This window comes from Bradyrhizobium sp. in8p8 (assembly GCF_000426845.1).
Taxonomy (GTDB): domain Bacteria; phylum Pseudomonadota; class Alphaproteobacteria; order Rhizobiales; family Xanthobacteraceae; genus Bradyrhizobium; species Bradyrhizobium japonicum_C.
On record NZ_AUGD01000009.1, the window covers coordinates 278,255 to 331,348 of the forward strand.

The window sequence follows — 53,094 nt, forward strand, 5'->3', positions numbered from 1 at the left end:
CGTGGGACGTTAAGAGATCGCAGTTTGGGGCATCGTTGGCCGGTGGTTGGGTATCTGACCATGGGCACGAAAAAAGCGCCATTTGTCGGGGACAAGTATGCAAGGCAGCCCTATCACCTTCATCGTCGCGTTCATCGTCGTTCTGGCGTTGATCGGCGTCGCTGCTTGGCTGGTTCGCCGATTCGCCGGCAGCCGGATCGGCGCCAATACCCAGCGTGGCCGGATGCCCCGCCTCGCCGTGATCGACGCTGCCGCGGTCGACGGCCGGCGCCGACTGGTGCTGGTCCGGCGCGACAATGTCGAGCATTTGCTCATGATCGGCGGCCCGACGGACATCGTGGTCGAGCCCAACATCGTTCGTGCCGCGCCCAGCCGCGACCAGCTTCCGCAACGTCCAAACGCCGCCGAGCCGCCGCGCCTTGCTCCCATGCCCGATGCCGGTGGTTGGGCCGACGAGGCGCCGCGCCCCGAGCTGCTCGATCATCCCGAGCCGCAAATGCCCGAGCCGCCGCCGCGACCGGCGCGCCCATCCTTTGCCGACGAGGTCCGCCGGCCTGCGCCTACGCTGGCTGAACGCCGCAGCGAGCCGTCGCTGGGAAGCTTTGCGCCCGAGCCGATTGCGCCGCGTCCCGAGCGCGAACCGCGACCGGAGCCGCTGCCGCCGCGCGTCAGCCGCAGCGAACCGCCGGTGATGCCGCGTCCGCCGCGCGGGAGTGAGCCGATGAAGATGCCGCCCGTGCGCGCCGAGCGCGCGGCTGCGCCGCCACCGCCCGTGCCCCAAGCGCCGCCCGTGCCGCCGCCTGGCACTCCATCCAGCGCCGAGCAGAACCTGGCCGAAATGGCCCAGCGGCTGGAGGCTGCCCTGCGCCGCCCGGCCGGCGAAACGGTCGCGCCTCCGGTTGCGCCGGAGCCTCCGGCTGCTCCTCCGCGGACGGCACGCAGCGAGCCGGCGGCACCACCCGCCCCGCCTCCGAAGCCGGCCGCGGAAAAGACCAGCTTTGAAAATCTCGAAGACGAGATGGCCTCGCTGCTCGGCCGTCCGAAGCCGTCTTCGTGAGGCTGCCGACCCTCCCGCGTAGAGTTCTTTTTCTTTCTGTCCTGTTCGGTGCGGCATCGCTCGCAGGCTTTGCGCACGCGCAGGACATCAGCATCAATCTCGGCGGCGGTGCTGGCGGCGGCGTCACCGAGCGCGCGATCCAGCTCATCGCGCTGCTCACGGTCCTATCGATCGCGCCGTCAATCCTGATCATGATGACGTCGTTCACGCGCATCGTGGTCGTGCTATCGCTGCTGCGCACCGCGATGGGCACCGCAACCGCTCCGCCGAACTCGGTGATCATTGCGCTCGCGATGTTCCTCACCTTCTTCGTGATGGGTCCGGTGCTGCAGAAGTCCTATGACGAGGGCATCCGTCCGCTCGTCGCCAACCAGATCGGCGTCGAGGACGCGCTCCAGCGCGCTTCCGTGCCCTTGCGCGGCTTCATGCAGAAGAACGTGCGCGAGAAAGACCTCAAGCTGTTCCTGGACCTTTCGGGTGAACCTGCGCCAGCCACCCCCGACGACCTCGCGCTGCGCATCCTCGTCCCCGCCTTCATGATCTCCGAGCTGAAGCGCGCCTTCGAGATCGGTTTCCTGCTCTTTCTGCCCTTCCTGATCATCGACCTCGTCGTCGCATCGGTGCTGATGTCGATGGGCATGATGATGCTGCCCCCGGCCACGATCTCGCTGCCGTTCAAGCTGATCTTCTTCGTCCTGGTCGACGGCTGGTCGCTGGTGGCCGGAAGCCTGGTGCAGAGTTACGGGGGAGGATGAGCTCGGGCGACGTCAGCGAAGCATCCTCTCCGCTCTCAACGATAGCTCTCGACCTCTCCCCGTCATTGCGAGGAGCTCTTGCGACGAAGCGAATCCGGGCTGCCCGTGGAACGATCCTGGCTTCGCTCCGCTCGCAATGACGAGATTGCAGAGCCATCGCTTGCCGCACCTTGCGCGGCACCCCAGCCCTAACGCGTCATCTTGATCTGACGCACGACCGGAATTGTGGGCAGCGAGCCGGTGTGGTCGGACTCGTCCTTGACCTGCGGCGAGCCAGGCGCTCGCGCCGTGGCGTCGGGGAAGCGCTGCTTCATCTCGCGCAGGAATCCGTCAAGCGTATCCACGCTGGCGGCCAGCTTCGCGATCTCGGCGAATTCGGCGCTGGAAGCCGCGGCCGGCTTGCTGGCGATGTCGAAGGCGAGACGGTCGGCGCTCTCGCTCATCAGCGGCGCGTATTTCTCTCGGAAGCGGGACAGGCCGATCGAGTCGTCGGCGAGCGCGTAACCGACGGCGGCGCGGATGATGTCGCTCTTCTCGACCGCGTTGAGCGGCTTGAAGTCGCGGAAGCGCTCGCCGTAATAGAGCTCGATCTGCTCGGCGGCCTCACGCCAGCGCCGCGCCGCCCAGAAGATGTCGGAGCGGAGGCGCAGCACTTCGCGCCCGGAGACGTTGGAGACGATGTCGAGCGCGAGATCGTGACGGCCGACGTCGCTCTGCGCGCGCGCCTCCAGGAGCAGGCGCTGCTGCCTGAGCTCGCCGGAGAGATCGCTGATGCGGCTCGCGCGCAGCGCGGTGATCGCCATGTCGGGCTTGCGGTTGGCGAGATAGATCATGGCGAGCCGCGCGGCGACTTGGGCGCGCGCCGCCCCCTCCAGGCGGTGATCGACCTGGTATTGCAGCAGCTCGGCCGCCTGATCGAGCAGATCGATCGAGGCGAGACGGTCGGCGAGACGACGGATCAGCTCGTCGCCGCGGCGGCCGATCGGCGTCAGCTCCCGGAATTCGTAGAACATCCCGAGCGCCTCGACGGGCGGCAATTCGTCGCCCTTCGGCCCTAGGAATAGCTGCGTGAACAGATTCGATGCGAGGTCCTGCGCCTGGCGCGAGGCTTCCGCGTTGGGCTGGAGCCTCGTCGCGGTGCGCGCGGCGGTGAGCGCATCCCGATAACGCCCGCTCTCGGCATACATCTGCGACAGCATCTGCAGCGTCCTGACCTCGATCGCGTCGCCGCGCCACGTCATCGACAGCGTCTCGAGCTCGCGCAGCGCCTCGTCCTTGCCGATCTCGTCGCGCTTCTGACGCAGCGCGATCTCGAGCTGCTTGGCCTCGGCCGCAGCAGGACGGTCGCTCGAGGCGACCGCGAGTTGGTAATCGTCAAGCGCATCCTTGTCGTGTCCGAGCGCCTCGGCGAGCCGCCCGCGCAGCACCGCGAAGCCGGGCCCTGCCTCGGGCGGGACACCCACCACCTCGAGCTCGCTGCGGCGCTTGGAAGCGCCGGCATAATCTTTCACCTCGAGCGATGCGCGCATCGCGTCCATCGTCACGATGCGCTGGATGTCGAGCGGCAGCGAGGCGATGGCGAATTCGACGTTCTTGAACTTCTCGCGCGCATCCGCCCATTTGCCCTGGCGCGCATAGGCGAGCGCCTTCCAGAGCTGCGAATCGTGGCTGTTGCCGATCACGGGATTGGCGAGATCCTTCAGGCCCTGCGCCGGCCGGCCGATCAGGATGCTGGCAATCGCATGCATGATCAGCGCACCGCTCTCCTCCTTGTTGAGGGGATCGGCCAGCATCAATTCGGTAACGGCCTTCGCCTCGTGATACATCGCGCGCGACATGTAGAATTGCGCAAGATCGAGCCGCGGCAGGGAACGCAGTGCCGGTTCGACGGCCGAGATCGCCATCATCAATTCGTTCTGACGGTCCCAGAAATTCTCCGACTGGCCCTTGCGCCAGCCTTCGGGGCTGAAGACCGGCCGCACCGCCGTCGGGGCCCGCTCGGCGGAGATGTCGACCGGCGACAGCGTCAGCCCGCCCTTCTTGCCGAGGATCACCTTGTCGGCGCCGACCTCGACGCCGATCTCGTCGGAGTTCGGCCGGATTGCGATACCGTGCGCGGATTCCAGCAGCGAGAGGTCGACGAGATCCTGCCGCTTGATGAAGCCGCGCACCGGCCGCTGCGCGGTGACGACGTAGAGCATATCGCCTGCATCGGGATCCGTGAGCTTGTGCAGCATGCCAGGATTGGCGAAGGGAATCGCGATATTGGCGAGCGCCGGGTCGGTGATGTTGCGCGACATCATCAGCGGCAGCGGCGTCGCCTGGATCTTGTCGGCGAGCGTCAACAGCCAGTTGGTCTCCTTGCCGACCTCCTCGCTCCTCAGCGAATAGACCAGCGGGCGGGTGAGGCGGATGCGGACCGCCTGCCCCTTTTCGAGCGGGATGCGGCCGGCCTCGCCGATCATCGCGCCGCCCTTGGTGCGGATCGCTTCGACGTCGATCGGCTTTGGCGAGTCGAACACGAGCCAGACGGTGTCGCCGCGGCGGAACGCCGCCGCGGCCGTCGCCACCTGAATCGGGAACGTCACGCGCAGGCCGTCGCTGTCGCGGCGCGCATCGACGGCGGCAATCGCGGGCTGCGGTGCGGGAGCGATTTCGGCGGCTGCTTTAGCAGTCTCCCTGACTGGCTCCCTGGCGGCGTCCTTCACTGCCTCTCTGGGCGCTTCGGTCATGACGGGCCTGGCCGGTGCGGCCTCCGGAACGGGCTGCGCAGGCTTTGGTGCTTCCTTCGGGCCCTCTACAGCTTGCGCAGCCTGCGTCGCGGGAGCCGGCTTCGGCGCTTCAGCCGGCGGCATCGCGGCAGGCAATTCCGGCTTCACGCCAGGCTTCACATCGATCTTGGCCTCGCGCGCGATCGTCTCGGATGTCGGCGGCGCAATCTCACGCTCTGTCTCCTTCTTCTCGGGCGGGGCCGCAGGAACGGCCGTGCGACCGCCCGGCTTCATCTGCGCGATCGCCGCCTCGGGAGTCGCCGCCATCTTGCCCTTGTCGGGCTGGAAGGAGACATCGACGACGTAATTCTTCTCGTCACGGAAGGAATGCACGTCTGAATCACCGATCAGCGCGATCTCGACATTGGTCTGGTCGATGTCGGCCTTCTGCTTGATCGAGGCGACGTTCGGCGGCGCCGCGACGACCGCGTCCGCCAGGTCAAAATTCAGGTTGGCATTGAAGACCAGCGTGAGCTTCTGCTCGTTGAGCACGGAGGAGACGCCGACGCCGTCGGGCATTTCGAACACGAATCGCACGAAAGTCGGCTGCACGGAGGCGCGCACACGGATCTGCGGACGCTTCTTGGCCTCGGCGGCGGCGCGCTGGGCCCGCAGCGCGCGCTCGGCAACGCGTGCGCGCTCGGCGAGCTCCTTGACCACGTCCAAGGGCAGGCTCGGCGGCGGGCCCTTCCAGCCCTCAGGCAGCAGGTCGACGAAGGTGCGCTCGCCGGCATTCATGGTATTGACGGTGACGCGCCGCACCAGCGACAGGCGGATGGCGCCCCCGTCCGGATCGCGGCGAGCGGAGTTGACGTAATCGGGAGCGCCTTCCGGAACACGATCGACGGGAACATCGACGGGTCGGTCGAAACGAATGACGAGAATTGAGCCGGCCGTCGTCACCTCGGAAGGAACGTCCTCCCCGAGCTTGATGACCAGACGGGCAAAGCCGCCGCTGGCCGAAAACGTCGCCTCGCCCCTGATCGGATCGGCCGCCCGGGCCGGCTGCGCAAGACCGATCAGGACACAGGTCGTCAGCACCGTCGCCCGGCGGAAATGACGCGACAAGCCCCGCGCGACAGCGCGGGCTCGCGATACAAATCCAGCGGCAGCCTCTCGCGCCATTGGCGGCATTTCTTCCGGTTCGGCGGTCATGCCGGCACTGGCGCCGGCCCGTGCCGTCGACTCTAAGGTTTTGCCAATTAAGGACTTCTTAACGCTATCCCCTTGGGATGATTGAGCCGGTGTGCGCCGAAGCGGGGCTCTTGTGCGCGTGCCTGTTCTCGACCTGTTCATAGGTCGTATATCCGGAGGAACCCGGTTGCGGGATTAACCCGATATCTTAATGATTGCAGGACGTTGATTCGTCTCGAAAAGAGAAACGGCCCGAAGTTCGCACCTTCGGACCGTTTTGATCGAGGCGGAGTGTGCCAAATCCGTTGCCGTTGCACACCCTGGAAGACAAACCTCGAAGAGAGGCGCACCACGCCTTATTCGAGGTCCTCTGTCAAGACGGCTGCAGTCTAACCAGTCACAAGGACAAATCATGACTGGAATTGCGCCTGACGGCTTCGGCCGTAACCCCTCGTACACGATCAAGCCCAAGGACGTTCCCATCATCAAGAAGCGCATCCGCGAGGGTGACTTCCTGAACAGGATAGCCGCGGACTACGACGTGAACCCCGGAAGGATCAGCGAGATCAAGACTGGCCGCCGATACGGGGATATTCCGGCCGCGCCGTGAGGCGTTAACGGGGAGGCGCAACGCGAGTTGCGCCTCTTTCCGCAAGAAAACACCAATTCAGCTCAGCACCGTTGGTTTGAGGGCAAATGGGCGAACTCGTTCGCGGCGATGACGGCCTCGATGTCGAAGAAGTAGGGCCCTGGGCGAGGGACAAGATAGCATCCCTCTGTCGCTACATTAGCATTTCCAGGGCCGTCCGGCGAAAATGGCTCGGCCCGGGCAAAGCCGGCGCAACTTATGTCGAGCTATTTTGTGGACCCGGGCGCTCGAAAGTCCGCCGCAAGGACCAGTTCATTGAGGGGAGCTGCGTAGCGGCGTGGAAGGAAAGCGTGCGGGCGGGCGCACCATTCAGTTCCGTATTCGTCGCCGATGCTGATGACAATCGCCGAAAGCTAGCGGTCGCCAGGTTGCAGCACGCCGGTGCGCCTGTCATCGAGGTAGAGGGTGATGCGGTCACGGCGGCTCGAACAATCCGGGCCCTGATGAGCCCTAGTAGCCTGCACTTCGTGTTTGTCGACCCGTACAACTTGGGCGCCTTCAAGTTCGAGGTGATGGAGACGTTCGCCGGTTTAAGCTACATCGACATGTTGGTGCACATCAGCAAGATGGATATTCAGCGAAACACCGGTATGAACATCCGAGCTCAGCGGGCGGCTTTCGACGATTTTGCACCCGGTTGGCGATCAGCGGTCGACATGGCACAACGTCACCCGACTGTTCGACGGCAGATGTTCGAGTTCTGGCGCCGCAAAGTGTCCACGCTCGGTATATCGCCCTCAGCCGATATGGAATTGATCACAAATGAAGGCGGTCAGCACCTCTATTGGCTGACGCTGCTTGCCAAGCACGAGCTGGCCCTCCGGTTCTGGAAGGCTGCGGCAAATAAAACTGGCCAGCAAGAGATGAAGCTATAGAGACGCTGTCGGCATCTCGTCGTAGGTGCGGCCGTTGAGCATCCTGCCAGCAGCCTTTTTGTTCTTACCGCCCCACTGCTTAAAGAAGAATGCAGTCCCGTAGCGCCGGCACGCTGCCTCGATCTCGCTAACCCAGTTCGCCGCCATGGGCCGGGCTCCAGGACCGCTCTCGCCGCCGACAATAGCCCAATGGATGTTCTTCAGGTCGGCGCTGGCGACGGACCCCAACAGCGGTTCGAAAGAAATGAAGCGGATCGCAGAGCGCACGCGGCGAAGATCGTCGATGCGGGCAAGATAGTCGGAGCTCTCTACGCTCGTGCCAAGCCAGACGTTCGGCAGGACGGGCAGGTTGGCCGTGATCTCGGCCATGTTGTCAGGCCGCTTTGTGAGGATCTGATAGGTGTGCTGCGGCGTCGCAGCCATCGTCGACCAGACCTCGGCAACAAACGCGGCCGGCACATCCGCATGGAAAAGATCCGACATCGAGTTTACAAAAATCTGGCGGGGCTTGATCCAGCTCCTCGGCACACCAAGGGCCTTGCGATCAAGGAAAAGCTTGCCGGTCCACTTGGCGCGGCCGCCGGATTTGCGGGTAAGGCCGCGATATTTCGCTTGCCCCATCGCATCGAGGCGCGCCGCCATCCGCATAGCATAACAGTTGGTGCAGCCAGGCGAGAGGATGGTGCAGCCGGCAACCGGGTTCCACGTCGCATCGGTCCACTCGATCGAGGTTTCTGCCATTACATTTCTCCACGCCCTCAGAAGGATCTAAAGCAAGGCATGATTAAATAGCCGTTTCTCCTGGGTCTTTCGATAGCATCCGCAGGCGCAGCCTACCGACCATAGGTTGCTGTTCGGGTGTACCTCCGACTCGACATTCGCACAACGGCGCATAAATCTCGCATCATGCGTTCGATTTTCGAGTTCTGCCTGCCGACGGCCGCCAAGGCTGTGCCGGTCGGACCTGATTGGCTCCATGAAGTGAAATATGACGGCTACCGGCTGCGCGTGGAGCGCGCCGGAGACCGGGTCCGGCTGTTCACCCGGAACGGCCACGACTGGACCGGACGCTTCCCATGGATCGTCGAGGCCTCCCGGAAGAACCGCCAGTCGCACTTCATTCTCGATGGTGAGGCGGTTGTCCTGGGCGTCGACGGGGTCTCCGACTTCAACGCCCTGCACTCCCGCAAATGCGATGCCGAGGTTCAGCTCTATGCTTTCGATCTGCTGGCGGCGGACGGCGAGGATCTCCGCCAGCTTCCGCTGTCGATGCGAAAGGCGAGCCTTGCGCGCCTGTTGGGCGGCCGGCCGGACGGCATCTTCATTGCACCCTTCGAGCTCGGCGAGATCGGTCCCGACCTGTTCCGGGCCGCCTGCGGCATGGGTCTGGAAGGCATCGTCTCGAAGCGCCGCGATCGGCGCTACATCAGCGGCCGCACGAAAGAGTGGATCAAAATCAAGAACCGGACACATCCGGCGATGTCCCGGGTGATGGACAGTTTCAAGTGACCGGCCGTCGGCAGCAGGACAGTTCGCAGAAGATCACGCTCGGTGAAATGCGCGCAGGCCGGGGCGGCACGCGCGCCCTGCTCGTCTACTGCGCCGATTATCGCTGCGGCCACATGATTAGGCTGTCACCTGCCGATGTCGACCGGTGGTCCGACGACGTCCAATTGTCGGATCTCGAGCCGAAATTCACCTGCAGCAAATGCGGCCGGCGTGGCGCCGACGTGCGGCCAGATTTCGACCGGCCGAACATGGGCACGGCCGATTGAGGCACATATGAACAGGGCATAAAAAAAGCCCCGGGCGCGAAGCCCGGGGCAGGTTGTCACTTGGAGGTCCCCCAAGGAAGGGGTACCGGCGGCCTATGGCATAACCGTCCGGTCTCAGAGGGCGCTAATCGCGCCCAATCTCGCAGGTCTCTGTCGGGTCCTTGGCGTTAGCGACATGCGACGCTGCTGCGCTCGCGATGACGGCCTGCCAGATACGATCAGCACTCGCCTTGCGCAGATGATCCTCGCGAAGGTTTGCCGCGATGATCTGCTGATCGGCATAGGTCAGCGGCGCGACCGTCGCGCGCGGCGGGTCGATCCAGCGCTCGCTGATCGGATCAAACCACCGCATCGGAGTTCCCCCGGCGCGTCGATCGATAGCGATGCTCGCCGCGGCCGCGCCGGCGAAGATCACCCTCGTCATCCAGAATGCTGGCGACCATCTGGTCGGTGGCGACGGTTTTCATCAGACGCCGAAAAAGCGAGCGTGGGCTGATGTTGCGGATACGAGCGCACGCGTCGAAATAGCGAAAATCATCGTCGTCGACCTCGATCTGAATGCGGGTTGGCATCAGATGCCGGTCCCCTGCACGAAACAGAACACGTGGCGCTCACGGCTCAGGAAGATGACATTGTGGCCGGTGGGATTGCCGCGATCCCATTTCAGCTTGTGCGCAGGCACCTCGATCTCGGTCCCGACCGGAACATGCGGCCGCCCGCGTGGCGCGTCGGGACGGTCGTCGGTGATGGTGGCATAGGTCTTGCCTTCCCTGACATGCACCTCGTCGGCAAAATACGCATCGGCTTCGCCGCAGCAGGATGCGGACGGAACGTCGGGCTGCATCAGCCCTTGATACCACTCCCGCAGCGCCTGATCGGATGCTTCCCATTGGCCGAGATCGCGCGCGTTGCTGCGCGCGCAGCTCGCAACGCCTACGCACATCAGCAGCGCCAGCGCGATCAGCCAGAAAAAGACGGTGCCATGCTCGTCGAGCTCTCTCACACCCACCTCCCGAAATGAACGATCAACAGCCCGGCGAGCGCGATCAGCGCGATGGTGAAGCCCGCCAGAAAGGCCGCTTCGGCCTTGTCCATGTTGCGCCGCTCGAGCCATGCCTCGACCGCGCACGCGGCCGCGCCGAACACGGCCACGGCGACGATGACGGCCAGATGCTTGAGCATCAGAGCCATCTGTAGGCGATCACGCCGCGCGTGGACCGCGGCCGGACCCGCACCCGGCCGCTGTCGTTGCCGGAGCGAAGGATGATTATTCCCGGAGCTGGAACGCCGACGATCTCGCCGACATGGTGCCGCCACACGGCGATCACCCCGACGGCCGGACCGCCGGCATTACGCCCCACGGTGGCCCAGGCGCGCGCCAGATTGAGCCGGGTGTCGCTGATGCCCTTCTGCAGCCTCAGCCAGCATCCGCACCAGGCGATGCCCCTGCAGGCCGCCGGACGCGCGTCCAGCGCCTGCGCAGCCGTCTGCGCGCGGTGGTGGTGGCGGGAGGGACGCGCGTCCGCTGGCCACGCCAGCGCGAGCGCCATCGCCGCCAGAATGACGGTGCGAACCATGTCGGATGTCCCCGTTGGATGAGGGCGTCAGCGCGCCTTGAGCTGAAGCTCGAGGCGATCGATCGTGCGTTGCAATTCGTCGATGTGTCGGCGCTGCGTCTCGCGCTGCTCCGCCTCGATCTGAGTGAGCCGCTTGTCGTTGACGCTGTAACGGAACTCAACCTCCTGCCGCGGAACGAGCTCGCGCTTGATCGCGTTGACATCGTCCCGGACGGGAGACAACGTTTGCCAGCCCACGCCCCCCAGCACAGTCACCATGAATGCCGCCGCCGAGATCAGCACCGGCCACGGCGTCTTGTTGCGCTCTGTCAATTGGGTCGCCAGGGACGCCAGCGCCGAGCGGAATTCCGTCGCCAGGCTCGTTATGGCCTTATCGATCTTGACGTCGAGCCCAAGGAGGCGATCGTTGATCTCGCGTACATCGCCGTCCAGATTGCTGACCTTGACGTCTAGCGCAGCGAGTTCGGATTGCGAAGCGGCCCCGTCCAGCAATGCTGCCGCGGGAGGCACCGATGCTGGCGCCGTCATGGGCGATCTTCCCCGGCGGCGCGGCTGCGAACCTGGTCGTACCATCGCTTGCCCTCGATCAGTCGCCGGTTTGCTTCCTTGAGGGCGTCGCGGGTCTGCGCCAGCTTGGCCCGACCATCGTCATTGAGGTCAGCGCGCGGTACTCCGACCGGCTCCATGAGCCTTTCCGGCGCCGGCGGCAGCTCGCGGGCCAGCGGGGCAGGATTTTGATGCGATGCGCATCCCGCGCAAATCGTCGCAAGTAAGAGCGCAGCTGGGCGCCGGACGGTTCTTGAGCTCTTCGACATAGTCCGCTGTCCTCTCCTGCTCTTCCTTGGCCTGCGCCTCGATCGTGGCCAGCTTCAATGCGGCGTCCGCGGCCGCGCGGCGCGCATTATCGCGGTCCTTTTCCATCGCTTTGATCTTCGATTGCAGCGCCGCGGCCTGGCACTTGCCCTCGGCCGAGCTGCGGCCGGCCTCATAGACCTTGATCGTGTACAGGCCTGCGCCGCCCAGCGCGGCTCCAAACAGGATGGCGCCTGCGATCACGGGCGAGATCGAGATGCCGAACATGGCGGCGATGCGAACGATCAGCGCGGTCATGGCTGCTTCACCGGTTCATGTTCGTGGCATTGCGGTGCTCGAGCAGCCGGCGCGCAATCACCCGGTTGCCGAGCCGGTAGGCGACGAAGCCCCCGGCGGCCGCGAAGATCCACCAATGCGCTGTAGCCCAGCCGGCGATGTCCCCGATGCTCTCGGTGAGCGACCGCAGCGCCTGTACCTGGCCCAGAGCCTCCTGAGCATGGTCGAGCGCGCCAGTCGAATGGCCGGCCTCACCGCCGAGCCCAAGGGCCAAGCCGATCTTGCCGAGCAGGCTGACGCTCTGACCGCTCTTGACGGTCTCGGAGCCTGCGGCTGCAAGATCCTTTACGGTCGCGTTCTCGCGCGTCTCGGAGATCGGCTTGTCAGGCATGTCCTGGAATTCGGCCCATGTGGCAGCGTCGACCTCGCCGGTGGTCGGAAGGCCGTTGTCCGCCTGGGCGGCCAATACCGCCGCGCGCGTTCCGCCGGAAAAAACGCCGTCGACGGCGCCGACGGCGTAGCCCTTTGAGGCCAGAAGGTCCTGCAGCGCCTTGACCTTGAAGTCGGGCTTGTCGTGGCCGCAGCCGTAGCGCAAAACGCCTTCATCGATCTGGCTCTCGGCCTCGTCCGCGTAGGCCGGCTCCGGTGTATCGGCCGGGAAAGCTCCAGCGGGCTGATCCTCAGAAATGGCCGCCAGAGCCGCTGCGGGGCGCGCTGGCGAGGGCGCCGCGTCGAGGCTCTTGAGTACGGGCCACCAGCGGGCGAACCACTGCTTGCGCCCGGCGAGCCCGTTCTTTCCCCCGTTCAGCCTGAACGTTACGCCTTCGATATCGCCGAGCGGCAGGCTCGGCTTCGGCGCGCAGAACGGCAGGCAGCCGCACATGATGAAGTCGGCCACCGCGAAGTCAAAGAACAGGTCAGGATCGTTGAGGAGATCGGGATTGCCGAGGAGGTCGTACCCTGCCGCGGCGCCCAGCCTCGCGTACCCCTCGCGCCCGGTGGTTTGCGAACCGCCCCGGCCGCGGAAATCGTAGCCGTCATCCGTCCCAGGACGGTTGCCCATGCGACCGTTGTAGACCTGGTTGGCGAGCTTGCGCGGTTTGCGGAGGAAGGGAACGGTCGACGCGGTGGTGGGGAACCGGCGCGGCCAGGCCCTCATCATCGCGGCCGGCGTCGTGTAGTTGAGGTTCTCGACCACCTCCTGCCCGGCGTTACATTCCCAGCTCAGTTGCGCCATGATGTGCGCGAGCTGCAACGGGGTGGTGATCTTCCGCTTCTTCAGCACCGCCTCTGATGAGCGGGCGATTCCGGCGATCAGACCGCTGATGCGGCTATCGCCATGGGGCCACATCTTGCGCAGAAGATGCTCGTCGATCCTGAGGGCCATTGGCGTCCTCCAAATGAAAGGCCGCCCGGAGGCGGCCGCGGCCAATCTGCAAATTGCCTTCGATTTTGCCGTTTCAGACGGCGCCGATCCCCGACGCGTCGAAGCCGGCGAACACCCGGCCCATCCAGGTCTTGACCAGCCCGCGCAGCGTCTCGGATTCATCATCGTTGGTGACGAAGTCGGAGAAGCCGGAGCTGATCTCATCCACGCGCGAGGCCGCGCGGGTTGCAAGCCTTGGAACGTCGATGCCATTCTCGGCTGTCCACTTCAGATCGTCGGCGCGGTTGTTGCGCACGAGGTAGTGCGTGGCACCCTGCAGCGCGTCGGTGATGGGCCGGATCTCGGCCAACGAGGTGACGCTGCCGTCCAGCACATGAAGCACGCCGATCCGCAACGATCCTGCGCGGACCTTGTCGAGAAAACCAATCTCGGCGAGCGTGCGCAGGGTCGGCGTCAGTAGCCCAGCCTTGATATCGATGACGGTGACCGGTGAGCCCTTCAAGGCATCGAACACCTGCATCTGGCCGTCGGTGTGCTCGAGATCGACCAACTCGGTCTGCGCCGGAAAGAAGCGCTTCAGGACTCCTCCGGCGATCTTGTCCTCGGTATCGATCGCGCGGCAATTCTTCTTGAAATAGTCGACCAGCAGCCGCGCCACGGTGGTCTTGCCGACCCCGCCCTTGTCCGAACCTACGATATAGACCTGCGGGATCATGACCCGTTTCTCCTGTAATCGATCTGGCGATGGTGTAGCTGCGCGCTGGTAGATCGCGGCGTTGTCCAGGAAGTCAGTCACCGGACTTCAGGCCGGCTGCGCGCCAGCCCTGATGATGCCGGTCCACATCGGAATTTTCGGACCGGTCTGAAGCGTCACGATGAGGTAGTCTCGATAGGTGCCAGGCGAGAGCGCTGCCGTTTCCGCGGCCGGCACGTCGATCGAGACGCTCGATGCCGCCAAGTCGACCGATATGCCGTTTCCGTCCGTCAGCGTTACGAAGTTCGTTCCGCCGTCGACGCTATCGAGCTTCCACTGAATGGTGGCGCCGCTGAGTCCAAGCGGCGTGCCATCGGCGTTGAGCTGAGGTCCGCCGAGCTGCCAGTCCATGCCGCAGATGAAATCGAGCGGCTCGTGAACGTTCATTGCCGTGCTCCCGAGAATGGATGCCGCCGACTGGCCTCTGACCAGCACGTCCGATTTGCCGGAGATGATATATTTCGTCATCCGGCCGACCACGCGCAGATACCGGTTGACGACATCCTTTATGGTCGAAGCCAGAGATACAGAAATGCGCGCGAGCGACGGCACGGTCAGCGTGCGGTCCATGAACCGCTGCACGGTGATCACGGCGCCTGCCGGAACGATGACAGTTCGCGCAATTGCTCTCCTGATCAAGACCATCACCGCATTAGTCGAGATGGTCCGGACGAGATTGCTGCGCCGAAACGCTGTAATCGAGGATGATGTGGAGAACGCCACCGTCAGCTTCGTGACCGCGGCATCGATTATTGACAGGACGCTGCTGGCGGTCACCGCCATTATTCGATCCATCGCACGCCGCAGCGCGAGCGCTGCTGGCGCGGCGATCGCAAGCATCAGGACATGCGCGGCCGTCGAGGTGGTCGTCGCGGCGCTCGCAGCTACTGCGCCAAGGATGCGGCCTACCTGTCTTCCCGAGGACATCTGCGAGGGCGCAAGCACCGACAGCCTGGACGATATCGACCGGCCGATCGTTACGAGACTGCCGGACGTCACGGCGGACAGACGCTCAATCGTGCGGGCAATCCGCACCGTAGAGGTCGATGAGGTCGCCAAGAGCTTCATCGATTGCCGGATCGCGACGACCATCCCGACCGATGTCGCGAACAACTCGATGACCTTGACCTTGACCGCGTGGATGGATGCGACCGAGCTCGCGGCGATCGCGGCGATCTTACCGACTGCAGTGCCGGCCGCGACAAGGCTGCTGTTGAGCGTCGCCACTTGCTTGTCCGCGCGACTAGTCAGGGAGGGATCCGCGTGTCCTGACAATGTGCGTCCGATGGTGATCGCGCCGAGGCGTCCGACCGTCGATTCCGTAGTAATGAGAGGCTTCTTGGCGATCTGCCGCTGGCCAAACGCAACCGTCGCCGGAGTCGCGATTGCAAGCAGCTTCTGCCATTGTTGCAGGACCTGCGCTACCGCACCAGAACCAGATGCGGTCAACCCTTTGGAAGCGCGCCGCCCAATCGAGAGGGCAGCGGAACCAGCGGCGGAGAGCCGACGCGATGCCGATCGCCCTGCCGACACAAGTGACGATCCTGTCGCCGACAGCCGCTTCGTGGGGCCGCATCTGACGGTGACTGCACCAGGGGCCGTCATGCCTAGGTCAAGATTCTGCACCGTGATGACGTTCGACACGATCTCGACCAGTGCCGTACGCCAACCAGCGAGCGTGCCAGACAGCGACATGCTGTGAGGCGCCCACGTCGTAAGCCCAGCGGCATCGAACGCGCAGAGTTCGGCGACGACATCCAATTGGTCGACGCGAGATGCAAAGTCGCTCGGCGGATGGATCGATAACGATTGATCCGTCGACATGTGGCCTACGGCGGCTACGATGATCGATGTACCGTCGGTTCTCTCGATCGTGAAACCGGCATTGCCTACGGAAACGGTGTTGGACGTTCCTCCGCTTGTCGATCCAAAAACAGACGATCCGCTGCCGATACCCAGGGTACAGTTTGCGTCCGGCCTGTAGACCAGGCAAACCAGCTGGGTCGCGTTGGTCCAAGCTCCGGACGTTTCCCCTGAAGATGTCGCAATCCGATATCCGCGCGACATCGCGCAGTTGTTCCCCGCCCCGCTGAGCAACTCTGTGAACGGTGCCGGACAGGTGGGGCGGGTAAGCGAACCATCCCTGAATGCGAAGATCAGGATCATATCCCCGGCTTGATGCGCGGGGATCGTAACCGTCGTGCCGGAAGACGATGACGTCCCGACGAGGGTCGTCATCTCAGGTGTATTGGACCTTCAGCGTGAACGCGATGCTGTCGTTGGCGGCCAGGTTGATGGTCGAGAAGTCGCAGTAGTAGTCCATGTTGCCGCCGGTCGGCGGGCTGCCGGAGCCTGCCGCATCGAATGCACCGACTTCGGTGATGGCGCGCGTACCGGCCGCCGTGATCGTGCCGGTGAGTTGCAGCGTGTCATTCGTGACCGACGTCGTGACCTGCGAGGTCGTGCAGGCCGCGCGGGACTCGGTTGTTGACGTCGTGGTCACGACGTTGGCGCTCGCTGCGGCAGCAGAGCCTGTGCCCAATTGGAAATACCAACTCAGCGCCGCCAGTGCCGCGGTCACCCTCGCCAATCCGGCGTTTTGCGTACGTGCGGTCATGCCTTAAATCTCCTCTTCAGGCTGAGCAGGACGTTCATGAAGATGCGCTTGACTGGGTTCGAGCTGGTGTAACCCAGCATGCCGAGTTCTTCCTTCGTGCCGTCGGCGCGCGTGATGACGGCGGTGAGCTCGGCCCGCTTCACCTTCTGGCTGACGATCAGCATGTCAGATCAATCCATCGAGAACCGGCTGGAACTGGTCAAGACTGTGGATCGTCTCGTTGAGCGGCTTGGTGCGCGTGTCGGGATCGTAGACGAACTCGATATCGCCGACCGTATCGAACCACTGCACGGCATGGATGCCGGCGAACTGTGAGCAGTCGACGGCGTGTTTGACGCCGTCGACGATGACAACGTTGTCGGGCACGACGATGGTGATCCTCATCGCAACAGCTTCCCCGCCTGCATCTGGATATCCATCCGTTCGACGATCTCGTTGCGCATGCTCTCCACGGCCGCGCCGGCTTGGCGCGATTGCTGCGCGCCTTCGATGAGCAGCATCGGCAGCCACGCGATCGCGCACCGCCAGTCGTCGACGGCTTCACCGGTGTTTGGATTTGTGCCTCGGATCTGCACCCAGAGCGGGCACTTGTGGCAAACCTCGGACATGTCCGCCTTGTGCAGCGGACAGACGAGACCGGGATCGGCGTGAGGGGTCTGGGCCAAGGCGATCAATTCCTCTGGGCGATGATCAGGTCAACATATTGCACGCGCATGTCGAGCGTGTGCGCATGCGACCCGCCGCCGCCCGCCGTTCCGGTTGTCTTGTTGACGGTCTTGTCGCCGCGGTCGGCCCCGCTCTGCGCATTCCAGCTGGCCGTCCCAACCCCATCGATGAATTCGTCGGTGTAGGCGTGATCGTGGACCGGCATCTGAGCGATGGAGAGTGTCGTCACGTCCGATGTCCGGCTGGCGAACATCGCGGAAAACGAACTCGTACCGCCAGATGATGCCGTTCCGCTGACGACGCGCAGAGCCTTGTCGTTGTGAGTGGTCTGCTTCGTCCAACCAGTCGGAGCATTGCTTTGTTGGAACAGCATCTTCGTCCCGGACGGGATGGTCGAGTTCGCAACCGATTTCTGCGGCGACGGAAACATGTCGACGATCGGCGCGACCAGGAAGTCGACGGGCGACGTAGTGCCGTCCGAATTGAGGATAATCGTCGTTCGTGCCAGCGTGTGCGACGACGTGCTGTAGGTGCCGTGCCCCCATTCGGTCTGGCTGCCGTCCGCAGTGCGCGCGTAGTAACGATAGACCGCGCCATCGACGACGTCGCAATTCTCGGGGACGTCGTGTGTGCTGATATCGTCGGCCTCCGCCGCGGCACCAATGCCGAAGCTTCCGGTCCCGATGGTCGAGGCCTGCCATTTGCAAAAGTTGTAGAACGGCATCGGCTAAGGCGTACCGGCCGCCCACCGCGTAGGCCCGATGTTGTGGCTCAGCGTGCCGCGAAAGACCTCCAGCCGCTGGGCCCCGTCAAAGGCCGACATGATGATCGAATAGACGTAAGACCCGCTCGGCAGGTTCACCAGGCTGGACCGCGGAATGCTGACGGTCACCGTGGCGCCTGCGTCGGTCACGATCAGGAGCCCGTTTTCGGTCGTGGCTTCGATCCACGCCACCTCGTCCTCCGGCCGCGTCCGCACCTGCATGTGCAGCGGATTGCTTCCGACCGTCGAAAGACCGTTCGCAAACGGCTGTGTCTTCGACAGGCTGAAGTCTGCGTCACTGTATGTGACGAGATCGACCGAAAGGCTGCTCATGATCCGGATTGTCCCACTTGCGTCGCACCGCCGATAAACGCGCACGGCATCGTGTCGACGATCTCGATGTCGCCGTACTCTCCCTTCATGGCGCGGAACCAGAGCTCGCGGCCATGCGGCTCGCAATCGAAGAGCGATGCAATGAACGGCACCGGTGACGGAAGTTCCTCGAACCACGCCGTCAGGTGAATATCGGTGTAGTCGCCTCTGACGATCTTGGGATGCACCGCGGAGACGATCGTTCGCTGGAACATCAGGCAATCCGCTGCATCAGCGAGATATATGGGTCGAGCCCGTTGACATTCTTCAGCGCTCCGGCCTGCCCCTGGATGACGAAGCCAAAGGTTGAGTGCACGCGGTACGTCCCAGAGTATCCGTTCGACCCATCGTAATTCAGCTTTGTAATGCCAGGATAGGATGTGACGTTCGCTATAGAGCCATTGCTGGAGCCAAAGCACCAGGAACCAATGGCGTCGTTCCCCACGATCAGCGACGTCGCCTGTCCTGGAGGACCGGCTGGCCCGGCAGGGCCGGCGGGGCCGGCGGGACCAGTTGCACCCGCAGGCCCGGCTGGGCCCGCTGGGCCTGTCGCCCCTGTTGCACCGGTCGGGCCGGCGGGACCACCAGTTGCCGCCGTTCCGAGCATGAGCTGCCATTGTGTCCCGTCGTACACGATGATCGCGATACCGTTTGCGACGATGACGCCGGGGGCCAGGTTCACCAGTCCCTGGGTGAGAAGCGGCTTAACGATACCGTTGCAGGTAACGTCCGTCGTTCCGGTGTTCGTCTCCTTGACAAGGATCCATGCCTTTAGGCCTTCCACCAGGGTGGCGGGCGCCGGATCCAGGTCGATCACGATGTGATCGGCGGTGCCAATGTCGACTGCCCAGTTCACGCGGTCGATCTGCTGCGCCCTTGAAAGCTGGTTGAGGTCGCCGTTTGTCGGCGTGAGCTGATTGGCGAGGATGTTGTTGACGATCTCCCGTTGCGTGTACTCGATCGCCGCGGCTGGAATGATGCTCGGCTGAATGCCGATCGTGGGGTTGCCATCGACATAGGTCTGGTTTGGACCGGCGCCGGCGTAAGGAGGATTATATTCCATCTCTGGCTTACCTCGATGTGCTCTAGAAGTTCACCGGCGGAACTTCGTCCCACTCGATCGCGGCCGACCATGCCCACACACCGGTAGCCGGAACCGTTGCCTGGAGCACGAAGCCCTCGTTCTGCGTCAACAGCAGCGGATGATCGCTCCCGAGCTTTTCGAAGATCTTGACCGGAAGTCCCGCGAACTGGGTGTTCGTCGAAGTCGGCGCGGCACCGTTGTGCGCGTCCAGCGGGACGCTGTCGAGCGTGCGCGTTCCCGCGGTCAGCGCCCCTGTGCTCGCTCGCTGGATCAGGCATGCGGACCCCGACATCGATGCTGCCAGCTTCCCTTGCGGGGTCGTCATTGTCTCCGCCGTGCCGGCCGTGTCCTGCACGCTGAAGCCTCTCGCGACATACATCTCGAACGTCGCAAGACCGGTGGTGAAGCCGGTACTGAGGCTCCATGCGTTGAGACGAACGCGCCGGATGAGAGCGTTGAGGTTGGATGACGGGTTGCGGAATGCGAGGATCGGAGAGTTCGAGGTCAGACCGGCTCCCATGGAGCCGCTGCGAACAAGGCGGTGGAAGCAGCCGCCGATGCCGTAGTCGACCGGATACAGCGTGGAAAGATGCCGGACGATCTGCAGCGAGCCGTCCTGCAGGCTCGAAACATCCTTCGCCCTCAGCTCGAACGGATTGTCGTTGCCGTCCTTCAGGAGAAAGTTGTCGTTTGGAGATGGCATTGGAGGTCTCTTCCCATTTCCTTAGAGTACGGCGACGTAGCCGGAATTCCATGGTCGCGAGAACTGCATTTCCTGAAGTGCGGAATAGTCGAACACGACCTGGGTATGAGCCGGCTTCCATCGGTTCATGATGCAGTAGATGTCAGCGCCATTCCAACTTGCCGTCAGTGCGGTCGGCGTGATGGTCCAAACGAAGCGCATCTCGGGACGCATCAGCCCCCAGCGATAGCTGCCAAGGCCGTCTGGCTCGATCGCAGTCGTGTCCCCGACACCGGAGATGCCACATTGATATGGCGAATATTCCCGGATGCTGACGGTCTGACCATAGAGCGCGGCCTGCGCGATGAAGAACTGGCGCGATTGTGCGCCAAGGAAAGTCATTCTAGCCACGAGTGTCTGCTGCCGTGCGGCAACATCGCTTGGGATCGGCAGGCATTGGTCTGGAAGTCCGAACGCAGCCTCCCAGTCCGGTAGCAGCACGTTCGTGGTGCGGGGATATGACTCGGTGACAAGCAGCAGCGCGGCGCTTTGTTCGACTTCCTCGCCCCAGATTTGTGCCAAGCCAGTGACGACGGATTGCAGCACCGTATCTGGGTCGCGCGGCCACGCCGGGCCCGTCGGCAGCAACTCGTTCCAGCCATGGACGTAGTCGACGGTCGTCCGTTGCGCCCACTTGTCGTTAGCCATAAACGACGGTCCCCAGAACGGCCAGCGATCCCGGGTAGGGCATGGGATGGTCGTCCATGATGAGAGTAAAGCTCTCTATTGTCGGGATTGACGAAATCGCCTCGCTGACCCATGCCCGGTAGATCGTTTGTGCCGGTTGCTCGATGCCGTTGATGGCGTGCGCCGGTGCGGCGCGCTCGAACAGCATCTTCTTGACTGCTACGATCACGGCGTTGCGATTGGCGACGCTATCCGGCGACAGATTTGTGATCGCAAAGTCGATCGGTTCCGGAACCGGAGACACGACGAAACGGTCCTTGATTGCGACCGGCCGAACCGTATCCAAATAGTCCCTGACGAGGTTCACATCGGCATGGCTTGGAAAGCCGACGATGTTGTTCGCGAGATCGTCGGTCATGAAGCGGATCGTCACGGTGCCAAGCCCCATCTCGAGCGGCGAGCACCAAGCTCGCGTCACGCTGACGCTCGGGGTGGCGAAGGTCCACTGGACGTAGTCCTCAGCGCTGCCGCCGACCGGAGGCTGCCGGATGCGGTCGAGCACACGCGCACGCAGCCCGTCGTCGGTCTCCTCCTCAATGCCATCCGTGATCGAAGTGATCGTTCCGACCCCGTTGATGCCCGCAATTCCCACCTTGAGCGCGAGGGTCGAGCCACCTACCAGGCCGGTCGAGCCTGGTGTCGTCGCAACGATCGAAACACTGGTCGGCGTGGTTCCGATCACGACATCCGATTGCGTCGAGAAATCGATAATGGCGTTGGTGAGAGAGTCCACCGCACCCGACACGATCGTACCGGATGGCATGGTCACGCTGCCGATGCTGGTGAACGTGATCGTGCCGTGCGCGTAGGTGGCAGCCTTACGGCCTTGCGAAAGCCAAATGCTGGCATGACGGTCGAGCCATTCCGTCTCGGCGGTGTCAGGCAGCAGCTGCTTTGAAAGCCAATCGATGTAGAGGAGAGTGAGAAACCCAAGCCCGGCGTTGGCGTCCGCCATGACCCGCAAGACGCTGTTCGGGATCATAGGGCCAGAGCGCAGCTGCGACTGTACGTTGTCGCGGTTGGTGTTGCGCAGATCTTCGAGGCTCGGGGTGGTCCAAGGCATTCAGGTCAACTCCCCGGGAAGATCTCTTGCCATAGCGGCTCGTACTGCAACTGCACGACCGGCTTTGGCCCGCGGTAGATCACGACAGTCGCCGTGATCCTCTTGTCCGACGTCTGAGATGCAGAAACGGCAACCTTGGAGCAGACGCCGGCGTCAATCAGCGGCTTGAGCGCATCACGCACATAGCGCTCGACGCGCGTCACCGTCGCACCCTCTCGCGCGCCGCGGTCGACGATCTTGGCCCGGGTTAACAGCCAAAGCTTCGATCCGATCGGCCAGCCTCCCCAGATGCGCTCCGCATCCATGTCGCCCCACCAACCGCGGCGGTCGCTATCGCGCGGGTCGGGAAGTACCTCGGTCTCGTCGGCGAGGGCATCGGTGTTGAGCGCCACCAGCACTGCGCTGGCGAGCTGCTCAGTCTCGTCAAGAAGTCCGACCGGCGTTTGCAGCCAGTCGAACGTCAGCGATCCAGAGACGTCGGACGGAATCAGGCGGATATCCGGCATCGCGTGCCCTCAGAAGTCCGGAGGCTCTTCGGCGCCGTCGGCCCACGGCGGGTCGGCCTTGTTGATTAAGGACTTAGCGCTCACAGAATTCCCGGCCTTGAGATAGACCTTGTCCGAGGCGCGCAGGATGGCTCCAGACCCGCCCTTCACCATGGCGTTGCTTCCGGCGACCATCTTGGCACTGCCGCTGGCATTGACGCTGAACGAAGCGCAGTTGATCGCAACCGCTCCGTTCGGATGGTTCAGGGTGAACTGGGTCTTGTCGAACAGCAGGCTAATCGTTGCCGGCCTCGTCGCTTGCTGGAGTTGACCGAGCTGCTTGCCATCTTCGCGCGGCAGCTTGTCGTCATCCATGATCTGGAACTTGATCTTCTTGCTGTTCGGTACCGATCCGTAGATGCCGTCACGCTTGAAGTGGACCTGCTGGCCCTGATCGTCGTGCATCGCGATTTCACCGTCCGCGAGCTTGTAGAGCCGGTAACGGCGGTCCCCGGCGATGAACACAGCGCCGTGACTGCGGCCCCCACCCATGAACCCCATAAAGCCTTCCGCGCCCATCCGCTGCTGGCCGGTACCAGTCGGCTTCTGAACTACCGAGACGAATCCGTAGGGATGAACGTGCTCGATCTGATCCTGCTGCTCGCCGGCATAGCCCGATAGTGCGTGTTGCTGCATGAACTTGGTGTCGTCGACGCGTTCGACGATGGTCCGACTGATGGAGTTTCCGACGCGCTCGGCAGCATATCGCGTGCTCAGGTGTTTCATGAGAATTGCAGGCTCTCACCAATGCCGGAGCCGAAACCGTCAGCGCGGCACAACATCACACTCGTCGTGGTACCACTATGATTGGACTGACGGTGCACCACCCCCTTGATCATGAACTGGAACGTGTCTTCCGGTAGCAGCGATGGCGACACGATCGTCACCTGCGCGGTGACGTGGTTCCACCAGAGATCGCCCTGCGGGCACAGCCATCCAGGCGTGACGATCTCACCATCGACCTGCATGTATTTGGTCCAGTCACCTTGATGATTGGCCCGTAGCTGCATCGCGGCCGAGTTTCCCATCTCCTCGGCGATGATCTTGAATGGGCGGTTGACCGGAGGCGAGACTTTCGTGCTGCCTGTCGGCGACCGGTTCGCATCGGCGCTATCGTTGTTGGCGTCGTGCCCCTTGACTGTTATTTCGTCGACGTGATCGTTGTTCTTGAGCAGGATACGCCCACGCTCGATATTCTGGCCCTCGCGCAACACCAAGCCGCCTTTGGCGGCGCCTCGGAATGCGACGATGCCACCGGTGCCATCGTCGATCATGTGCATGTTACGCATCCGGCACAGCCGCTCGATGAAGGAAAAGCGGCTTTCGCCGATGTGCTCGGACACGCGCGGAAATGGCATGTCGCCGCTGGCCGACACCGAAAACTTGACCCCGACCTTGCCGAATACGGCCGATCCGATCTGCTGAAGGGTCTGGTTGATGTATTGCCCGGGCTCTCCGTCGACCGTGGACGCCATCACCGCCTGCCCCATCGAGGAGATGCCGATCTGAACCTGATGCGCATTGGCATCGACGGCACCTTGCCGCATGTAAACCAAGCCGCTGATAATCTTTTGCCCCGCAAGGGTCACAGTCGCTTGGTCACCCGGCTGCAATTTGAGGCCCGATATCACTCCGCGTTGGCGCGGGCTGATCTCGGCCACCGTCAGCAACGCGTGATCGATGATGTCCTCGGCGCTACGCGTGCACTCGATCTCCGTCCAGATGTCGTAGCGCTGGCCGTTCGCAGTGACGACAGCAATCTGATCGGGACGCGCCATTATTTCGACAAGGCCCGGCCGGTTAGCGGGAAGAACAGCGGATGGATCGGCGAGTTCTCGGAGATAAGCTCTGCGCTGCGCGAGGGATCCTGATAGAGAGACTGCGCGATCGCGAGTGAGGGACGGGTCTTCGGGAACGAATATGTCACCATCTTCGGCAACGGCCGCGCGCGGTTCGCGAGATCGTTCGACACCGCTGCATGGAGCTTGATCAGCGCGACGTAGGCGACGTTGTCCCGGCCGCTTGCAGCGACCAATTCGGCCGCTTCGAATGCATCGTTGATCACGCTGAAATACCTGTCAATCTCGCGGCGACTGGTGAATATCGTGGCGGCCAGGATCTTCGCCTGCTCCGCGAGAGCCATGCGCACAGCAAAATTGCGTACCGCAATGGCGGGAAGCCCCTGCGCCGGTACCGCGACCATGTCCTTCCGGAATTGCTCCATCAGCTCGAACGTCACGCTGTCGATCGCCTGTGCAGTATCGAAGCACTTCGCCAGCGAAGTCCAGAACGTGTAGACCCGATCGACAGTCTGGCTGAGCCAGACACTACCATTGGCGCTGAGAACCCCAGTCTGGTAGCGCAGTTGTGCGCCAGCGGCACCGGACTGTCCCTCCACCATCTTGAGCAGTCCGGCCAGGACCCTCGTATCGGTGATCCCGATCGCCTCGTTGAGCTCGACGGCGTTCATGTGTCAGGTCAGCCTCGTGATGTCGGTTGATCCGATGAAGGTCGAGCCGAGTGTCGAGTCCAGATAGGACGATGCCGACCCGGTCACGGACCCGACGGTATTGTTGACGCTCGATTGTGTGTCGCTGCCAATCAGCGTCGACGGGTCCTGCCCGGCTTCGATGAACACCATCTCGAGTTCGCAATAACCGCCCCGTTCGCGCCGCTCGACCACGCTGTAGCGATCGCAGACCACGATCTTCTCATCCGAGGACGTGGGCAGGACGAGCGCGCCGTTGGTCTCGCGCTCGAGCTCGGCGATGAGCGCGTCGCGCTGAAACCCGAAATCAGCACCGATGATGTAGGCCCCGACTACGAACGTCCGCGCCCGGCGCCCCATGTCCTCGGTATATGGCTTGTCCTTCTTGGGAAACTCGTGCGGGGCGTTTCGGCGTCCGCTCGACCGCGCGCCTACCTCGACGTGGAATTCCACGCCGTTGAAGCTCGCCGGCTGCAGTTGCAGCTTCCATGGCGGGATCGCCATCAGGACGTCTCGCTGGCCTGCAGCATAGGACGGCCGCGGTTGAGTTGCACCTGCTTGAAGATACCGTCGGCATGGTGGGCGGTGCGGGTGCCCTTCGGGAAGCCATTTAGCGTGATGTCGAGTTTGGCGTTGCCGTTCAGAGAACCGGCATCGCTGGCGCGCATGCCCCGCTTGAGTAGTTCGGCATCGCTTGGACCGCGTCTACCCCGACGGATCATGTCGCTCAGCCGTGCGCCATGACTTTGCTGATCCGCCGCAATGACACCCTGCTTCCACGCCTGCCAGCGTGCGATGTGCGATCTGATCCGATTGTCGGGGCCAAAGAACGTTTCACCATGCACGTCCGGTCCAGTCGGCGTAAAATTCCCGGTACGCTTGTGCTTCGCGGCGAGCCAGGACGACGCATTGTCAGTCGCAAAATTGCTGCTGTTGCTGCCTGCAAGGGCATTCTTCAGCCCCTGCTCAAGGATCGCGCGGTGGGACGGATTTTCCAGGGCACCTCGACCCATGTTGCCCATCGCATAGTAGCCACCCTCACCAGTCCAGCGCGCCTCCTTCTCGAGGGACGTGCCGCGCACGATGGCGCGGTTCATGGTCTCCTCGATCACGTTCTGAGTTCCAACGGGATGCTTGCCTTGCTCATTGGCCGCGATCCGAAGGAGCTTGTCTCGCAGCCACGGCTTCTGCTCCAGCTCCTGAGCAAACCTCTTTCGCTGCTCGGCGAGCGTCCCACTTGTCGGCACCGGAAGGCCGTCGCCCCCCATAGGAACGGACGAGCCATCGGGGCCCTTGCCCATCGACTTGGGTACACTCCCGTCCATTCCTCCGCTGCCGGCGCCCGGTGTCCCGATCGCCGGGAACTCCTTGCTACCAAAATAGCCGCCGCGTGAACGGGCCCCCATTCCGCCTGGATTGAACGCAGTCGGCTGGAACATACCGGACTGCTCCATCATCTTCTGCTTCAGGAAGAACTCCTCGAGCCCCTGCCGCGTGCCTTCCTTGACGTTTTCCTGGGCCTTTTTGTCGTCGCTCCCCAAGCCGAACTTCTTAAAGGGCGCCTGCAGGTTCTCCTTCACGCTTGGCGGGCTCAGTTTGCCGTCCTTGCTGAAGAACCACTTGATGCCGTCGATGATGGCCTTGATGTCCTGCAGATCGGACTTCAGCGACGGGCTGATACCCCAGCCTTTGAAAGTCTCCTCGAGCTTCTTGGCACCGTCATTGATGTCGTTCCAGATCGCGCGGATCTCTGGGTCGTGAACGAAGTCCTGAATGCTCTTCAGCCCTTCCGTGATCCCGGGCGCGGCCGCCGAGGACATCTCGTCCTTGAGCCCCCGGAACGTCGTCAGCAACTCGTCCCATGCATGCTTTGCATCATGCGCAGCTTGCGCATTGAACGGAAACCGTCGATTAAACTCATCAGACTTCCGTCGCATCTCCTGCATCTCTTTGTCGGTGAGATATGCCCAGTTCTCCGGCAGGCCGAGTAGACCGAGGACGCGCTTGCGCTGGTCGACGTCACGGATACGCGGGATCAACTCCATTGCCTTGCGCAGTTGCTCCTCGCGCCGGCCGTCCAGTTGCGCCAGCGGCGATCCGATGTCGCGCCATGCGTTGGCACCGAGCGCCTTCCAAGCGTTGATGTAGGCGGGTGAGCGACGGTGAAGCTCGTCCATGTGGGCGCCGAATTGCTCAAGCGACTTGATCGTCTCGTCGGTCGAAACGCCGTATTTTTGGTTGGCCTCGGCCAGGCCCCGGACACTGTTCATCATCAGGCCGGAAGCGCGGTGCGCAAACTCCAGCTTTTCGCCGTATTCTCCGAAGCCTTTGACAGCCTCGCTGACTGCGGCAATTCCGCCGGCAACGCTGAGCGCTGACAGGCCGAGCGCATTGAATGCCGGCCGCAGCACGTCCGTGGTCGTCTCCTTGACCTTCGCCATCTGCTCGCGAAGTTCATGGTAGGCCTTGTGGTGCTGGTTGACGTGCTTTCGACCTTCGTCATGCACCTTCCTGGAACCATCGCCGATCTTCTTCAGAGCATCCATCATGCTCTTCAGAGGTCCGGAGTATTTGTCGACGACCTCGGCGACGAGGCGCATGGTCTCCTGTTCTGACATTCAAGACTCCTGCGCCAGCTTTAGCCGCACCAGCGTGCGGCTATACAGCAGATCAACGGAATGACGAGGAAGGCTGAGGAACACGAACGGATCGCATTTATAGATCAGGGCGAGGTCGAGACAATCGTCGATGTCGGCCTCTACCTCGCCGGAGTAAAAAAAGGCGAGATGTGCCAGGCCAGCCCAACAATGTCCTGCGGATCAAGCTCGGCCAGCGAGGTCGATGGGATGCTGGGCTGAGAGATCCTTGCCACCATTTGCAGGACCTTCGCCAGGTCGTGTTCGATACGCGGCGGATCAATGTGCGGCGAGAAGATCACTGGATTGCCTACCGCGAGCAGGTCGCCCCCATTCGGCTTGCGCATGACGATCGACCGCACCTCCTCGCCGTACGCCTTGACCGGCTTCAGCAGCGGATAAGGCGGAAGAGTTTCGGGCTTCTCATCGTTCACGTCTTCGACTCGCTTTGACACTAGGTGATCTCCTCGCAGGTTACGCCCTCAAAGGTCACCTCCACCTTGCCGTCATGTGCGTCGATCGCGAATGCAGACGTGGTCCAGGCCTCGGTGAGGACGTAAGTGACGCCGTTGGCGAGCGCACACTGCACAGTCGCGTTGGTGATGTTTTCGAGGTCGACCATCGACAGCTGGTTGCCAATCGAGAGATCGCCCTTGATGCTGGGCACGATAGGCTCCTCCACGTAGCCATGGACGAAGTCCTGCCCGGCGATGCCGGTGCGCTTGAACTTGCTCGGGGTCACGGAAAAGTTGCCGCGCGCTTCCAGTTGCCTCCCATCCACCCGGATGGAAAGCACGCCGCCGATCCTGTTGCTGGTCGCCATCTATCGCTCCGATGAAAAAGCCGCCTCGCGACGAAGCGGCTAAGGCTGATGTGGTTGGGTTTCGACGCCTGCTTAGGCGGCGACCTGTGTGTCCGATGCGAACATCAACCTGAACTGTGCGAGCACGTCGAACTGACGCAGCTGCCCGGCGAGCCGCGGGGTCCAGAGCACCTGAACCTTGTTCGGGTTCTGGTCATCGAGCTGAACAATCAGGTTCTTGGAGAACTCGCGCGTGCTAGAGACCAGGCCATCGTATTCGGCGAGCACGTACTCGGCGATCAGCTCGACTTTGATGTCGATCGGCCGGACTGCGGCCTGACCGGGTCCGAGCCGCGTCCCATCCGGGACCAGCTTCATGCGCGGATACTTCGACGTGATCGACGATTTCATGCGGCTGAGCAGCGCGGCCAGCGTCGCGAGAACGGTAAGCTTGCCGAAGGCCGTGTCGGACTGTCCGAACGAATTGAACTGGTATTGCGACTGCTCGACCAGGATCGCGCAGTTGCCGGAGGCGTTAACTCCCTGCACTGCGAAGCCGCTGTTGACCAGAGAATTGCGCTGCGTCTGGATGAAGCGGTCCTGCGACAGCGGGGGTAGCACGCCGAGGAGCTCGAGCGTCTGCAGCGGTCGCGCCGGGTCGTCGGAAAAGCCTAGCGCGGCATCTGCGCAGTAGCACGCGGTGACCTCCCAGGGCGGCGACGGGAACTTCTGCTCCATCGCCATGGTCGAGATCACGGGCGCGTTCTGCGTGATCCCCCAGGAGATCAGGCTCGAATAGGTGTCTCGCCGTGCCCCAACCACCATGCCGTACTGCTGGCGGGTGTAATTCCACCGACCGCCGGGACCGAAGCCATACTCGATGGCCCACGCCGCAAGCGATCCGGCGTCGGTATAGGGCATCCCGACGTACTGGAAGTCCAGCGTGTTGATGTTGGCGATCGCGGTTGCGAAGTCCGGGTTGCCGGTTCCGCCCTGCATCTGCCCCCATGAAGTCGAGAAGAACACTATGGTGTCGTTGGTGGTAACCGCCTGCGCGAGGTTCGCCGACATGGTCACGGTGGTTGCGTTCAGCGACGCAACGGTGCCGATCAGAGACGATGGCCCGGGTACACCGATCGTGGTGTCATATGCCACCATGCCAGCCACCACATTGGCGTTGGCGCCGCTGGCGAAAGTCACCGCGGCCTGGCCGGTGGTGCCACCGGCGGACGCCGGGATGGCGATCTGGCTGAAACTGAGCGAGAGCCCAGTCGGATAGGTCTCTCCAGACGAGACACCGTAATAGTTCGGGATGATGACGATGTCGTTGCCGGTCAGGCCCTTCCACTGGCAGGTCAGCGACACCAGCGCGCCGGACGCAGTCGCCGTCAGCGGCAGTGACGTCACCGCGTTGATCGCGGCCGCAAGGTTGGTCGCGATCGTCGTGGCATCGTCGGTTGATGCCACCTGGCAAGTAACCTTCTGGCCGGCGATGTAGAGGGTGATCACGCCGGAATTGCTGCCCGAAGCCACCAGAATGTAGCCGGTAGCGGCGACGCCGGCCGATGGCTCGGAAACAGGCAGACACCACAGTTGCTGCGTCGTGTTGCTGGCGAAGAACGCAACCACCATGCGGTATAGCATCGAGCCGATGCCGAACAATGTCCCAGCCTGGGCGACTGAACCGACCGCGATCGGAACGCCAGGGACGGCGTTGCCGGCATTGCCGCCTGAGGTGAACATCTGCCCGGTCAGTAGCGCGCGCTGTGCGTTGGACACATTGCCAGCCTGGCTTCCGTCGACGGTGGCCCAGAACAGCGGCAAATTCCACGATTGCGGGATCCCGGTGCTGATCGTCATGTCGCGCTATCTCCTTTTGTGGCGGAAGGCCTGCCTACGATGCCGGCCGAGTTCATTCCTGGGTTGCCGTCGAGGTTTTCTTCGCGGCTACAGAGGACTCAGGGTCGGCATCGCCGGATGCCTTGATATCGGCCGTCTGCGGCGCTGGCTCCGACGATCCGGTCGCGTGCGCCGGCGGCTTGCCGTGATCGACCTTCTGGCGCTTCGAACGGTGGCGACGCGCGATGTCGGTGGTGATCGCATTGTCGCTCAGCATGCGCGCGGTGAAGGCATCATGCTCCCAGATCGATCCATCATCGCTGATTGCGCCGCTGACCGGGTGCCGCACATCGAGCGCAGCTTCGTGCGTCGGATAGACCTTGATCGCTGGCATGGGTGTCCTCACTGGTCGAGATTTGCGATGGTCGTGATGAGCTGGCCACTCGTTGCGGCATCGTCGAAAGTACTGACATGCACGTCGACTTCGGCGAGCGGCGTCGTGGCGACGGGCTCGAAGTAGCAGCGGTAGCGCACCGTCATTTGAAGGCGAGCCTCGGCGTAATAGCTCTCGCCGAGTTGCGGAAAGTTGAAGCTACGTTGGATCTGCTCGAAGGACTCTATAACGGCTCGGCCATCTGCATCCTTCAGGCTGACGAATGAGATGTCCTGAAGCAGCGTGTCCTCGATGAGGTCAATTAGGGTGTCGAGCGACCCGTCAAGCGATGACGGCTTTTCGGCCTCATCCAGCACCGAGATCCCTAGCGTCACGTCCGAGATGAAGCGCGGCACAGAGACGTTGCCGTCGCCGTCCGTATTCATGATCTCGCGGACAAGATAGACGGCGAGGCGCGGCAGCTGGTCGCTCTGGACCGTAGGGATCGGCAGCTTCGCGGTCGAGGTCCAGTTCGCAGCGATGGTACCGACCGTCAGGCGCCTGAAGGCCTCGTCGCGGATGAAGGTCGCGAGCGTGGTCACGGCTTCCGCTTCAGGATCAGCACCGTGCCGCCCTGCCCGTCCGGCTGGTCGTTGTCGACGACGAAATCAACCACGGCGCCTGGCGCGTAGGCGTCCTTGAGGTAGCCCATCGGCAGGTTGCTTGCGAGCGTACGGACGTAGTCGCCCTGCATTAAGGGAACGGCGAACTCGTCGAGCTTGACGCCTAGCTTGATGGTGCGGGTCGAGAATGGCGCGCCGTTGTCGGCCACCAGGTTGATGTTGTCGACCGTCCAGACCCCTCGCACGTCATAGGGGCGCGCCGTCGGCTGCGACTTCACCGGGGTAATCGTCACCGGTTTGGCCCACGCCTCCATGCACGGGCCCAGTACCAGCGCGGACAGGTCAATGCTCATGGATGGCCCGCCCGGCTGATTTCTTAGAAGGAGCGCAGTTCTGGATCAGGAGGCGGGGGCGAGCTCGGAGAGGTGCGAGCCTTCGGCGGGCACGGTCTTGAGCACCCTGGCCGGATCGACGATAAAGCCGAGCGCGCGCAGCGACTTGATCTCGCTTTCCGGCAAGTTGACCTCCTCGCCCGGGCCGTACTCGACGATCTTCGGCGCGCGGATCGGCTTGCCGGTTTCGGGATTGGTGCCGACGATCTGCATGTCCCGATCGTTCGGGACGCGGATGGTGCGACCGCGCTCGACGGTGCCGCGCACGAGTTTCTCGCTGCCCTGTCGTTCATCTGCCATTTCAGTTCTTCCTTTTGAAGGTGAGGTGAAAAAGGGATCGGGTGACGGATCACCCGATCATGATCAGCCGAGGACCGCGTCGCAGACCTGTGCGGCGAACGAGGCGTTCACGCGCGACGGGATCACTATCGGCGAGGACTGCATCAGGATGTAGCGCTGCGCCGGATCCTCGGTGACCCAGGTCTTGGGCGCGAAGGGAAGCGAAGCGTAGTTGAACGCCGGGTCCAGGATCTGGCCGAAAGCTCGGGTGCCCATCATGTCAGGACCGCACATCACGAGCGAGCCGTCCGGCATCATCGGATATTCCTTGCCAACAGTCGCGTTGCCGTCAGTGCCGGACTCTACGTACCACTCGTTGTAGATCCAGAGCGAATACTGGCCCCACTGGCCCTTGTAGATCGCGCCGCGCTGGATCTGCGGCCCGATGTTGATCGAGTTGCCGGCATCGCCGAGCTTCGGATAGTAGATCGCGCCCTTAAGCAGCGGGTCGGCGATGAAGCCTTCCCATGCCGAGGTGGTGAATACGATATCGGTGGTGATCGCACCCGACTTCTTCAGCATCTGCCGCTGCCAGCTCTCGATATTGAGCACCGGCGTCGCGGTGCCGGCGACGACATTCGCCGGCGTCCATTTCGCGGAGCCGGTGAGCGCGACCGTCAGAGAAGAGTCTCGGCCGAAATCGACCACCACGGTCGGGAAGCCCTCGCCGGTGATGGTCACCTTGCCGCCGACCAGTACCTGAGCCGCCATCCACTCCAAGCGGCGGGTCAGGATGTCGATCTGGTCGGTCATCTCGAATTCGAGATTGGCCATCTCGCGCTCGGCGCCGGTCATGTCGCCGCCGATGCGTTCGCCGATCATGCGGCGGACGGGCTTGCGAAGGTCGGGCGCCCGCTTGTCCTTGATGTAGGCAGGCTTGAAGGTGTTCGTCTGGATGCGTCGCTGCTCGACCAATTTGCCTTCAACCAGGGGAGAGACGAACGGCGCCATGCGGCGCGTTCCGATGTCGACGTCGATCGAGACGAACTCGCTGTCGGACATCGCGATGTTCGGGAAGAACTTGTCGAGCAGGAACGTCACCGCACGCTTCAGGTTCGGAACGACCTGGATCAAGGTATTCGTGTCGTAGACGAGCGTGCCGGGGGTGGTGGCCATTTCTAGGGTCTCCTGTGAGTGAGCCGCCAACGCAAAGGCCCCGGAGGCTCTTTCGAACCTTCAGGGCCTTGCCCGGCGTGGTTTTGGTGGGTTGAAAGGGTTGCCGTTACGACGGATCGGCGGCGCTGAGGACGCTCTTGATGAAGATGCCCTTGCCGCGGAAGCCGTTGCGGATGTCGGCAGGTGACAGCGAGGAGTCATAGACGATGGCGTTGCCGTTGAACTCGCCCATCTCGTAGACGCCCGCGATCACATTGCCTCCGGTCGGGTCGGTATAGTCACAGAGAATGCCGGCCGGAACGTTGCTGCCGTCAATCGCGCCCTTGGTGCAGAGCTTCCAGGTGACGGTCGACTGTGCGGTGAGATCGGGCACATAGATGCCGAAGATGTCACCGGCCGCGGGTGAACCGCCGGTGGTGATCGTGAAGTTGATCTCCGGATCGACAAAGGCAGTTCCCATCGTCTGGGTGCCGAGTACGGCGCCGCTCGGGGACTCGACCGTACCGACGGTCGCGCTGGTCAGCGTGATCGTGTACAGGCCCGGCTTGGTCGCGGCACCGAGCGAGATCGAGCCGATCGTCGCAGTGCCGGTGTTCGCGGTACCGCCCGACAGCGTCGCGCCGGACACGGTGAACGCGGTCCCGTTGCTGGTCGCCAACGTGTAGGCGTTGCCGCCGGTGCCGAAGTTCACAGCCTTGGCCGTAATCGTCGATCCCGACAGGCTGTAGGTCATCTTCGACAGGTTGGCATCGCCGGGATTGGCGAGCAGCGCGGCGAGAAATGCCTGGGCGATCTGGGCCGTGGTCATCGAGGCCTCGAACAGCACTTGATTGGCGGCCGGCAACTGGCCGACGCCGCTCTTGGCATTGAAGGTGATCACCGTGCCCTGAATGGTGACGGTGTCGCCGTCGGTGGGGACCGCGGCAATGGCCACAGTACCGGAGGCCTGCACCTTGCCGGTCGAGCTCACCGCCGCGCCGAGCGAGGCGCGGCCCATCACCGTACCGCGCGGGAGCGCCGCGGATCCCGAAACCGTCACACTGTTGGTGACAAGCTGCAGCGGGCCAGCGATCAACTGATCCGGAATGAACGTGTTCGCCGAGATGGACGGCTGCTGGGGGTTTTCACCCAGAATTCCGACAGAGAGAGACATGATCGAAGTTCTCCTTCAAATGGAGGTGTTGGAGGATGCCTTGTGGATGCGAGACCGTTACGCTTCGCCGCGGCGCTTTTTGCCGGCGGCGACGATCTGAGCTGCGAGGTTCGGCCCCTTGCCGTCGCCACCATCCCCGGAACCGACGTCCGGATTGGGTGCGCCGTTGAGACGCTCGCGCGCGGCCTGACTGGCAGGCTTCGGGGGCTCGGCCGCGGCCGGCACATCCGGCATCCCCCCCAGAAGCGCAATAGCTTCGCCGCGGTTCATCTGGGTGTTGAGCGCAAGATTGACGGCCATCGCGTAGTGGGACGAGCTGCGCTGCGCGGCCTTCGAGGTGATGATGGAGGCGATCCGGCCGCGCTCGCGGCGGCGGGCGGCACGGGCCTTCTTGTCGGCCTTGTCGTCTTCGTCGCTCTCGTCGTCGCCGTCCTTCTCGGCCTTGTCGTTCTCGTCTTCGTCCTCGGACATGTCTTCGTCGTCACCGCCGTCTTCGGCGCCTTCGTCGTCCTTCTTGTCCTCGGACTTGGCGTCCTTCTTGTCGTCTTCCTTGTCCTCGTCGTCGCTCTCGGACTTGACGTCCTTCTTGTCATTCTCATCCTCGGCCTTCTTGGCGGTGCCGAGGGCGAGTGAAGCCATGCGGGCGAGCGTGCTGGTGCTGGCGCCGGACTGCGGGACAGAAGCGCGTGCTTTCAACATTTCGAAGTCTCCGTTATGTGTTGACGTGTTCGATGAATTCCAGCAACGCCTGGTCCACAGGCATCGCTGCATCCGCGAGACCGGCTTTGATGCCGTCCTCTCCGAGGAAGCATGCGGCCTCCGTCTCGCGCACCGTGGATGCTTCGATGCCGCGATTTCTGGCGACGAGGTCGACGAACATCTCGCCGAGCGTGTCGACATCAGCCTGCATACGCTCGCGCGCCTCATCAGACAGAACCACCGTAGGATAGCTGTCCGCCTTGCGGGCGCCGTATTGGATCATGGTGACCTTGACGCCGAAATTCTCCAGCATCTTGGTGACGTCGACATGCATGGTGATGACGCCGATCGAACCGATGCCGGCCGTGCGCGGCATCAGGATGCGGTCGGAGGCTGAAGCCAGCGCATAAGCCGCGCTATAGCAGCTCTCATCGACGATCGACCAGATCGGCTTGCTGCCGCGCAGTCCGAAGATGGCATCCGAAAGATCGAAACAGCCCGACACCACTCCACCTGGCGAGTTCACGTGCATCAGGATGCCACGAACGTCCTCGTCCTGGATCGCGGCCACAAACTGCCCGGCGATCCGCGCATATTGCGTCTCGTCCGACCAGTAATAGGGGTCCTCGTGCACCAGCACGCCGCTGATTGGAATGATCGCGACGCCGGCGACCAGGTCGTATGGCTTCCATTCCGAGGCCGGAGCGGCCGGTGCCAACAGGGCGTCCGGCGCGGTGCTGCCGCGCAGCATCCGGGTGCGCACCTCCTCCAGCATCGCCGCGGCCGCGCTCGGCAGCAGCGCTAGGGGCGCATCGAAGATGGAGAGGGAAGATTTCATAGGAGAGGTCTCGCGGTTGGCGATGCCGTCACTTTGGCGAGGTCTGCCGACTGGCCGGAACGTCCTGTTTTCCGGACCACTCCGGAAGCGGGATGCCGTATTCCTCGAACAGCCCGATTTCGTACCGGCGCTGCTCGAGCACCTCCTCGAAATCGAGGCCCTGCGAAGCGGCCTCGTCTTCGAGCGTCGAAAGCGCGCCATCCATGCGCAGGATCGCCGCCTGCGCCTCGCTGGTCGGATCGATCCAGCCGCGCGGCGCGCCCAGCCATCTGGCCCGGCTGTAGGCGGTTCGGCATTCGATGAAATCTGGCGCGCCGGCCGGAAGCGGCAATTCATCGAAGGCGTGCATCTCTTCCATCACGCAGCAGCGGATCGGCGCTGCCCAATTCGTCGTGAATTCATCGCGGCGCCGATCGATCGTCTTCCAGGCCTCGAGCAACGCGCCGCGCGCACTCGAATAGTTGACGTCCGACCAGTTGTTGGAGATCTGCTGCGTCGATAGCCCGGTGCCGGCGGCGACGTTGCGGAGTACCGCGGCTTCGAACTGCCCGAAGTTTGCCGACGGCCGCTTGGCGTCAAGGATGTTGATCTTTTCACCCGGAAACATGATCGGAACACGGGCGTTTCCGACCGAGAATTTCTGCTCGGCGTGGAAATCGCGCCGGGCGTTCTGATAGCCGACGCGCCCGGGGAGCCACTTCATGACCGCGATCGTGTCGCCGTCCACCAACTTGTGCCGAAGCGCGACGTGCGCCATCTGGCCGAAATTGAGGTTCCGGCCAGCATCGCACCATTTGCCGACGTCGGCTGCCCAGGATCGCCAGTTGGCGTCGACCGCGCGAGCGTAGTCCTTGGCCCACTCGTGATCAAATCCCTTGATGCCGGTGTACATCTGCAGCCAGCGATAGTCCGGCTTCGGGATCGGCCGCAGCATCGGGCCGATCGCGTTGTCCAGCACCCGCGTAATCGCGCCGGACGCCCAGCCATCGTTGCGCACAATGTCGCGCACCCGCGACACGATGCGATCGCGGTACATGTTGAGCTCGGCGTCCGGGCTCCACAGGTACCCGAACCGGTTGCGACCGTACCGTTTGGCAGCATGGCGGCGAGGAAGCGTCGCTCGCGCCTTGTCAGGGACGCCATGGCTATCCGTGCTCGTAGTCTCGATCGTCGGTCGACCCGTCGGTATCGCCGCCTTCGTCGACATCAGGATCAAAATCGAGCTCCGGCGCGGGCAGCGCAGCCGCCCGGCGCGGCGCATAATCTCGCGGCGCCCGCGCGCGTACGGTCTCCTCGGTGCTGGGCTGGTAGGAGAACAGCGATCCGCCGCTGTAATAGAACGTCTGCCAGATGTCGGAGCCGTCGGCTGCAATGCGGAGCGCATCGATCCGCATCATCTTGCTGCCGAACCGCTCCTCCTCGCGTGCGCGGCCGGCGTGGCTGCGATGACCGAAGATCTCGCACATGCACCACTCGAAGCCGGCCAGATCGGCGGCATCAGGCGCCGCGGCTGCTGAAGCTTCGGTCTCTGTCGTTGCGTCCATTTCTCCCTCCGTTGCTGCTGTCACTCCGGAAACTCCGTCTCTGGCATCCCATGGTCGACGGGATCATCAAACATGTATCGCTGCGGCTGCGTCGCCGGCATTCCGATGATTGGCTTGCCCGTCCACCAGAACCACGGCTCCTGAAATCCGATGACGCCGAGCTTCTTCAGCCGTCCGGTCGAGCGGCTCCATCGCGACTTCAGCGTGTTTTCGGAGACGGGTTGCGATCCGTCTTCTGGGATCGCGCTCTGGCGGTAGATCTTGCTGACCAGCGCGCGGTGCACGACGTGCGTGCTGCGCGACAGGCCGAGCTCCGGCGGCGCTTCCTGGCCGCTCTCGTGCAGCGCCTTCCAGAAGGCCTTGAAGAACTGGTCCTCGATGTCGGTGAGCTTGAAGCCGCCCTTGGTGTCGCCGGAGCGCTTCTCCTCGCCTTTTTCCGGCTCGACCGACCAGTTCGGCTCCGTCACCACGCAGGATGTGCGCACCTTGCCGAACTTGTTCTTGATGCCCGTCTCGACGCCGTGCAGCACGAAGTCGGCGACCGTTCCGGTCTCGCCCTCCCGCTGCTTCTGGATCTCCATGGTCCGGACATCGCGGCTGTCATTGTCCTTGATCTGGATATTCTGGCGGTTTTCGACCCGCGTCTTCTTGTGGACCGCGATCACCGTCTCGACGTTGTTGGTCAGCTGCTCATTGCCGCGGTGCTTGCCGAGCGCATTGGTGTGGCCGATCACGATCAGCGAGCACTCGAGCGCGCGGATGATCGCCTTGTAGCGGTCGCGGATCTTGGACACGACCTCGCTGTCGATCTCGGACGCCCCCGGGGTGGCGGCGTTGTGGGTATCGATGATGACGGCGCCCGGCCGCTGGCCGCCGAAGGCGATGCGACAAAGGCCGTCGATTTCCTTGATCAGTTCGTCGACGTTGAGTTCCTTGGACCAGAGGTCGACCGGATGCGTCAGAGCGGCGAAGGGAACGCTGGCCTGCACGTCGAAATAGCGCGAATAGGCCAGCATGCGGCCGCGTGCGCCGCGGCCGCCCTCATAGGCGCACCACACGACCGGCTGCGGCTTCAGGATCCGCCGCCCGAAGAACGGCACGCCGCGGGCGACGCACATGGCGAGGTGATAGGTGATGAAGGATTTCCCGGCCTGTGATGGGCCCATGATGATGGTGAGCTCTTGCTCCGGGATCAGGTCCTCGACGAGATAGTCGTACTGATCCGGCGAGACCGCATCCCGGTCCTCGAACAGCAGCAAGCCCATCTTCGACTGCCAGGCGTCGAGCCCGACCAAGTTGGTCTGCCCTTCCTGCGTGAACCTCCGCTCGGCGGTCTCGAAGATCGATTGCGCGTAGGCGCTGGCGTCGTCATCACCCAGCTCGTCGCCGAGGCCGACGAGATAGCCGACGAACTGCTTGGCCGGCCTGCCGGCGATCACCATCGTCTCGCCGCCGAGCCACTCGATGATCTGTTTTGGCTCGGGCGCGAAGCCGTCGAGGCTGACCATCCCGTCGAACACGCGGCCGAGCGCCCGATCGAAGAACTCGCGCGAGGACACCAGGTCGCGCATCTCCGGCGCGATCTCCGGCCGCCGCAGCATCAGCGCAAGCAGGCGATGCTCGGCAAGCTGGTCAGACAGCTTCGCGCCCCGCTCGTCCTCGATGTCGCCGAGGACATATTCCTCGAGCACTTCAGGCATCATCGCGGGCAAGGTCCAGGAGATTGTCGAGGAAGGCCTCGCCCTGGTCGAACATCGCGGCGAGCAACTGTCGCGCGACGTCGACTTTGGCCATGCCGTATTTTGTAGCCAGCGCGTGCAGCGTCGGGACGTTGGCCTCGGGGATTTCGACAGTGATCGGTTGTGGCCGCTGCGGCCGCCGGCCGCCCTTGGCGGTCAACTTGATGCCGAATTTCCGGCACGCCATGTTGATGCGCGGGCCCGACTTTGCATCGAGCCCGATATCGACGGCGATCTGCGAGGCGCTCATTCCCTGGTTCGCGAGATGCTTGACGTAAGCCTTGCGTTCGTCCGTCCACTTGATCGCAAAGTATTTGCCGATGCCGAAGTCAGGACGCTGCATCGCGGCGCCTCCTCAGCCATTCGATCGCCTTGTCTGGCTTTTCGCTGCATTGCTGCAGGAACTTCATCACCGCCAGCAGCAGCATGATCCGCTCGACCTGCTCCCATCCCGGCTCGTCGATTAGGCCGGCCAGCAGCCGGGCGCGCTCCGAGCCCTCGATCCGGTGGGCCTCGAGATCGACGCTCTTGATCATCTCAGCCAGGCCGACCTTGCGCTCCGCCATTTCCATGGCGTTGCGGATCGCTTCGTCTGCCTGTTTCTCGGCCGCAGTGGTCATGGCTTCGCGTCTTCCTTCCGCGGGGCCGCAGTCATCGCGAGACCGATGTAGACGCGCACTTGGCTGCTGAATGTCCGCCCGTTCAGCTCGGCCTCGTCGGCGATGCGCTCGAACAGCTTCGCGGAGAAACGGACAGCGATCGCCTTCGATTTGCCGTGCTCGGAGTAGCCGGCGGGGCGTTTTGGGGTCCTGGGCATCAGAATGCCCTCGCCTGCTCGCGGCCCATATCGACTTCAAAGCGCATCTGCTCGAAGCGGCGCTTTTGTGCTTCCGTGCCGTAGCACTGGACCATCCAGAACCACATCGCGACAGCATCGGCCTCGTCATCGTTGCCGACGGCAAAGCCGTAGTTGCGTGCGCGCAACGTCATGTCCGGCTTCTTGGCGTTGCCTTTCCCGGTCCAGAACTTCTTCACCTGCGACGGATTGATCATGCGCACGGGGATCCCAAACCCCTCGCGCAGGCACTCCTCCTCCAGGGTCGAGGCATACGAGCAGAGCTTGATCACGGTAGCCGGGGTCGTGACGCCGAAGATGCTCGGCTGCTCATAGCCGATCAGCGCAGGCTTCTCGACGATGATGATCTGCCGCAGCCAGGCGCGGACGTTGGCTTGGTGACGGCCGTAATTGTCGCCGGTCGACTCGAACTTGTGTGATCCGAATGTTGGCGTGGCATCCGGCTCTCCAACGGCATAGCCGGTGTTCGCCGCGAGATCGAAGGTGAGCAGCTTGCCATTGATGGACATGGCATATCCCCCGGCGCCGTAACATGACGCCCGCTGTCCGCGGCCTTACGCGTGCCGCAGCGTTGCAAAGACTGAAACGAACGGCCGCCTACAGCGGGATTTCGTCGATCCGCGCCGCGATCAGGTCGCCGAACGGCGTGCCCTTCAGCGAGGACGCGAGCTGCCGCATCTGGTCCCCTCCCCGCCGCGCGCGGATCTCTGCCCAGCTGTCGGTCGTATCGAGCCAAGTTGCGACATCGCTCATCAGCTCGGACCGCCACGACCACGCGCGCGATCGCCAGAGGCAGAATACGCCCAGCCAGTATGCCGCCGATGCTGCCGCTTCCCGGATCACTCGTTGAACTCCAGCTCGAGCTGCTCGATCTGACGACGCTGCGCTTCCTGTGCGGCACGCAACGCAGCCAGTTGTGACGAGCGCTTGAAGCGCTTCCACCAGGTCGGCCGAGACCCGGCCATCAGGTTTTCGAGGATGACGAGGCCGGCCTCCGTGCGCAGGAGCTTCGCCAGATCCGCGGCGGAGAGCGAGTATTTGTTCGCCAGCCAATACTGGATCATGCGATCGCTCGCCTGCGTGGCCTCACGCAGCTCGATCATTGTTTTCGTTGGCCAAAACGCCTGCACGGCGCGCATGACGACCGAATTCGTCTGCAAGCCAGCTTCGTTTCGACTGCAAGACCTTGCAGCCGCTGAATTTGAGGCTGACGCCACCGTCGAATAGGCTTTCGGCATGTCGGTACTCGCTACTCGGTTTGAAAAATCGGACGCAAAAACGCAGAAGCCGCGTTCACGACGCGGCTTTGGCAGCAGTGTGCGCGGCCATCAGACTTTTCGAGGAAACGCCAGGAATGCCGCGGCGGCACGCTCCGTCGATAATCGCCGGCCAGTACTTGATGCGGATCGATCCGCGGGCGCGCATTTTCTTGGCGGCTCCGTACGAGACCCGGGCGTCTGCCGCGAACTTAGCGAGCGACGGCCAAGTCGAGATCATTGTAGAAACGATCCTGGTACCTCTCATGACAACCTCAGCTCGGCTTTCGCACGCGGCCGCTCGACCTTCGCCGGCCATTCGGCGCCTTCCGGCCAATTCGTGGAGAACCACTGCATGGCGAATTCGTACTTTCCGGTCGAAAGATCGGCGCCGTCGCTGGCAATGCCGTTCAGTTTCTTGCCGTCATTGAAGACCAGCACTGAAACGCGGGCGAGCGAGAGGCTGCGGGCCTTTCGGTAGGCGTAGAGCCGCAGCCTACCCGGCGCCGAATTGTCGGCGTCCGGCAGCACGAAGTTTGGAATCCCGTCCGGCGCCGCCTCGAGCCACGTCGACAGCTTGATCCGGGGCGGCGGCCGCAGCTGGGTCCGAAAGGCCCGACTGAGCATCGAGGGGGACCCGAGACCCTCGATCACGACCGATCCTTCTTCACGACTGGATGCCAGGCGGCTGGTCTTCGCTCAGTCCTGCCAAGACGTCACGGATCGCCATGGCTTCCAGCATGGCAGCCTTTCGGGCGTGCAGATAGTCCTGGTACCACACCGCTGGGTTGTCCGTGTCAGCGCCGACGACGGCGCGATGGCGACGGGCAAGACCGAGTGGAAGTTCGAGATCCTCGACATCTCCAAGGTCGACCTCAACGCGCTGCGCGCGCACTTCCCGGTGAAGGAGATCGAAAAGGCCATCGGCAAGGCCGTCCGCGCCACCAAGCAACACACCAAGATCGATGGCGTCCGCGTGTTCGAGGACGTCGCCACGCAGTTCAGGCGGTGACGACCATGATTGATCGTCGATGCCATTCCTGTCGGTGGTGGGACAACTCGGTCTCATCGCGCGACGTCGAGGACAGCGGCGCTTGCCGAGCGAGGCCGCCCGTAGCCGATGACCGCTCCCACGCTGCGGTCTGGCCGTTCACGAGCGCCGACGATTGGTGCGCTCATTTCCTTCTTCCTCCCGACCAAATCAAGGACCATTCCGATGGCGCCGACCAAGACCGCTGAACGCACCACCCGCCAGGCCTCGCCGCAACAGACGCCAACCGGCAATCTCCCAGCCCAGCAGCAGCCGAAGGCGCCGCCGCCGATCGTGCAGTTCCGCGACTACGTCAACCAGCGCATGGCGACGCTCGAGGAAGCGCTGCCGCCGCACATCCGGCCGGACTATTTTGTCTCGGCCATCATGATCGCGCTGCAGAAAAAGCCGTCCCTGCTCAAGTGCACCTTTCCCTCGATCTGGAATGCCTGCGTCGAGGCGGCCAAGGACGGGTTGCTTCCCGACAACAAGGAGGGCGCGATCGTCCCGTATGGCGAGAACGCCGAAGGCAAACGCGTCGCCGAGCTCGCGACATGGATGCCCATGATCGAGGGCTACCGGAAGAAGATCTTCGAGACCGGCAAGGTTAAGGCGTGGGAAGTCCAGGTCGTCCGGGAGAAGGACGACTTCGAGTACGAGCTCGGCGACAACGCCTTCATCCGTCACAAGCCCTATGTTGGGACGCAGAACCCGGGCGGCATCGTCGGCGCCTATTCGATCGCCAAGCTGATGACCGGCGAGACCGTCCGCGAGGTCATGGGCGCCTTCGACATCATGCAGATCGCGTCCAAGTCCAAGGCCAGCAACGGGCCATGGAAGGATCAGGCCTTCGTTCCCGAGATGGCGCGCAAGGTCGTCGCGCGCCGGCATTACAAGCAGCTGCCGCACTCCCGCGAGCTCTCCGAGATGATCGCTCGCGACGATCAGCGCTTCGGCGTCGACTTCCAGGAGGGCGATGAGCAGATCGCCAAGCCGCAGGCGGCCCGCCGGCTGTCGTCGCGCCAGGCGTTCGACGCCTATGCCGGTGCAACGGTCGACAACGAAACCGGCGAGGTCCTCGACGACGGTCCGGAGGAGACCGGCGAGCAAGGCCAGTCACAAGAGACCGTTCAGGCGGCGACCGCGCCGCGCAAGGATGCAACCTCCACCGCCGCCGGTGGAGCGAGCAGGGGAGCCGAGGCATCACCTCCGCAAAGGCAAGCCTCGGCTCCCACCACGACCACGGCGCGCAAGGACGGAGGCGGCGAGCAAGCCGCTGGTCCCGCCGCGCGTCAGGAGACTGCCGCCGCTCCCGCGAACGGGACGGAAGTGGCGCGCACGGAGGCCGGCCCGGGAGCGACCACCCCGGCGCCGGCCTCCCCCTCACCCGAGGAGACGGCGGCCGAGGCCGACGCTGATATCGACGAGATGCCGGACGAGCCCGCGGCCGACCCGCAGGACGCCGCCGATCGCCCGTGGCCGCCCGGCGCCGAGCCGACGACCATTGACGAATACGAGCGCTACTTGCGCACGAAACTGGCGGCCATGACCAAGGCGAACGAGGTCGCGCCCTGGTTCAACAGCGACGCCGAGAAGGCGCTGCGCGCCGCCTGCCAGACGGCTCCGCGCTTTCAGGAATTCCAGCAGCTCGCGATTACGCGGCGGAAGGAACTGCCGTGATGCTGATCCGGGTCCTCGACTTCGAGACGACGGGCATGCCGCCGGATGCCGCCGTGTGTGAGGTCGGCTGGTGCGACCTCCGCACCTATGCCGGAACGACGGCGTGCGAGATCGGCAAGCCCGTCGGCATGCTGGTCGACCCTAACCGGGCGATGCCGCCCGAGGCGCGCGCCATTCACCACATCAGCGACGCCGATGTGTTCGGCGCCCCCCCATTGCGCACGGCTTCGTGGCACTTACGAAGGGGCCGCCTGACGTGTTTGCCGCTCACAACGCCGCTTTCGAGCGCGAATTCTTTGCAGGCGGGCCATCGGCGCGGTGGATCTGCACGCTGAAGGTCGGACGTAGGCTCTGGCCGGATAGTCCAAGCCACAGCAATCAGTGTCTGCGCTACTTTCTCGACATCGAGCTCGACGATGAGCTCGCCATGCCACCGCATCGCGCAGCGCCCGACGCCTACGTGACGGCCTTCATTCTCGCCGCAGCGATCCGAACCGGAGTCTCGATCGACGACATGGTCACATGGAGCAATCAGCCATCGCTACTCCCCGGCGCGATCAATTTCGGCAAGCACCGCGGCACGCCCTGGTCCGACTGCGATCCTGATTATCTCCGTTGGATCATGAAGCAGCCGGACATGGATGAGGACAAGAAGTTCACCGCAAAATACTGGCTGGAGAAGCGGTGATGGCCGGCTCGGTCAACAAGGTCATCCTCGTTGGAAATCTCGGGAAGGACCCCGACATCAGGACCTTTGAGCGCGGCGGCTCGGTCGCGAACTTGAGCATCGCGACGTCGGAAAGCTGGCGTGACAAGAACAGCGGCGAGCGCCGCGAGAAGACTGAATGGCACAACATTGTTGTGAAACAGGAAGGTCTGGTCGGCGTCGTCGAGCAATACTGCCGCAAGGGCCAGAAGGTCTACATCGAAGGCCAGCTGCAAACGCGTAAGTGGACCGATCGCTCCGGTGTCGAGAAGTACACGACCGAGGTCGTGTTGCAGGGCTTCAACTGCAAGCTCGTGATGCTCGACCGCGGCGGCGATCGCGGTGAGGACGATGACCGCGGCCCCGCCAGCCCCGGAACGCGGTCATCGTCCGGCCACCAGCAGCAATATCAGCGGAATGATGATCTCAATGACGAAATCCCATTCTGATCGTCGGCGCCGAGCTTTCGGAAACTGGCGCAAGCGCTATCCCAGCCGCCGCGCAGCTCTGGCAGCGCTGCGAAAGATCCTTTCGAAGCGGAGCGCGTCGTGAGCGACCGATACATGACATTGCTCGGCACCGAACAGGTTCAGTCCGCAGCCAACACCATGAGCCATGCAGCAGGCGAGATGAAGCGCGCCGCAGATCAGATTGATGACGCGCTCCGACGCCATAGCCAATTTCTGGAAGACTGGATCACCCGTTTCGAAGCGAACGCGTCGAGACTGCTGGAGACTGGCCAATGAACTTTATCGTTTGGCGCCGCGGCCTGCGCGGGCCCGTCGCTTCCCTCGACCTGCTCGACCCGCGGTCGATGATGGATTGGCCGCTGATAGAGCAATCGACGATCGCGATCATCCCTCTTCCTGAAGCCGAGCGCGGGCTCACGCTCGACCAGGCGATCGCGCGGCATCCTTGCCCGGAGATCGTGGAATGAGACACCCCATCCCGCGCGAGGCCCTCGACGATCGGCTCGGCTTCATCGGCACGAGTGGGTCCGGCAAGACCTATAACGCCGGCACCGCCGTTGAGATATTGCTGGCCAACCACAAGGCGCGCGTCGTCATCATTGACCCGCTTGGCGTCTGGTGGGGTTTGCGCCTAACAGCCGACGGCAAGAAGCCGTCCGGCTTCGACGTCGTGATCTTCGGCGGCGACCACGCGGATCTGCCGCTCAATGAGCAGGCTGGCGCACTGATCGGCGAGACGGCTGCAGGCATGGCCGAGAGCTGCATCATCGACCTCTCGAAGCTGCCCAGCCGCGCCGCCGAACGCCGCTTCATGGTGGCGTTCCTCGAGACGATTTATCGCAAGGCCGGCGGCGAGCCGTTCCACCTCGTGGTGGATGAGGCAGATCTGTTCGCGCCTCAGAAGCCGCACGCCGGCGATGAAGTGCTGCTTGGCCACATGGAGAACATCGTCCGCCGCGGCCGCGTGCGCGGCTTCATCCCATGGCTGATCTCGCAGCGGCCGGCGGTGTTGAACAAGAATGTCCTCAGCCAGGTCGACGGGCTGCTCGCCTTCAAGCTGACGTCGGTGCAGGACCGCGACGCACTCGACGCCTGGATCGAGGGCCAGGCCGACAAGGAACAGGGCAAGGAGATCAAGGCCTCGCTCCCGACCTTCAAGGTGGGCGAAGGCATCGTCTGGCTGCCCGGCCTCGGCATTCTCGATCGACGCTCGTTCCCGCAAAAGGTCACTTTCGACAGCTCGCGCAAGCCCAAGCGCGGCGAGAAGCTGGGGCGCCGCACCCTCCCCGCGCTGGATGTCGACAAGCTGAAAGATCGGCTCGCTGCGGTGGTCCAGGAGGCCAAGGCCAACGATCCGAAGGCGCTACGCGAGCGGATCGGCGTGCTGGAGCGGGACAATCGAAAACTGGAGCAGGAGCGCGATGCCGCGCGAACGGTGCGCCCACCGGCGGCCGAGCTGGTCGAGGCCGAGAGGATCGGCTTCGAGAAAGGCAAAGCGGCCGTCATCACCGAGGCCAAGCGCGTCGGGCAAGAGACGATCGTCTCGGCGCTGGAGGATCTGAAGAAGCTGGCCTCGCCGCTGGTCGAAGCCATCAATGCCGGCATCAAGACGGCGAAGATAGCCTTCCCAGACGTGAGCGACCGCGTGAAATTCCAATCGGGCCCGCAGACGGTGAAGCAAACCACCGTGGACGCCCCGAAGCGTGGGCCGGTTGCTTCGCCGGTATCGCGCGCGCCGTCATCTGCGCCTGCAGGTGGTGACGGCAGCATTTCCGGCCCCGAGCAGAAGATCATCGACGCCATCCGCTGGTGGAACGTGATGCGGATCGCCGCGCCGAGCCACGCGCAGACCGCGTTCATCGCCGGCTACTCGCACAAGTCCGGGAGCTGGGCGACATATCTCAGCCGGTTGCGATCGAAGGGCCTGATCGAGGGGCGCGGCGACTTGGTGCTGACCGGAGACGGCGCGGCGGTCGCGCGCGAGCCAGAGGCGACGCCGTCGATCGAGGCGCTCCACCAGGCGGTGCTCGGAAAAATCGACGGGCCGATGCAGCGGATCCTCGCCCCTCTGCTGGAGGCCTATCCGAACGGCCTCTCTCACGCCGAGGCAGCGGAGAAAGCCGGTTACAGCCACAGCTCCGGAAGTTGGGCCACATACCTGAGCCGGCTGCGTTCTCTCGACCTCATCACCGGCCGCGGCGAATTGCAGGCCCAAACATGGCTGTTCGCATCATGAGCCTGCGCATCGTGAAGACATTCGATCAAGCCGATTGGGAACTGCTCTCGCTCGCCAACGAGAAGGGCAAGTTCGGCATCGGTCTCGCGACCAAGCTTGAAGAAGACCAGCAGCTCGCGTTCGAGCGCGGGATCGACGCACAGTGGTTCACGTTCGTCGATCTGTCGACGGTCGCGTCGATGCCTGGCGCTGGTCTGATCCAGCTCTACCGGCTGACTGAAGCCGGCGCCGCGCGTCGCGCCGAGCTTGCCGCAAATCACGGGGTGGTGCGATGACCTTTACCCCGCCCCCGCACGCAAGTCATCACTGTCGCCATTACAGATACGAGCGCGGCATGAACTGGAGCGGTCCCAAGTGCGCAGCCGGCATCCGCCTCGCCGGTGGCGACACCGATCCTTCGATGCCGGCGACGGACGAAGAACTGGCCAGCACGGCCAACTGCATGCCCGACGCGGACAAGGCCGCATGCCCTTGGCGCGAGGAATGGACGGACGATGAGCGCGCGGCGTGGGCGCAATGGCGCGCCGAGAGCCAAGCCCGCGCGATCCTGATCATCGAGAAGATCCCAGGCAACTCGACGGACCGAAAGAATAAGCCGAGCTGGGGCCAGACCGGCGATTTCCCCTGCCCGGCCTGCGAGGTCGGTACCGTGCGCTGGGCCCGCGCGCGTGTGAACGGACACCTGCATGCGGCGTGCACCACGCCCGGCTGTTTTGGGATCATGCAATGACGCACCGCTGCCCCGTCGACAGCTGCACGGCCAATGTCCCTCGCGGCGTCTACATGTGCGCGCGGCACTGGCGCATGGTGCCGAGCCCGCTCAAGGCTGCGGTCTACGACTCCTTTCAAGCCACCGGCGATATCAGCGACAACCACCGCGAGGCGGTCCGCGTCGTCAACGCCGCCGAGGCCGGGCGGGCAATGCCCGGACTTACCCCGGGCATGAAGACCCTCACCCTGTGGCAGCCTTGGGCGTCGCTGATCATGATCGGCGCCAAGCCATACGAATTTCGGAAGTGGAATTTCACAGACAAACCGCATCTGGCAAAGCTGGTCGGCCAGCGCATCGTGGTTCACGCCGGTGCGCGCCCGCCGAAGAAGCTCGAGCTCGAAGACATCATCGCGCGGATCGACGAGGGGGAGAGCGCGCTGGTCGCGGATATCGCCAAGCCCTTCATTGAGCGAGTGCTCGACGGCGAGATCAAACTTCCTTTGGCGCAGGCGCTCGGCACCGCCAGGCTCGGCCACCCGCAGAAATCCTTCGACCTCTTCAAGCACATCGTCGCCGACAGCGATCGCCTCGACCATCAGATGTACGCCTGGCCTGTCTCGGAGGTGCAGCCCTTCCCGTCACCGGTGCCCTCGCAGGGCGCGCAAGGGTTCTGGAACTGGAACTGATGGGCAAGCTCGCCGACTATCGCCAGTTTCTACGTGCCAAGGTGCGGCTCGCCTCGCGCCACGGGTTCGACGTGGACGCCTCGGAGATCAACCCGGCGCTGAAGGACTTCGTTCAGGCGATCGTGCGCTGGGCCGCGAGCGGCGGCCGGCGCGGCATCTTCTCGTCCTTCGGACTGCACAAGACTTCGGCGCAGATCGAGCTCGCCCGCCTGGCCTTGAAGCGCGGCGCCCGCCCGCTCATCGTCGTGCCGCTCGGCGTCCGCCACGAATTCACCGAGGAGGCCGCCGTTCGGTTCACCGGCGAGTTTGCCGTCAACCTCGTCTTCGTCCGCTCGACCAGCGAGCTCGATCTCGCCCGCACCGATGTCATCTACCTGACGAACTATGAGAGCGTCCGGGAGAGCAAGCTCGACCTGAACCTGTTCGGTTTCGCCTCGCTCGACGAGGCGGCGGTGCTGCGCGGCTTCGGCGGCACCAAGACGTTTCGCGAGTTCATGCGGCTGTTCGAGAACGTGAAGTGGCGGTTCGTCGCCACCGCGACGCCGGACCCGAACGAATTCATCGAGCTGCTGGCCTATGCCGCCTTCCTTGGCGTCATGGACGTCGGCGAGGCCAAGACGCGGTTCTTCAAGCGCAACTCGGAGAAGGCCGACAAACTCGTGATCCACCCGCACAAGGAGCGGGAATTCTGGCTGTGGGTGGCGTCCTGGGCATTGTTCGTGCGCAGGCCCTCCGACCTCGGCTTCTCCGACGAGGGCTACACTCTGCCCGCGGTCGACGTGCGCTGGCACGAGGTCGCGAGCGACCATGCCACGGCCGGGCACGAACGCGACGGGCAGGGCCGCATGTTCCGGAACGCCGCCGCCGGCGTCCAGGACGCCGCGCGAGAGAAGCGCGAGAGCCTGCCGGCGCGGATCGCCAAGATGCAGGCGCTGCGCGCGGAGGCCCCGGAGGCGCACCGGATCCTCTGGCATGACCTCGAAGCCGAGCGGCATGCCATCCAGGCGGCGGTACCGGACGCGCGCGCCATCTTCGGCTCGCAGGATCTCGAGACGAACGAGAAGCACGCCGTCGACTTCAAGCACGGCCGCTTCCGCGAGCTCGCAACGAAGCCGGAGATGTCCGGCGCCGGCTGTAATTTCCAGATGCATTGCAGCTGGGCCATCTTCCTCGGCATCGGCTTCAAGTTCCACGACTTCATCCAGGCCGTGCACCGCCTCGCCCGCTTCGGCCAGACGCAACGCGTCCGCCTTGACCTGATCTACACCGAGGCCGAGCGCGAGATCAGGCGCACGCTGGAACGCCGCTGGCAGCAGCACGATCGCCAGGCCGAGATCATGAGCGGCATCATCCGGCAGTTCGGGCTGACGCAAGCCTCTCTCGCCAGCGCGCTCGACCGGTCGATCGGCGTCGAGCGGACCGAGGCCGAGGGCGTCAGCTATCGGCTGGTCAATAACGACTGCGTCGAGGAAGTCTCCTCGATGCCGGCGGACAGCGTCGACCTGATCGTCACCTCGATCCCGTTCAGCACGCAATACGAATACACGCCGAGCTACAACGACTTCGGCCACACCGACGACAACGACCACTTCTGGCGGCAGATGGACTTCCTGACGCCGCAGCTGCTCAGAGTCCTCGAGCCCGGCCGCGTCGCCGCCATTCACGTCAAGGACCGGATCGTTCCGGGCGGCATCAACGGCCTCGGCTTCCAGACCGTGCAGCCGTTCTCCGACGAATGCGTGACGCACTTCCGCAAGCACGGTTTTGCCTTCCTCGCCCGCAAAACCATCGTCACCGACGTCGTTCGGGAGAACAACCAGACTTACCGGCTCGGCTGGACCGAGCAATGCAAGGACGGCTCCCGCATGGGCGCCGGCATGCCGGAATACGTGCTGCTGTTCCGGAAGCCGCCGACGGATCGATCGAACGGCTATGCCGACGTTCCGGTGGTCAAGGAGAAGCCGCTCTGCGATGACCACGGCGAGCCGGCGCCGTTCGACGCGCGCACCAACTGGAAGAAGCCGGTGCCCGGCACCGGGTATTCCCGGGCCCGCTGGCAGCTGGATGCGCACGGCTTCACCAAGTCGTCCGGAGACCGGCTCCTGTCGTCGGAGGAGTTGGCCACCCTGCCCCACGACCAGATCTACAAGCTTTGGCGCGATCGCTCCGCCGGTCGCGTCTACGACTTCGCCAGCCACCTCGCTGTCACCGAGGACATGGACCACGCCCAGAGGCTCCCGAGCACTTTCATGCTCATGCCGCCGCACTCGGCGCACCCCGACGTCTGGACCGACGTTGCACGCATGCGGACCCTAAACGGGGCACAATCGGCTACTGGTCGCGAGATGCACCTCTGCCCGCTGCAGTTTGACATTGTCGACCGTTTAGTAATTCAGCTCTCGATGGAGGGCGAAACGGTGCTCGACCCGTTCGCCGGCATCGGCACCGTGCCCTACTGCGCGGTCAAGCTCGGCCGGTTCGGCTTGGGCGTCGAACTCAACACCGCCTATTGGCGCGATAGCGTCCGCTACGCCCAGGACGCCGAGGCGAATGCCTCGGTGCCAACGCTGTTCGATTTGCTGGACGAGGCCGCGGAATGAGCCGGCGCCGCAAGATCCTCGTCGCGGACCTCCTCTGCGGCGCCGGCGGCTCCTCCACCGGCTGCGCGCGTGCGCTGGCCGAGTTGGGCCTCGAGATGGAGCTCGTCTGTGTCAATCACTGGGGCGTGGCGATCGAGACGCATCGGAAGAACCACCCGGAGGCCCGGCACTATGTGCAGGACATCTCGACGGTCCGCCCTCACATGATTGTTCCGGAGGGCTATCTCGACCTCCTGATGGCATCCCCGACCTGCACGCACCATTCCGTCGCGCGCGGCGGCAAGCCGACGTCGGACCAGCAGCGGTCCGATCCCTGGCACATCATCACCTGGCTCACCGAGCTGCGCGTCAAGCGCATCATCATCGAGAACGTCTGGGAATTCATCGGCTGGGGCCCGGTCGACCATCGCACCGGAAAACCGATCCGCTCGCGCAAGGGCGAGTATTTCCATGCCTGGATCGAGACCATCCGCAGGCTCGGCTTCGAGCCGGAATGGCGGAAGCTGAACGCCGCCGATTTCGGCGACGCCACGACCCGCCAGCGCTTCATCCTCATGGCGCGGAGCGATCGCAAGCGCGTGCTCTGGCCGATGCCGACGCACACGCGAACGATCGACGGTAAGCTCGCGCTGTTCCCCGGTGTGAAGCCTTGGCGCCCGGCGCGCGAGATCATCGATTGGTCGATCAAGGGCCGCTCGATTTTCGACCGGAAGAAGCCGCTGGCGCCCAAAACGCTCGCCCGCATCTATGCCGGCGCGGTAAGGTTCAAATGGCCAAAGCCGTTCCTGGTCAAGTTGCGCAACCACGGTGCAGCGCAGAGCCTCGACCTGCCGGTACCGACGATCACCGCGGGAGGGACGCATATCGGCTTAGCCGAGCCGATCCTGGTCAAGCAACACTTCCGCCGCGACGCCCAGAGCGTGGACGAGCCGGCGCCAACCGTGACCTCTGTGGCGCGCATCGGACTGGTCGAGCCCTTCATCCTCAATCGCGCCAGCGACGGCCACGGCGAGACGCGGGCGCACTCGATCGACGAACCGGCGCCGACGGCAACGACGTCAGGCGCGGGTTATGTCGTGGAGCCATTCGTGCTGTCCCGGCACGGAGAAGGCGCGCCGCGGTCGATCGAGGAGCCGACACCGACGCAGGTTGCCAAGCACAGCCACGTGCTGATCTCGCCTTACTACGGCTCCGGAAGCGGCGAGACCTGCCAGTCCGCCGACGAGCCGCTGCCGACCATCACATCTATCGCGCGGTTCGGGATGGTGGTCCCCATCACCCACACCGATCGGTCGAACCGCGCTCGCGATCTGACAGAGCCGCTGCCGACATTGACGACGGCCAACCGAGGCGAGCTTGCGTTCATCGCGGCCCAGTTCGGCGAGCGCGCCGGCCAGGCGCCGCGCGTCCACGGCATCGACCAGCCGACGCCGACGATCGCCGCCACCGGTCACGTCAACCTGGTCGAGGCCACGCCGGAATTTGACATCCTGTTCCGGATGCTGGAGCCGCACGAGCTCGCGGCCGCGATGGGCTTCAACGACGCCGAGCAGCAATACGAGTTTGCCGGTACCAAGACCGAGAAGATCAAGCAGATCGGCAACGCCGTCAGCGTATCGAAGATGAAGGCTTGCGTTTCGGCTATCATGGCTGACGCCGCGCCAAAAACCGCCGCCGTCCCACCAGAGCTGAGGAGTGCCGCCGAGTGAGCAATGATCGTTTTATCCCGACCGACGGCCGCCCCCTCACTCCGTACGAGCGCGAGATCCTCACCATCCTCCAGGAGGAGTGCGCCGAGGTGATCGTTGCCGCCTCGAAGCTTCTGCGGTTCGGTGCCGGCAACACAAACCCAAGCACTGGCGAAAGCAACGTCCGCGAGCTCAGCCTCGAACTTGGTGACCTGCAAAAGATGCTCTCGA

72 protein-coding genes (1 of these 72 running past the window's edge) are annotated in these 53,094 nt (G+C 63.8%); 21 read left to right on the top strand and 51 right to left on the bottom strand.

All coding sequences use genetic code 11. The features are described 5' to 3' along the window. Positions 1 to 97: 97 nt before the first annotated feature. The gene (locus K408_RS0123515) at positions 98 to 1,057 is read left to right on the top strand and encodes a flagellar biosynthetic protein FliO (RefSeq protein WP_024340951.1); all 960 of its coding nucleotides are present in this window, start codon (positions 98 to 100) and stop codon (positions 1,055 to 1,057) included. Continuing rightward, a complete protein-coding gene (gene fliP / locus K408_RS0123520; protein WP_024340952.1) occupies positions 1,054 to 1,812 on the top strand; it encodes a flagellar type III secretion system pore protein FliP in 759 nt (252 codons plus the stop codon). The genes K408_RS0123515 and fliP overlap by 4 nt, the downstream gene beginning before the upstream one ends. Positions 1,813 to 2,000: 188 nt before the next feature. Here the strand turns inward: fliP and K408_RS0123525 are convergent, their stop codons facing one another. Beyond that, positions 2,001 to 5,708: a tetratricopeptide repeat protein gene (locus K408_RS0123525; protein ID WP_024340953.1), complete on the bottom strand. Its 3,708-nt coding sequence runs from the start codon at positions 5,706 to 5,708 to the stop codon at positions 2,001 to 2,003. A gap of 421 nt (positions 5,709 to 6,129) precedes the next feature. Between K408_RS0123525 and K408_RS38510 the strand changes: the two genes are divergently transcribed. After that, positions 6,130 to 6,327 (top strand): hypothetical protein, encoded by a 198-nt coding sequence (locus K408_RS38510; protein WP_024340954.1) that lies wholly within the window; start codon positions 6,130 to 6,132, stop codon positions 6,325 to 6,327. An 86-nt stretch (positions 6,328 to 6,413) separates the two neighbouring features. Beyond that, a complete protein-coding gene (locus K408_RS0123535) occupies positions 6,414 to 7,241 on the top strand; it encodes a three-Cys-motif partner protein TcmP (protein WP_024340955.1) in 828 nt (275 codons plus the stop codon). On the opposite strand, the gene K408_RS0123540 is transcribed toward K408_RS0123535, so the two are convergent. After that, a complete protein-coding gene (locus K408_RS0123540; protein WP_024340956.1) occupies positions 7,236 to 7,982 on the bottom strand; it encodes a DUF5131 family protein in 747 nt (248 codons plus the stop codon). The genes K408_RS0123535 and K408_RS0123540 overlap by 6 nt on opposite strands. Before the next feature lie 165 nt (positions 7,983 to 8,147). Between K408_RS0123540 and K408_RS0123545 the strand changes: the two genes are divergently transcribed. Further along, entirely contained in the window at positions 8,148 to 8,750 is a 603-nt protein-coding gene (locus K408_RS0123545) for an ATP-dependent DNA ligase (protein ID WP_024340957.1), read from the top strand. Next, positions 8,747 to 9,016, top strand: a complete 270-nt coding sequence (locus tag K408_RS0123550; RefSeq protein ID WP_024340958.1) for a hypothetical protein — start codon at positions 8,747 to 8,749, stop codon at positions 9,014 to 9,016. Before K408_RS0123545 ends, K408_RS0123550 begins: the two co-directional genes overlap by 4 nt. A 124-nt stretch (positions 9,017 to 9,140) precedes the next feature. Here the strand turns inward: K408_RS0123550 and K408_RS0123555 are convergent, their stop codons facing one another. From K408_RS0123555 to K408_RS42240, 10 genes are all read right to left on the bottom strand, one after another. Continuing rightward, positions 9,141 to 9,368 carry a hypothetical protein gene (locus K408_RS0123555; protein ID WP_024340959.1) on the bottom strand — a complete coding sequence of 76 codons (228 nt, stop codon included), beginning with the start codon at positions 9,366 to 9,368 and terminating at the stop codon, positions 9,141 to 9,143. Beyond that, on the bottom strand, positions 9,355 to 9,588 hold the full coding sequence (locus K408_RS0123560; protein WP_024340960.1) for a hypothetical protein: 234 nt from the start codon (positions 9,586 to 9,588) through the stop codon (positions 9,355 to 9,357). The genes K408_RS0123555 and K408_RS0123560 overlap by 14 nt, the downstream gene beginning before the upstream one ends. Next, on the bottom strand, positions 9,588 to 10,019 hold the full coding sequence (locus K408_RS0123565) for a hypothetical protein (RefSeq protein WP_024340961.1): 432 nt from the start codon (positions 10,017 to 10,019) through the stop codon (positions 9,588 to 9,590). The genes K408_RS0123560 and K408_RS0123565 overlap by 1 nt, the downstream gene beginning before the upstream one ends. Next, positions 10,016 to 10,198 (bottom strand): hypothetical protein, encoded by a 183-nt coding sequence (locus K408_RS0123570; protein ID WP_155248584.1) that lies wholly within the window; start codon positions 10,196 to 10,198, stop codon positions 10,016 to 10,018. Before K408_RS0123570 ends, K408_RS0123565 begins: the two co-directional genes overlap by 4 nt. Further along, entirely contained in the window at positions 10,198 to 10,593 is a 396-nt protein-coding gene (locus tag K408_RS43495; protein ID WP_245265910.1) for a C40 family peptidase, read from the bottom strand. Before K408_RS43495 ends, K408_RS0123570 begins: the two co-directional genes overlap by 1 nt. Before the next feature lie 27 nt (positions 10,594 to 10,620). Next, positions 10,621 to 11,121 carry a hypothetical protein gene (locus K408_RS40335; protein ID WP_024340964.1) on the bottom strand — a complete coding sequence of 167 codons (501 nt, stop codon included), beginning with the start codon at positions 11,119 to 11,121 and terminating at the stop codon, positions 10,621 to 10,623. 129 nt (positions 11,122 to 11,250) lie between these two features. Next, positions 11,251 to 11,703: a hypothetical protein gene (locus K408_RS0123590; RefSeq protein WP_024340965.1), complete on the bottom strand. Its 453-nt coding sequence runs from the start codon at positions 11,701 to 11,703 to the stop codon at positions 11,251 to 11,253. Positions 11,704 to 11,710: 7 nt separating this feature from the next. Beyond that, entirely contained in the window at positions 11,711 to 13,069 is a 1,359-nt protein-coding gene (locus K408_RS40740; RefSeq protein WP_024340966.1) for a peptidoglycan-binding protein, read from the bottom strand. Positions 13,070 to 13,142: 73 nt separating this feature from the next. After that, positions 13,143 to 13,784, bottom strand: coding sequence for a hypothetical protein (locus K408_RS38525; protein WP_024340967.1), 642 nt, complete (start codon positions 13,782 to 13,784; stop codon positions 13,143 to 13,145). Positions 13,785 to 13,871: 87 nt separating this feature from the next. Beyond that, positions 13,872 to 14,393 carry a hypothetical protein gene (locus tag K408_RS42240; protein ID WP_155248586.1) on the bottom strand — a complete coding sequence of 174 codons (522 nt, stop codon included), beginning with the start codon at positions 14,391 to 14,393 and terminating at the stop codon, positions 13,872 to 13,874. Between K408_RS42240 and K408_RS42245 the strand changes: the two genes are divergently transcribed. Then, entirely contained in the window at positions 14,356 to 15,525 is a 1,170-nt protein-coding gene (locus K408_RS42245) for a hypothetical protein (protein ID WP_155248587.1), read from the top strand. The genes K408_RS42240 and K408_RS42245 overlap by 38 nt on opposite strands. Positions 15,526 to 16,062: 537 nt before the next feature. Here K408_RS42245 and K408_RS0123610 read toward each other — a convergent pair. The 39 genes from K408_RS0123610 to K408_RS43500 form a co-directional block, all read right to left on the bottom strand. Next, complete coding sequence (locus K408_RS0123610) at positions 16,063 to 16,440, bottom strand: hypothetical protein (RefSeq protein WP_024340969.1); 378 nt, start codon at positions 16,438 to 16,440, stop codon at positions 16,063 to 16,065. Further along, the gene (locus K408_RS42250; protein ID WP_155248588.1) at positions 16,437 to 16,604 is read right to left on the bottom strand and encodes a hypothetical protein; all 168 of its coding nucleotides are present in this window, start codon (positions 16,602 to 16,604) and stop codon (positions 16,437 to 16,439) included. Before K408_RS42250 ends, K408_RS0123610 begins: the two co-directional genes overlap by 4 nt. A 1-nt stretch (position 16,605) precedes the next feature. After that, on the bottom strand, positions 16,606 to 16,824 hold the full coding sequence (locus tag K408_RS0123620) for a hypothetical protein (RefSeq protein WP_028145976.1): 219 nt from the start codon (positions 16,822 to 16,824) through the stop codon (positions 16,606 to 16,608). Then, complete coding sequence (locus K408_RS38530; RefSeq protein WP_029674274.1) at positions 16,821 to 17,105, bottom strand: hypothetical protein; 285 nt, start codon at positions 17,103 to 17,105, stop codon at positions 16,821 to 16,823. The genes K408_RS0123620 and K408_RS38530 overlap by 4 nt, the downstream gene beginning before the upstream one ends. A gap of 5 nt (positions 17,106 to 17,110) precedes the next feature. Continuing rightward, a complete protein-coding gene (locus tag K408_RS40340) occupies positions 17,111 to 17,830 on the bottom strand; it encodes a hypothetical protein (RefSeq protein ID WP_024340970.1) in 720 nt (239 codons plus the stop codon). 3 nt (positions 17,831 to 17,833) lie between these two features. After that, the gene (locus K408_RS0123635) at positions 17,834 to 18,202 is read right to left on the bottom strand and encodes a hypothetical protein (protein WP_024340971.1); all 369 of its coding nucleotides are present in this window, start codon (positions 18,200 to 18,202) and stop codon (positions 17,834 to 17,836) included. After that, positions 18,199 to 18,456: a hypothetical protein gene (locus tag K408_RS38540; protein WP_024340972.1), complete on the bottom strand. Its 258-nt coding sequence runs from the start codon at positions 18,454 to 18,456 to the stop codon at positions 18,199 to 18,201. Before K408_RS38540 ends, K408_RS0123635 begins: the two co-directional genes overlap by 4 nt. Further along, entirely contained in the window at positions 18,456 to 19,304 is an 849-nt protein-coding gene (locus K408_RS40345) for a hypothetical protein (RefSeq protein ID WP_024340973.1), read from the bottom strand. The genes K408_RS38540 and K408_RS40345 overlap by 1 nt, the downstream gene beginning before the upstream one ends. Positions 19,305 to 19,326: 22 nt before the next feature. Further along, on the bottom strand, positions 19,327 to 20,028 hold the full coding sequence (locus tag K408_RS0123650) for a hypothetical protein (RefSeq protein ID WP_024340974.1): 702 nt from the start codon (positions 20,026 to 20,028) through the stop codon (positions 19,327 to 19,329). A 21-nt stretch (positions 20,029 to 20,049) separates the two neighbouring features. After that, positions 20,050 to 20,715 (bottom strand): putative phage tail protein, encoded by a 666-nt coding sequence (locus tag K408_RS40350; RefSeq protein ID WP_024340975.1) that lies wholly within the window; start codon positions 20,713 to 20,715, stop codon positions 20,050 to 20,052. Beyond that, positions 20,708 to 21,817: a baseplate J/gp47 family protein gene (locus K408_RS0123660; RefSeq protein ID WP_024340976.1), complete on the bottom strand. Its 1,110-nt coding sequence runs from the start codon at positions 21,815 to 21,817 to the stop codon at positions 20,708 to 20,710. The genes K408_RS40350 and K408_RS0123660 overlap by 8 nt, the downstream gene beginning before the upstream one ends. A gap of 5 nt (positions 21,818 to 21,822) precedes the next feature. Next, positions 21,823 to 22,323 (bottom strand): phage GP46 family protein, encoded by a 501-nt coding sequence (locus K408_RS38555; RefSeq protein WP_024340977.1) that lies wholly within the window; start codon positions 22,321 to 22,323, stop codon positions 21,823 to 21,825. Positions 22,324 to 22,332: 9 nt separating this feature from the next. Continuing rightward, complete coding sequence (locus K408_RS40355) at positions 22,333 to 23,088, bottom strand: phage baseplate assembly protein domain-containing protein (protein WP_024340978.1); 756 nt, start codon at positions 23,086 to 23,088, stop codon at positions 22,333 to 22,335. Then, positions 23,085 to 24,140 (bottom strand): phage baseplate assembly protein, encoded by a 1,056-nt coding sequence (locus K408_RS0123675; RefSeq protein WP_024340979.1) that lies wholly within the window; start codon positions 24,138 to 24,140, stop codon positions 23,085 to 23,087. Before K408_RS0123675 ends, K408_RS40355 begins: the two co-directional genes overlap by 4 nt. Continuing rightward, positions 24,140 to 24,832: a hypothetical protein gene (locus K408_RS0123680; RefSeq protein WP_024340980.1), complete on the bottom strand. Its 693-nt coding sequence runs from the start codon at positions 24,830 to 24,832 to the stop codon at positions 24,140 to 24,142. Before K408_RS0123680 ends, K408_RS0123675 begins: the two co-directional genes overlap by 1 nt. Before the next feature lie 3 nt (positions 24,833 to 24,835). Beyond that, the gene (locus tag K408_RS0123685) at positions 24,836 to 25,354 is read right to left on the bottom strand and encodes a DNA circularization N-terminal domain-containing protein (protein ID WP_024340981.1); all 519 of its coding nucleotides are present in this window, start codon (positions 25,352 to 25,354) and stop codon (positions 24,836 to 24,838) included. Then, positions 25,354 to 27,450 (bottom strand): hypothetical protein, encoded by a 2,097-nt coding sequence (locus tag K408_RS0123690; RefSeq protein WP_024340982.1) that lies wholly within the window; start codon positions 27,448 to 27,450, stop codon positions 25,354 to 25,356. The genes K408_RS0123685 and K408_RS0123690 overlap by 1 nt, the downstream gene beginning before the upstream one ends. A 158-nt stretch (positions 27,451 to 27,608) precedes the next feature. Next, the gene (locus K408_RS0123695; protein WP_196232394.1) at positions 27,609 to 27,920 is read right to left on the bottom strand and encodes a phage tail assembly protein; all 312 of its coding nucleotides are present in this window, start codon (positions 27,918 to 27,920) and stop codon (positions 27,609 to 27,611) included. A 20-nt stretch (positions 27,921 to 27,940) separates the two neighbouring features. Continuing rightward, positions 27,941 to 28,309 carry a phage tail tube protein gene (locus K408_RS0123700; RefSeq protein WP_024340984.1) on the bottom strand — a complete coding sequence of 123 codons (369 nt, stop codon included), beginning with the start codon at positions 28,307 to 28,309 and terminating at the stop codon, positions 27,941 to 27,943. A 72-nt stretch (positions 28,310 to 28,381) separates the two neighbouring features. Further along, complete coding sequence (locus K408_RS0123705; protein WP_024340985.1) at positions 28,382 to 30,148, bottom strand: phage tail sheath subtilisin-like domain-containing protein; 1,767 nt, start codon at positions 30,146 to 30,148, stop codon at positions 28,382 to 28,384. A gap of 52 nt (positions 30,149 to 30,200) precedes the next feature. Beyond that, on the bottom strand, positions 30,201 to 30,521 hold the full coding sequence (locus K408_RS0123710; protein WP_024340986.1) for a hypothetical protein: 321 nt from the start codon (positions 30,519 to 30,521) through the stop codon (positions 30,201 to 30,203). An 8-nt stretch (positions 30,522 to 30,529) separates the two neighbouring features. After that, positions 30,530 to 31,102 (bottom strand): hypothetical protein, encoded by a 573-nt coding sequence (locus K408_RS0123715; protein WP_024340987.1) that lies wholly within the window; start codon positions 31,100 to 31,102, stop codon positions 30,530 to 30,532. After that, the gene (locus K408_RS0123720) at positions 31,099 to 31,476 is read right to left on the bottom strand and encodes a head-tail joining protein (RefSeq protein ID WP_035698420.1); all 378 of its coding nucleotides are present in this window, start codon (positions 31,474 to 31,476) and stop codon (positions 31,099 to 31,101) included. The genes K408_RS0123715 and K408_RS0123720 overlap by 4 nt, the downstream gene beginning before the upstream one ends. Before the next feature lie 45 nt (positions 31,477 to 31,521). After that, positions 31,522 to 31,815: a hypothetical protein gene (locus K408_RS0123725; RefSeq protein ID WP_024340989.1), complete on the bottom strand. Its 294-nt coding sequence runs from the start codon at positions 31,813 to 31,815 to the stop codon at positions 31,522 to 31,524. Positions 31,816 to 31,878: 63 nt separating this feature from the next. Further along, a complete protein-coding gene (locus K408_RS0123730) occupies positions 31,879 to 32,970 on the bottom strand; it encodes a major capsid protein (protein ID WP_024340990.1) in 1,092 nt (363 codons plus the stop codon). 106 nt (positions 32,971 to 33,076) lie between these two features. After that, positions 33,077 to 34,123: a head decoration protein gene (locus K408_RS40360; protein WP_024340991.1), complete on the bottom strand. Its 1,047-nt coding sequence runs from the start codon at positions 34,121 to 34,123 to the stop codon at positions 33,077 to 33,079. Positions 34,124 to 34,180: 57 nt separating this feature from the next. Continuing rightward, a complete protein-coding gene (locus K408_RS40365) occupies positions 34,181 to 34,822 on the bottom strand; it encodes a hypothetical protein (protein ID WP_024340992.1) in 642 nt (213 codons plus the stop codon). A 13-nt stretch (positions 34,823 to 34,835) separates the two neighbouring features. Beyond that, positions 34,836 to 35,660: a S49 family peptidase gene (locus K408_RS0123745; protein WP_024340993.1), complete on the bottom strand. Its 825-nt coding sequence runs from the start codon at positions 35,658 to 35,660 to the stop codon at positions 34,836 to 34,838. Positions 35,661 to 35,688: 28 nt separating this feature from the next. Continuing rightward, on the bottom strand, positions 35,689 to 36,921 hold the full coding sequence (locus tag K408_RS38575; RefSeq protein ID WP_155248590.1) for a phage portal protein: 1,233 nt from the start codon (positions 36,919 to 36,921) through the stop codon (positions 35,689 to 35,691). After that, a complete protein-coding gene (locus K408_RS42865; protein WP_024340995.1) occupies positions 36,806 to 37,204 on the bottom strand; it encodes a hypothetical protein in 399 nt (132 codons plus the stop codon). The genes K408_RS38575 and K408_RS42865 overlap by 116 nt, the downstream gene beginning before the upstream one ends. Positions 37,205 to 37,224: 20 nt before the next feature. After that, the gene (locus K408_RS0123760) at positions 37,225 to 38,907 is read right to left on the bottom strand and encodes an AAA family ATPase (RefSeq protein WP_024340996.1); all 1,683 of its coding nucleotides are present in this window, start codon (positions 38,905 to 38,907) and stop codon (positions 37,225 to 37,227) included. Beyond that, positions 38,897 to 39,286, bottom strand: coding sequence for a hypothetical protein (locus K408_RS0123765; RefSeq protein ID WP_024340997.1), 390 nt, complete (start codon positions 39,284 to 39,286; stop codon positions 38,897 to 38,899). Before K408_RS0123765 ends, K408_RS0123760 begins: the two co-directional genes overlap by 11 nt. Then, positions 39,273 to 39,563, bottom strand: coding sequence for a hypothetical protein (locus K408_RS0123770; RefSeq protein WP_024340998.1), 291 nt, complete (start codon positions 39,561 to 39,563; stop codon positions 39,273 to 39,275). The genes K408_RS0123765 and K408_RS0123770 overlap by 14 nt, the downstream gene beginning before the upstream one ends. Further along, positions 39,560 to 39,760 carry a hypothetical protein gene (locus K408_RS0123775; protein ID WP_024340999.1) on the bottom strand — a complete coding sequence of 67 codons (201 nt, stop codon included), beginning with the start codon at positions 39,758 to 39,760 and terminating at the stop codon, positions 39,560 to 39,562. The genes K408_RS0123770 and K408_RS0123775 overlap by 4 nt, the downstream gene beginning before the upstream one ends. Then, positions 39,760 to 40,308 carry a RuvC family protein gene (locus K408_RS38580; RefSeq protein WP_024341000.1) on the bottom strand — a complete coding sequence of 183 codons (549 nt, stop codon included), beginning with the start codon at positions 40,306 to 40,308 and terminating at the stop codon, positions 39,760 to 39,762. The genes K408_RS0123775 and K408_RS38580 overlap by 1 nt, the downstream gene beginning before the upstream one ends. An 88-nt stretch (positions 40,309 to 40,396) precedes the next feature. Beyond that, the gene (locus tag K408_RS0123785; RefSeq protein WP_024341001.1) at positions 40,397 to 40,642 is read right to left on the bottom strand and encodes a hypothetical protein; all 246 of its coding nucleotides are present in this window, start codon (positions 40,640 to 40,642) and stop codon (positions 40,397 to 40,399) included. Further along, positions 40,639 to 40,902 (bottom strand): hypothetical protein, encoded by a 264-nt coding sequence (locus tag K408_RS0123790; protein WP_155248591.1) that lies wholly within the window; start codon positions 40,900 to 40,902, stop codon positions 40,639 to 40,641. The genes K408_RS0123785 and K408_RS0123790 overlap by 4 nt, the downstream gene beginning before the upstream one ends. Before the next feature lie 190 nt (positions 40,903 to 41,092). Then, on the bottom strand, positions 41,093 to 41,296 hold the full coding sequence (locus K408_RS38585; RefSeq protein WP_024341003.1) for a hypothetical protein: 204 nt from the start codon (positions 41,294 to 41,296) through the stop codon (positions 41,093 to 41,095). 23 nt (positions 41,297 to 41,319) lie between these two features. Then, positions 41,320 to 41,709, bottom strand: a complete 390-nt coding sequence (locus K408_RS43500) for a hypothetical protein (RefSeq protein WP_245265911.1) — start codon at positions 41,707 to 41,709, stop codon at positions 41,320 to 41,322. A 163-nt stretch (positions 41,710 to 41,872) separates the two neighbouring features. Here K408_RS43500 and K408_RS0123810 point away from each other — a divergent pair, with 163 nt between their 5' ends. From K408_RS0123810 to K408_RS0123870, 14 genes are all read left to right on the top strand, one after another. Next, positions 41,873 to 42,067: a hypothetical protein gene (locus K408_RS0123810; protein WP_024341005.1), complete on the top strand. Its 195-nt coding sequence runs from the start codon at positions 41,873 to 41,875 to the stop codon at positions 42,065 to 42,067. Between the two features lie 204 nt (positions 42,068 to 42,271). Continuing rightward, positions 42,272 to 43,765 (top strand): recombinase RecT, encoded by a 1,494-nt coding sequence (locus tag K408_RS0123815; protein WP_024341006.1) that lies wholly within the window; start codon positions 42,272 to 42,274, stop codon positions 43,763 to 43,765. After that, positions 43,765 to 44,100: a 3'-5' exonuclease gene (locus tag K408_RS41215; RefSeq protein ID WP_080654916.1), complete on the top strand. Its 336-nt coding sequence runs from the start codon at positions 43,765 to 43,767 to the stop codon at positions 44,098 to 44,100. The genes K408_RS0123815 and K408_RS41215 overlap by 1 nt, the downstream gene beginning before the upstream one ends. Positions 44,101 to 44,192: 92 nt before the next feature. Next, positions 44,193 to 44,453, top strand: coding sequence for a hypothetical protein (locus K408_RS41220; protein WP_080654917.1), 261 nt, complete (start codon positions 44,193 to 44,195; stop codon positions 44,451 to 44,453). Then, positions 44,453 to 44,920, top strand: coding sequence for a single-stranded DNA-binding protein (gene ssb, locus K408_RS0123825; protein WP_024341007.1), 468 nt, complete (start codon positions 44,453 to 44,455; stop codon positions 44,918 to 44,920). Before K408_RS41220 ends, ssb begins: the two co-directional genes overlap by 1 nt. A gap of 99 nt (positions 44,921 to 45,019) precedes the next feature. Then, positions 45,020 to 45,217 (top strand): hypothetical protein, encoded by a 198-nt coding sequence (locus K408_RS0123830; protein ID WP_024341008.1) that lies wholly within the window; start codon positions 45,020 to 45,022, stop codon positions 45,215 to 45,217. Further along, positions 45,214 to 45,408 (top strand): hypothetical protein, encoded by a 195-nt coding sequence (locus K408_RS0123835; protein WP_024341009.1) that lies wholly within the window; start codon positions 45,214 to 45,216, stop codon positions 45,406 to 45,408. The genes K408_RS0123830 and K408_RS0123835 overlap by 4 nt, the downstream gene beginning before the upstream one ends. Then, complete coding sequence (locus K408_RS40375) at positions 45,405 to 47,177, top strand: ATP-binding protein (protein ID WP_024341010.1); 1,773 nt, start codon at positions 45,405 to 45,407, stop codon at positions 47,175 to 47,177. The genes K408_RS0123835 and K408_RS40375 overlap by 4 nt, the downstream gene beginning before the upstream one ends. Beyond that, a complete protein-coding gene (locus K408_RS0123845) occupies positions 47,159 to 47,452 on the top strand; it encodes a hypothetical protein (RefSeq protein ID WP_155248592.1) in 294 nt (97 codons plus the stop codon). The genes K408_RS40375 and K408_RS0123845 overlap by 19 nt, the downstream gene beginning before the upstream one ends. 59 nt (positions 47,453 to 47,511) lie before the next feature. After that, positions 47,512 to 47,907, top strand: coding sequence for a hypothetical protein (locus K408_RS0123850; protein WP_024341012.1), 396 nt, complete (start codon positions 47,512 to 47,514; stop codon positions 47,905 to 47,907). Continuing rightward, on the top strand, positions 47,904 to 48,575 hold the full coding sequence (locus K408_RS0123855; RefSeq protein WP_024341013.1) for an ASCH domain-containing protein: 672 nt from the start codon (positions 47,904 to 47,906) through the stop codon (positions 48,573 to 48,575). Before K408_RS0123850 ends, K408_RS0123855 begins: the two co-directional genes overlap by 4 nt. Further along, the gene (locus K408_RS0123860; protein ID WP_024341014.1) at positions 48,575 to 51,175 is read left to right on the top strand and encodes a DNA methyltransferase; all 2,601 of its coding nucleotides are present in this window, start codon (positions 48,575 to 48,577) and stop codon (positions 51,173 to 51,175) included. Before K408_RS0123855 ends, K408_RS0123860 begins: the two co-directional genes overlap by 1 nt. Continuing rightward, positions 51,172 to 52,884: a DNA cytosine methyltransferase gene (locus K408_RS38600; RefSeq protein ID WP_024341015.1), complete on the top strand. Its 1,713-nt coding sequence runs from the start codon at positions 51,172 to 51,174 to the stop codon at positions 52,882 to 52,884. Before K408_RS0123860 ends, K408_RS38600 begins: the two co-directional genes overlap by 4 nt. Further along, positions 52,881 to 53,094, top strand: the 5' portion of a protein-coding gene (locus K408_RS0123870) for a hypothetical protein (protein WP_024341016.1). It continues 116 nt past the right edge of the window; 214 of the gene's 330 nt are visible here — the first part of the coding sequence; it begins with the start codon at positions 52,881 to 52,883; its stop codon lies off the right edge, out of view. Before K408_RS38600 ends, K408_RS0123870 begins: the two co-directional genes overlap by 4 nt.

Coding starts and splice junctions, on each gene's coding strand:
- K408_RS0123635 (WP_024340971.1), bottom strand. CDS start 18,202: ATGAGCAGCCTTTCGGTCGATCTCGTCACATACAGTGACGCAGACTTC.
- K408_RS0123610 (WP_024340969.1), bottom strand. CDS start 16,440: ATGACCGCACGTACGCAAAACGCCGGATTGGCGAGGGTGACCGCGGCA.
- K408_RS0123535 (WP_024340955.1), top strand. CDS start 6,414: ATGGGCGAACTCGTTCGCGGCGATGACGGCCTCGATGTCGAAGAAGTA.
- K408_RS0123860 (WP_024341014.1), top strand. CDS start 48,575: ATGGGCAAGCTCGCCGACTATCGCCAGTTTCTACGTGCCAAGGTGCGG.
- K408_RS0123540 (WP_024340956.1), bottom strand. CDS start 7,982: ATGGCAGAAACCTCGATCGAGTGGACCGATGCGACGTGGAACCCGGTT.
- K408_RS0123650 (WP_024340974.1), bottom strand. CDS start 20,028: ATGCCATCTCCAAACGACAACTTTCTCCTGAAGGACGGCAACGACAAT.
- K408_RS40350 (WP_024340975.1), bottom strand. CDS start 20,715: ATGGCTAACGACAAGTGGGCGCAACGGACGACCGTCGACTACGTCCAT.
- K408_RS0123525 (WP_024340953.1), bottom strand. CDS start 5,708: ATGGCGCGAGAGGCTGCCGCTGGATTTGTATCGCGAGCCCGCGCTGTC.
- K408_RS42245 (WP_155248587.1), top strand. CDS start 14,356: ATGCGCGCGAGCGACGGCACGGTCAGCGTGCGGTCCATGAACCGCTGC.
- K408_RS0123765 (WP_024340997.1), bottom strand. CDS start 39,286: ATGCAGCGTCCTGACTTCGGCATCGGCAAATACTTTGCGATCAAGTGG.
- K408_RS0123770 (WP_024340998.1), bottom strand. CDS start 39,563: ATGACCACTGCGGCCGAGAAACAGGCAGACGAAGCGATCCGCAACGCC.
- K408_RS40335 (WP_024340964.1), bottom strand. CDS start 11,121: ATGACGGCGCCAGCATCGGTGCCTCCCGCGGCAGCATTGCTGGACGGG.
- K408_RS0123545 (WP_024340957.1), top strand. CDS start 8,148: ATGCGTTCGATTTTCGAGTTCTGCCTGCCGACGGCCGCCAAGGCTGTG.
- K408_RS0123745 (WP_024340993.1), bottom strand. CDS start 35,660: ATGAAATCTTCCCTCTCCATCTTCGATGCGCCCCTAGCGCTGCTGCCG.
- K408_RS40375 (WP_024341010.1), top strand. CDS start 45,405: ATGAGACACCCCATCCCGCGCGAGGCCCTCGACGATCGGCTCGGCTTC.
- K408_RS0123570 (WP_155248584.1), bottom strand. CDS start 10,198: ATGCTCAAGCATCTGGCCGTCATCGTCGCCGTGGCCGTGTTCGGCGCG.
- K408_RS0123590 (WP_024340965.1), bottom strand. CDS start 11,703: ATGACCGCGCTGATCGTTCGCATCGCCGCCATGTTCGGCATCTCGATC.
- K408_RS38555 (WP_024340977.1), bottom strand. CDS start 22,323: ATGCCGGATATCCGCCTGATTCCGTCCGACGTCTCTGGATCGCTGACG.
- K408_RS38580 (WP_024341000.1), bottom strand. CDS start 40,308: ATGTCCATCAATGGCAAGCTGCTCACCTTCGATCTCGCGGCGAACACC.
- K408_RS0123680 (WP_024340980.1), bottom strand. CDS start 24,832: ATGAACGCCGTCGAGCTCAACGAGGCGATCGGGATCACCGATACGAGG.
- K408_RS0123790 (WP_155248591.1), bottom strand. CDS start 40,902: ATGATCGAGCTGCGTGAGGCCACGCAGGCGAGCGATCGCATGATCCAG.
- K408_RS40355 (WP_024340978.1), bottom strand. CDS start 23,088: ATGAAACACCTGAGCACGCGATATGCTGCCGAGCGCGTCGGAAACTCC.
- K408_RS0123730 (WP_024340990.1), bottom strand. CDS start 32,970: ATGGCCACCACCCCCGGCACGCTCGTCTACGACACGAATACCTTGATC.
- K408_RS0123700 (WP_024340984.1), bottom strand. CDS start 28,309: ATGGCGACCAGCAACAGGATCGGCGGCGTGCTTTCCATCCGGGTGGAT.
- K408_RS0123515 (WP_024340951.1), top strand. CDS start 98: ATGCAAGGCAGCCCTATCACCTTCATCGTCGCGTTCATCGTCGTTCTG.
- K408_RS0123555 (WP_024340959.1), bottom strand. CDS start 9,368: ATGCGGTGGTTTGATCCGATCAGCGAGCGCTGGATCGACCCGCCGCGC.
- K408_RS0123660 (WP_024340976.1), bottom strand. CDS start 21,817: ATGCCTTGGACCACCCCGAGCCTCGAAGATCTGCGCAACACCAACCGC.
- K408_RS43495 (WP_245265910.1), bottom strand. CDS start 10,593: ATGGTTCGCACCGTCATTCTGGCGGCGATGGCGCTCGCGCTGGCGTGG.
- K408_RS42240 (WP_155248586.1), bottom strand. CDS start 14,393: ATGGACCGCACGCTGACCGTGCCGTCGCTCGCGCGCATTTCTGTATCT.
- K408_RS0123845 (WP_155248592.1), top strand. CDS start 47,159: ATGGCTGTTCGCATCATGAGCCTGCGCATCGTGAAGACATTCGATCAA.
- K408_RS40340 (WP_024340970.1), bottom strand. CDS start 17,830: ATGCCGTTCTACAACTTTTGCAAATGGCAGGCCTCGACCATCGGGACC.
- K408_RS0123725 (WP_024340989.1), bottom strand. CDS start 31,815: ATGGCAGATGAACGACAGGGCAGCGAGAAACTCGTGCGCGGCACCGTC.
- K408_RS38585 (WP_024341003.1), bottom strand. CDS start 41,296: ATGATCTCGACTTGGCCGTCGCTCGCTAAGTTCGCGGCAGACGCCCGG.
- K408_RS40360 (WP_024340991.1), bottom strand. CDS start 34,123: ATGTCTCTCTCTGTCGGAATTCTGGGTGAAAACCCCCAGCAGCCGTCC.
- K408_RS0123710 (WP_024340986.1), bottom strand. CDS start 30,521: ATGCCAGCGATCAAGGTCTATCCGACGCACGAAGCTGCGCTCGATGTG.
- K408_RS40365 (WP_024340992.1), bottom strand. CDS start 34,822: ATGTTGAAAGCACGCGCTTCTGTCCCGCAGTCCGGCGCCAGCACCAGC.
- ssb (WP_024341007.1), top strand. CDS start 44,453: ATGGCCGGCTCGGTCAACAAGGTCATCCTCGTTGGAAATCTCGGGAAG.
- K408_RS0123705 (WP_024340985.1), bottom strand. CDS start 30,148: ATGACGATCAGCACCGGGATCCCGCAATCGTGGAATTTGCCGCTGTTC.
- K408_RS40740 (WP_024340966.1), bottom strand. CDS start 13,069: ATGGCCCTCAGGATCGACGAGCATCTTCTGCGCAAGATGTGGCCCCAT.
- K408_RS0123620 (WP_028145976.1), bottom strand. CDS start 16,824: ATGAGGATCACCATCGTCGTGCCCGACAACGTTGTCATCGTCGACGGC.
- K408_RS0123775 (WP_024340999.1), bottom strand. CDS start 39,760: ATGCCCAGGACCCCAAAACGCCCCGCCGGCTACTCCGAGCACGGCAAA.
- K408_RS0123810 (WP_024341005.1), top strand. CDS start 41,873: ATGGCGACGGGCAAGACCGAGTGGAAGTTCGAGATCCTCGACATCTCC.
- K408_RS0123690 (WP_024340982.1), bottom strand. CDS start 27,450: ATGCGCCTCGTCGCCGAGGTCGTCGACAAATACTCCGGACCTCTGAAG.
- K408_RS40345 (WP_024340973.1), bottom strand. CDS start 19,304: ATGGAATATAATCCTCCTTACGCCGGCGCCGGTCCAAACCAGACCTAT.
- K408_RS0123760 (WP_024340996.1), bottom strand. CDS start 38,907: ATGATGCCTGAAGTGCTCGAGGAATATGTCCTCGGCGACATCGAGGAC.
- K408_RS38600 (WP_024341015.1), top strand. CDS start 51,172: ATGAGCCGGCGCCGCAAGATCCTCGTCGCGGACCTCCTCTGCGGCGCC.
- K408_RS0123720 (WP_035698420.1), bottom strand. CDS start 31,476: ATGAGCATTGACCTGTCCGCGCTGGTACTGGGCCCGTGCATGGAGGCG.
- K408_RS0123835 (WP_024341009.1), top strand. CDS start 45,214: ATGAACTTTATCGTTTGGCGCCGCGGCCTGCGCGGGCCCGTCGCTTCC.
- K408_RS0123685 (WP_024340981.1), bottom strand. CDS start 25,354: ATGGCGATCCCGCCATGGAAGCTGCAACTGCAGCCGGCGAGCTTCAAC.
- K408_RS42865 (WP_024340995.1), bottom strand. CDS start 37,204: ATGGACGCAACGACAGAGACCGAAGCTTCAGCAGCCGCGGCGCCTGAT.
- K408_RS0123855 (WP_024341013.1), top strand. CDS start 47,904: ATGACGCACCGCTGCCCCGTCGACAGCTGCACGGCCAATGTCCCTCGC.
- K408_RS0123560 (WP_024340960.1), bottom strand. CDS start 9,588: ATGCCAACCCGCATTCAGATCGAGGTCGACGACGATGATTTTCGCTAT.
- K408_RS0123815 (WP_024341006.1), top strand. CDS start 42,272: ATGGCGCCGACCAAGACCGCTGAACGCACCACCCGCCAGGCCTCGCCG.
- K408_RS38525 (WP_024340967.1), bottom strand. CDS start 13,784: ATGATCCCGCAGGTCTATATCGTAGGTTCGGACAAGGGCGGGGTCGGC.
- K408_RS38575 (WP_155248590.1), bottom strand. CDS start 36,921: ATGCGCCGCGCCGGGCGGCTGCGCTGCCCGCGCCGGAGCTCGATTTTG.
- K408_RS38540 (WP_024340972.1), bottom strand. CDS start 18,456: ATGTTCCAGCGAACGATCGTCTCCGCGGTGCATCCCAAGATCGTCAGA.
- K408_RS38510 (WP_024340954.1), top strand. CDS start 6,130: ATGACTGGAATTGCGCCTGACGGCTTCGGCCGTAACCCCTCGTACACG.
- K408_RS42250 (WP_155248588.1), bottom strand. CDS start 16,604: ATGCTGATCGTCAGCCAGAAGGTGAAGCGGGCCGAGCTCACCGCCGTC.
- K408_RS41215 (WP_080654916.1), top strand. CDS start 43,765: ATGCTGATCCGGGTCCTCGACTTCGAGACGACGGGCATGCCGCCGGAT.
- K408_RS41220 (WP_080654917.1), top strand. CDS start 44,193: ATGCCACCGCATCGCGCAGCGCCCGACGCCTACGTGACGGCCTTCATT.
- K408_RS0123850 (WP_024341012.1), top strand. CDS start 47,512: ATGAACTGGAGCGGTCCCAAGTGCGCAGCCGGCATCCGCCTCGCCGGT.
- K408_RS0123675 (WP_024340979.1), bottom strand. CDS start 24,140: ATGGCGCGTCCCGATCAGATTGCTGTCGTCACTGCGAACGGCCAGCGC.